56 protein-coding genes and 1 tRNA gene (1 of these 57 running past the window's edge) are annotated in these 57215 nt (G+C 48.6%); 19 read left to right on the top strand and 38 right to left on the bottom strand.

Annotation, left to right across the window (positions count from 1 at the left end; genetic code table 11):
• The 9 genes from Q7P68_RS01225 to Q7P68_RS01185 form a co-directional block, all read right to left on the bottom strand.
• Window positions 1-62, bottom strand: partial view of a holo-ACP synthase gene (locus Q7P68_RS01225; protein WP_304221778.1) — the start only. The gene continues 343 nt to the left of window position 1, outside the view; the window shows 62 of its 405 coding nt (coding positions 1-62); the start codon lies at window positions 60-62; its stop codon lies off the left edge, out of view.
• Window positions 59-1024, bottom strand: a complete 966-nt coding sequence (locus Q7P68_RS01220) for a CdaR family protein (protein ID WP_304221776.1) — start codon at window positions 1022-1024, stop codon at window positions 59-61. Before Q7P68_RS01220 ends, Q7P68_RS01225 begins: the two co-directional genes overlap by 4 nt.
• Window positions 1002-1826 carry a diadenylate cyclase CdaA gene (cdaA, locus tag Q7P68_RS01215; RefSeq protein ID WP_304221774.1) on the bottom strand — a complete coding sequence of 275 codons (825 nt, stop codon included), beginning with the start codon at window positions 1824-1826 and terminating at the stop codon, window positions 1002-1004. Before cdaA ends, Q7P68_RS01220 begins: the two co-directional genes overlap by 23 nt.
• Before the next feature lie 5 nt (window positions 1827-1831).
• Window positions 1832-2677 (bottom strand): dihydropteroate synthase, encoded by an 846-nt coding sequence (gene folP, locus Q7P68_RS01210; RefSeq protein ID WP_304221773.1) that lies wholly within the window; start codon window positions 2675-2677, stop codon window positions 1832-1834.
• Window positions 2674-4590, bottom strand: a complete 1917-nt coding sequence (gene dxs, locus Q7P68_RS01205; RefSeq protein WP_304221772.1) for a 1-deoxy-D-xylulose-5-phosphate synthase — start codon at window positions 4588-4590, stop codon at window positions 2674-2676. Before dxs ends, folP begins: the two co-directional genes overlap by 4 nt.
• Window positions 4591-4996: 406 nt before the next feature.
• Window positions 4997-6787 (bottom strand): histidine kinase N-terminal 7TM domain-containing protein, encoded by a 1791-nt coding sequence (locus Q7P68_RS01200; RefSeq protein ID WP_304221770.1) that lies wholly within the window; start codon window positions 6785-6787, stop codon window positions 4997-4999.
• Window positions 6780-7949: a PP2C family protein-serine/threonine phosphatase gene (locus Q7P68_RS01195; RefSeq protein ID WP_304221768.1), complete on the bottom strand. Its 1170-nt coding sequence runs from the start codon at window positions 7947-7949 to the stop codon at window positions 6780-6782. The genes Q7P68_RS01200 and Q7P68_RS01195 overlap by 8 nt, the downstream gene beginning before the upstream one ends.
• A 76-nt stretch (window positions 7950-8025) precedes the next feature.
• Window positions 8026-9024: a tRNA (adenosine(37)-N6)-dimethylallyltransferase MiaA gene (gene miaA, locus Q7P68_RS01190; protein WP_304221765.1), complete on the bottom strand. Its 999-nt coding sequence runs from the start codon at window positions 9022-9024 to the stop codon at window positions 8026-8028.
• A 7-nt stretch (window positions 9025-9031) separates the two neighbouring features.
• Window positions 9032-9223 carry a DNA-directed RNA polymerase subunit omega gene (locus Q7P68_RS01185; protein ID WP_304221763.1) on the bottom strand — a complete coding sequence of 64 codons (192 nt, stop codon included), beginning with the start codon at window positions 9221-9223 and terminating at the stop codon, window positions 9032-9034.
• Between the two features lie 190 nt (window positions 9224-9413).
• Between Q7P68_RS01185 and hflK the strand changes: the two genes are divergently transcribed.
• Genes hflK through Q7P68_RS01170 form a run of 3 tightly spaced genes read left to right on the top strand, consistent with a single transcriptional unit; the run spans window position 9414 to window position 12882 of the window.
• The gene (hflK, locus tag Q7P68_RS01180) at window positions 9414-10406 is read left to right on the top strand and encodes an FtsH protease activity modulator HflK (protein WP_304221761.1); all 993 of its coding nucleotides are present in this window, start codon (window positions 9414-9416) and stop codon (window positions 10404-10406) included.
• Complete coding sequence (gene hflC, locus Q7P68_RS01175; protein ID WP_304221759.1) at window positions 10406-11389, top strand: protease modulator HflC; 984 nt, start codon at window positions 10406-10408, stop codon at window positions 11387-11389. Before hflK ends, hflC begins: the two co-directional genes overlap by 1 nt.
• A 5-nt stretch (window positions 11390-11394) precedes the next feature.
• Window positions 11395-12882, top strand: coding sequence for a hypothetical protein (locus tag Q7P68_RS01170; RefSeq protein ID WP_304221757.1), 1488 nt, complete (start codon window positions 11395-11397; stop codon window positions 12880-12882).
• Here Q7P68_RS01170 and Q7P68_RS01165 read toward each other — a convergent pair.
• Window positions 12857-14314 carry a sigma-54-dependent transcriptional regulator gene (locus Q7P68_RS01165; RefSeq protein WP_304221755.1) on the bottom strand — a complete coding sequence of 486 codons (1458 nt, stop codon included), beginning with the start codon at window positions 14312-14314 and terminating at the stop codon, window positions 12857-12859. The two genes, Q7P68_RS01170 and Q7P68_RS01165, sit on opposite strands and share 26 nt — an antisense overlap.
• Window positions 14315-14318: 4 nt before the next feature.
• A complete protein-coding gene (locus Q7P68_RS01160; RefSeq protein WP_304221753.1) occupies window positions 14319-15593 on the bottom strand; it encodes a two-component system sensor histidine kinase NtrB in 1275 nt (424 codons plus the stop codon).
• Between the two features lie 64 nt (window positions 15594-15657).
• On the opposite strand from Q7P68_RS01160, the gene Q7P68_RS01155 reads away from it, so the two are divergent.
• Together Q7P68_RS01155 and Q7P68_RS01150 are read left to right on the top strand one after the other, a co-directional pair.
• Window positions 15658-16644 (top strand): alanine-tRNA synthetase second additional domain-containing protein, encoded by a 987-nt coding sequence (locus tag Q7P68_RS01155; protein WP_304221750.1) that lies wholly within the window; start codon window positions 15658-15660, stop codon window positions 16642-16644.
• Window positions 16645-16658: 14 nt separating this feature from the next.
• On the top strand, window positions 16659-18374 hold the full coding sequence (locus Q7P68_RS01150) for a FumA C-terminus/TtdB family hydratase beta subunit (RefSeq protein WP_304221747.1): 1716 nt from the start codon (window positions 16659-16661) through the stop codon (window positions 18372-18374).
• On the opposite strand, the gene nudC is transcribed toward Q7P68_RS01150, so the two are convergent.
• Window positions 18337-19173: an NAD(+) diphosphatase gene (gene nudC, locus Q7P68_RS01145; RefSeq protein ID WP_304221745.1), complete on the bottom strand. Its 837-nt coding sequence runs from the start codon at window positions 19171-19173 to the stop codon at window positions 18337-18339. The two genes, Q7P68_RS01150 and nudC, sit on opposite strands and share 38 nt — an antisense overlap.
• An 89-nt stretch (window positions 19174-19262) precedes the next feature.
• On the opposite strand from nudC, the gene msrA reads away from it, so the two are divergent.
• The 3 genes from msrA to amrS are packed head-to-tail and all read left to right on the top strand — an operon-like array spanning window position 19263 to window position 21339.
• Window positions 19263-19892 (top strand): peptide-methionine (S)-S-oxide reductase MsrA, encoded by a 630-nt coding sequence (gene msrA, locus Q7P68_RS01140; RefSeq protein ID WP_304221743.1) that lies wholly within the window; start codon window positions 19263-19265, stop codon window positions 19890-19892.
• A 56-nt stretch (window positions 19893-19948) separates the two neighbouring features.
• A complete protein-coding gene (locus tag Q7P68_RS01135) occupies window positions 19949-20326 on the top strand; it encodes a hypothetical protein (RefSeq protein WP_304221741.1) in 378 nt (125 codons plus the stop codon).
• Window positions 20323-21339, top strand: coding sequence for an AmmeMemoRadiSam system radical SAM enzyme (amrS, locus tag Q7P68_RS01130; RefSeq protein WP_304221740.1), 1017 nt, complete (start codon window positions 20323-20325; stop codon window positions 21337-21339). Before Q7P68_RS01135 ends, amrS begins: the two co-directional genes overlap by 4 nt.
• Here the strand turns inward: amrS and Q7P68_RS01125 are convergent.
• The 5 genes from Q7P68_RS01125 to ileS are packed head-to-tail and all read right to left on the bottom strand — an operon-like array spanning window position 21336 to window position 26656.
• On the bottom strand, window positions 21336-21677 hold the full coding sequence (locus Q7P68_RS01125; protein WP_304221739.1) for a zinc ribbon domain-containing protein: 342 nt from the start codon (window positions 21675-21677) through the stop codon (window positions 21336-21338). The two genes, amrS and Q7P68_RS01125, sit on opposite strands and share 4 nt — an antisense overlap.
• The gene (locus Q7P68_RS01120; RefSeq protein ID WP_304221738.1) at window positions 21674-22189 is read right to left on the bottom strand and encodes a hypothetical protein; all 516 of its coding nucleotides are present in this window, start codon (window positions 22187-22189) and stop codon (window positions 21674-21676) included. The genes Q7P68_RS01125 and Q7P68_RS01120 overlap by 4 nt, the downstream gene beginning before the upstream one ends.
• 6 nt (window positions 22190-22195) lie before the next feature.
• Complete coding sequence (locus tag Q7P68_RS01115) at window positions 22196-22459, bottom strand: FmdB family zinc ribbon protein (RefSeq protein ID WP_304221736.1); 264 nt, start codon at window positions 22457-22459, stop codon at window positions 22196-22198.
• 23 nt (window positions 22460-22482) lie between these two features.
• A complete protein-coding gene (locus tag Q7P68_RS01110) occupies window positions 22483-23472 on the bottom strand; it encodes a hypothetical protein (RefSeq protein WP_304221735.1) in 990 nt (329 codons plus the stop codon).
• A gap of 16 nt (window positions 23473-23488) precedes the next feature.
• Window positions 23489-26656, bottom strand: coding sequence for an isoleucine--tRNA ligase (gene ileS / locus Q7P68_RS01105; RefSeq protein ID WP_304221732.1), 3168 nt, complete (start codon window positions 26654-26656; stop codon window positions 23489-23491).
• A 200-nt stretch (window positions 26657-26856) separates the two neighbouring features.
• Between ileS and nth the strand changes: the two genes are divergently transcribed.
• Window positions 26857-27486, top strand: coding sequence for an endonuclease III (nth, locus tag Q7P68_RS01100; protein ID WP_304221729.1), 630 nt, complete (start codon window positions 26857-26859; stop codon window positions 27484-27486).
• A gap of 45 nt (window positions 27487-27531) precedes the next feature.
• On the opposite strand, the gene Q7P68_RS01095 is transcribed toward nth, so the two are convergent.
• Genes Q7P68_RS01095 through Q7P68_RS01070 form a run of 6 tightly spaced genes read right to left on the bottom strand, consistent with a single transcriptional unit; the run spans window position 27532 to window position 34285 of the window.
• Window positions 27532-28746 (bottom strand): MFS transporter, encoded by a 1215-nt coding sequence (locus tag Q7P68_RS01095; protein WP_304221725.1) that lies wholly within the window; start codon window positions 28744-28746, stop codon window positions 27532-27534.
• Between the two features lie 5 nt (window positions 28747-28751).
• The gene (locus Q7P68_RS01090) at window positions 28752-30113 is read right to left on the bottom strand and encodes a PFL family protein (RefSeq protein WP_304221722.1); all 1362 of its coding nucleotides are present in this window, start codon (window positions 30111-30113) and stop codon (window positions 28752-28754) included.
• 2 nt (window positions 30114-30115) lie between these two features.
• Complete coding sequence (locus tag Q7P68_RS01085) at window positions 30116-30385, bottom strand: ACT domain-containing protein (protein ID WP_304221719.1); 270 nt, start codon at window positions 30383-30385, stop codon at window positions 30116-30118.
• 14 nt (window positions 30386-30399) lie between these two features.
• On the bottom strand, window positions 30400-31494 hold the full coding sequence (locus Q7P68_RS01080; RefSeq protein ID WP_304221716.1) for an AI-2E family transporter: 1095 nt from the start codon (window positions 31492-31494) through the stop codon (window positions 30400-30402).
• Window positions 31495-31520: 26 nt separating this feature from the next.
• On the bottom strand, window positions 31521-33554 hold the full coding sequence (locus tag Q7P68_RS01075) for a tetratricopeptide repeat protein (RefSeq protein WP_304221713.1): 2034 nt from the start codon (window positions 33552-33554) through the stop codon (window positions 31521-31523).
• 14 nt (window positions 33555-33568) lie between these two features.
• Window positions 33569-34285: a tetratricopeptide repeat protein gene (locus Q7P68_RS01070; protein ID WP_304221710.1), complete on the bottom strand. Its 717-nt coding sequence runs from the start codon at window positions 34283-34285 to the stop codon at window positions 33569-33571.
• Window positions 34286-34401: 116 nt separating this feature from the next.
• On the opposite strand from Q7P68_RS01070, the gene Q7P68_RS01065 reads away from it, so the two are divergent.
• Genes Q7P68_RS01065 through Q7P68_RS01055 form a run of 3 tightly spaced genes read left to right on the top strand, consistent with a single transcriptional unit; the run spans window position 34402 to window position 37369 of the window.
• A complete protein-coding gene (locus tag Q7P68_RS01065; protein ID WP_304221708.1) occupies window positions 34402-35787 on the top strand; it encodes a tetratricopeptide repeat protein in 1386 nt (461 codons plus the stop codon).
• Window positions 35784-36458, top strand: coding sequence for a metallophosphoesterase (locus Q7P68_RS01060; RefSeq protein ID WP_304221706.1), 675 nt, complete (start codon window positions 35784-35786; stop codon window positions 36456-36458). Before Q7P68_RS01065 ends, Q7P68_RS01060 begins: the two co-directional genes overlap by 4 nt.
• On the top strand, window positions 36455-37369 hold the full coding sequence (locus tag Q7P68_RS01055; RefSeq protein ID WP_304221704.1) for a transcriptional regulator: 915 nt from the start codon (window positions 36455-36457) through the stop codon (window positions 37367-37369). Before Q7P68_RS01060 ends, Q7P68_RS01055 begins: the two co-directional genes overlap by 4 nt.
• On the opposite strand, the gene hslO is transcribed toward Q7P68_RS01055, so the two are convergent.
• Entirely contained in the window at window positions 37350-38279 is a 930-nt protein-coding gene (gene hslO, locus Q7P68_RS01050; RefSeq protein ID WP_304221702.1) for an Hsp33 family molecular chaperone HslO, read from the bottom strand. The two genes, Q7P68_RS01055 and hslO, sit on opposite strands and share 20 nt — an antisense overlap.
• Window positions 38280-38338: 59 nt before the next feature.
• On the opposite strand from hslO, the gene Q7P68_RS01045 reads away from it, so the two are divergent.
• Window positions 38339-39175, top strand: coding sequence for a M28 family peptidase (locus Q7P68_RS01045; RefSeq protein WP_304221700.1), 837 nt, complete (start codon window positions 38339-38341; stop codon window positions 39173-39175).
• A 9-nt stretch (window positions 39176-39184) separates the two neighbouring features.
• Here Q7P68_RS01045 and Q7P68_RS01040 read toward each other — a convergent pair whose 3' ends face one another.
• The 3 genes from Q7P68_RS01040 to Q7P68_RS01030 all read right to left on the bottom strand — a co-directional run bounded on the left by Q7P68_RS01040 (window position 39185) and on the right by Q7P68_RS01030 (window position 43249).
• Window positions 39185-41035, bottom strand: coding sequence for a methyl-accepting chemotaxis protein (locus Q7P68_RS01040; RefSeq protein WP_304221698.1), 1851 nt, complete (start codon window positions 41033-41035; stop codon window positions 39185-39187).
• 160 nt (window positions 41036-41195) lie between these two features.
• Complete coding sequence (locus Q7P68_RS01035; RefSeq protein ID WP_304221696.1) at window positions 41196-42758, bottom strand: glucose-6-phosphate isomerase; 1563 nt, start codon at window positions 42756-42758, stop codon at window positions 41196-41198.
• A 17-nt stretch (window positions 42759-42775) separates the two neighbouring features.
• A complete protein-coding gene (locus Q7P68_RS01030) occupies window positions 42776-43249 on the bottom strand; it encodes an arginine repressor (protein WP_304221694.1) in 474 nt (157 codons plus the stop codon).
• Window positions 43250-43419: 170 nt separating this feature from the next.
• On the opposite strand from Q7P68_RS01030, the gene Q7P68_RS01025 reads away from it, so the two are divergent.
• Together Q7P68_RS01025 and Q7P68_RS01020 are read left to right on the top strand one after the other, a co-directional pair.
• Window positions 43420-44862, top strand: a complete 1443-nt coding sequence (locus tag Q7P68_RS01025; protein WP_304221692.1) for a flagellar assembly protein A — start codon at window positions 43420-43422, stop codon at window positions 44860-44862.
• Window position 44863: 1 nt separating this feature from the next.
• Window positions 44864-45397 (top strand): NINE protein, encoded by a 534-nt coding sequence (locus Q7P68_RS01020; RefSeq protein ID WP_304221690.1) that lies wholly within the window; start codon window positions 44864-44866, stop codon window positions 45395-45397.
• 7 nt (window positions 45398-45404) lie between these two features.
• Here Q7P68_RS01020 and Q7P68_RS01015 read toward each other — a convergent pair whose 3' ends face one another.
• The 4 genes from Q7P68_RS01015 to Q7P68_RS01000 are packed head-to-tail and all read right to left on the bottom strand — an operon-like array spanning window position 45405 to window position 49907.
• Window positions 45405-47864 carry an endonuclease MutS2 gene (locus Q7P68_RS01015; RefSeq protein ID WP_304221688.1) on the bottom strand — a complete coding sequence of 820 codons (2460 nt, stop codon included), beginning with the start codon at window positions 47862-47864 and terminating at the stop codon, window positions 45405-45407.
• Entirely contained in the window at window positions 47864-48805 is a 942-nt protein-coding gene (rsgA, locus tag Q7P68_RS01010) for a ribosome small subunit-dependent GTPase A (protein ID WP_304221685.1), read from the bottom strand. Before rsgA ends, Q7P68_RS01015 begins: the two co-directional genes overlap by 1 nt.
• Complete coding sequence (murI, locus tag Q7P68_RS01005; RefSeq protein ID WP_304221682.1) at window positions 48802-49617, bottom strand: glutamate racemase; 816 nt, start codon at window positions 49615-49617, stop codon at window positions 48802-48804. The genes rsgA and murI overlap by 4 nt, the downstream gene beginning before the upstream one ends.
• On the bottom strand, window positions 49614-49907 hold the full coding sequence (locus tag Q7P68_RS01000; RefSeq protein ID WP_304221679.1) for a hypothetical protein: 294 nt from the start codon (window positions 49905-49907) through the stop codon (window positions 49614-49616). Before Q7P68_RS01000 ends, murI begins: the two co-directional genes overlap by 4 nt.
• Before the next feature lie 76 nt (window positions 49908-49983).
• Between Q7P68_RS01000 and Q7P68_RS00995 the strand changes: the two genes are divergently transcribed.
• Window positions 49984-50571: a pentapeptide repeat-containing protein gene (locus tag Q7P68_RS00995; RefSeq protein WP_304221676.1), complete on the top strand. Its 588-nt coding sequence runs from the start codon at window positions 49984-49986 to the stop codon at window positions 50569-50571.
• A gap of 1 nt (window position 50572) precedes the next feature.
• A complete protein-coding gene (locus tag Q7P68_RS00990; protein ID WP_304221674.1) occupies window positions 50573-51280 on the top strand; it encodes an MBL fold metallo-hydrolase in 708 nt (235 codons plus the stop codon).
• Between the two features lie 111 nt (window positions 51281-51391).
• Here Q7P68_RS00990 and Q7P68_RS00985 read toward each other — a convergent pair whose 3' ends face one another.
• Together Q7P68_RS00985 and Q7P68_RS00980 are read right to left on the bottom strand one after the other, a co-directional pair.
• Window positions 51392-53119 (bottom strand): hypothetical protein, encoded by a 1728-nt coding sequence (locus tag Q7P68_RS00985; RefSeq protein ID WP_304221671.1) that lies wholly within the window; start codon window positions 53117-53119, stop codon window positions 51392-51394.
• Between the two features lie 12 nt (window positions 53120-53131).
• Window positions 53132-53911, bottom strand: coding sequence for a DUF4037 domain-containing protein (locus Q7P68_RS00980; RefSeq protein ID WP_304221669.1), 780 nt, complete (start codon window positions 53909-53911; stop codon window positions 53132-53134).
• Window positions 53912-53974: 63 nt separating this feature from the next.
• Between Q7P68_RS00980 and Q7P68_RS00975 the strand changes: the two genes are divergently transcribed.
• Complete coding sequence (locus Q7P68_RS00975) at window positions 53975-54550, top strand: hypothetical protein (RefSeq protein WP_304221667.1); 576 nt, start codon at window positions 53975-53977, stop codon at window positions 54548-54550.
• Window positions 54543-54833 (top strand): DUF167 domain-containing protein, encoded by a 291-nt coding sequence (locus Q7P68_RS00970; protein WP_304221664.1) that lies wholly within the window; start codon window positions 54543-54545, stop codon window positions 54831-54833. Before Q7P68_RS00975 ends, Q7P68_RS00970 begins: the two co-directional genes overlap by 8 nt.
• On the opposite strand, the gene Q7P68_RS00965 is transcribed toward Q7P68_RS00970, so the two are convergent.
• The 5 genes from Q7P68_RS00965 to Q7P68_RS00950 all read right to left on the bottom strand — a co-directional run.
• Complete coding sequence (locus Q7P68_RS00965) at window positions 54828-55247, bottom strand: macro domain-containing protein (protein WP_486187660.1); 420 nt, start codon at window positions 55245-55247, stop codon at window positions 54828-54830. The genes Q7P68_RS00970 and Q7P68_RS00965 overlap by 6 nt on opposite strands.
• Window positions 55183-55371, bottom strand: a complete 189-nt coding sequence (locus tag Q7P68_RS14035) for a macro domain-containing protein (protein ID WP_486187659.1) — start codon at window positions 55369-55371, stop codon at window positions 55183-55185. The genes Q7P68_RS00965 and Q7P68_RS14035 overlap by 65 nt, the downstream gene beginning before the upstream one ends.
• An 89-nt stretch (window positions 55372-55460) precedes the next feature.
• Window positions 55461-55533 (bottom strand) — tRNA-Lys (locus tag Q7P68_RS00960).
• Window positions 55534-55624: 91 nt separating this feature from the next.
• Entirely contained in the window at window positions 55625-56776 is a 1152-nt protein-coding gene (locus tag Q7P68_RS00955; RefSeq protein ID WP_304221662.1) for a PorV/PorQ family protein, read from the bottom strand.
• Between the two features lie 15 nt (window positions 56777-56791).
• Window positions 56792-57215 (bottom strand): hypothetical protein (locus tag Q7P68_RS00950; protein ID WP_304221660.1); only part of this gene is annotated, 424 nt, incomplete at its 5' end.

The following is a 57215-nucleotide window of genomic DNA, read 5'->3' as shown; positions in this document are numbered from 1 at the left end:
ACCTTTATCCAATGTTCAAGCCGATGCACATGGACAACATCGACGCCGATTCCAGTAATCACTGTTCACCACCTGTGAGTTTTATAACTTCGATAGGTATTTCAAGGGGCTCATATCTCAGCACTATGAAGTTTTTAGGAGCCGTTACCACCAGTGGTAAGAAATAGGTCCCTTCCCTGTCTATATCCGAACAATCAACTGAAAGCAGCGAAGAATCGGGGGTGTATGAATCGAGATCGATCTGGCTGCCTTGCAATTTGACTGTCCCGTAATTAATTTGCGGCCGAGCAAGTAGTCCGTTCTTTAGGCCTGAAATGATAATAGGCAGCCTGTCAAAGGTTTTAATCACAATAGATTGCTGGATAATCGCCGAAAAAGTCACTGAAAGGGGTCCTTTAATTTGTACCAAACTGTCCTTGGTGACTATTTTTGTTACTACGCTAAAATTTTCCTTGCGTCCCGTTAATTCGATATAATCGGTGGTTACATCGTTGATTCCACTGACAATATTGACTGGCCCATACAATGGAACCTGGTTCGGATCCAGAGTATAACTGCTCAATTCGTATCCGCTTTCAAGATAACCGCGAAAACTGGGAGTAACAGGAACAACCTTTGTCATACTGTGGTCTAGAGGGACCATTACTTCAAGGGGATCTACCTGTATTTCTAGATTAGCAATACCAACCGCAGTCCCCATCCTGCGTACCTGTATAGGAGCCCTATATAAACCAGGACTTGTATACTTTGAGAGATCTGCATAGGCTTCGATATCCGATTCTTGGATAGGATACAATGAGTTTGCCTCCCCTTTTAGGGAAAGTCGTACCATTTTTGGGTAGGGCCCTGAGGGCAAAATTCCTTCTGCAGTTTCTATTTGCAGGGGTACAGAAAAATAACGCTCTTCCAGAACGCTGATTTTATGAAACAGAGAAAGCAGGATTGCTATGGCAAGAGAAAGGACTTTGGCAGGCCAATTTGCGGTTAGCCGGTCCAAAAGTTTATCGTACTTCCATAATGCCATTTTTTTCTTCCTCCGCAGAGCCTTCTTCTAATAGCGGATTCTCATCTTCTAATAATTTTTTCATGGTTCGCAGTATTTCCAAAAGGGATAAGTCATAATAAAGCCGTCCTTCATAGGCTAGGCTGATTGCTCCCGTTTCTTCCGAAACAACAAGCACTACCGCATCGGATTGCTCGGAAACACCAAGGGCCGCACGATGACGGGTCCCAAAGCTTTTGCGGATATCCTGCTGCTCAGAAAGGGGCAGAAATACTCCCGCTGCAAGGATATGACCATTCTGGATCACAATTGCCCCGTCATGGAGCGGACCATCATAGGCAAAAATGGTCACAATTAAGCTTGAGGATAACTCAGCATTCAGCCTCGTTCCCGTGTCGATAATGCCCTTTATATTAATCTTGCGGGGAAAAACCATTAAGGCTCCCCGTTTCTGTTTTGAAAGCAGGTCCGCTGCGGTAACCGCCGCATCAATCTGGCTGAGACGCTGCTTTGCGTTTATATGGAATAGATCACCCTGTCCAAGTCGCATAATGATTTTGCGCAACTCCGGCTGAAAAACAATGGCAATTGCAATAAAAAGACCAGGGGCGAGCAGATTCAATACCCATTGGAGGGTGCTTAGACGAAAAAAATAGGCAAAACCGTAGAGCAGCACTAAAAACCCAGCGCCTTTTACCAGCTGAATTGCCTGGGTTTTGACCAATAAATCATACCCCTTATAAACAAGAAAGGCTAGGATAATAATATCCAAGAGAGGCCGGAGGGTATTGTAGATGGCCACAAGACGCTGTATCCATTCCACTGAAACTATCCTTTACTTTGATCTATGGCTTTTAATACTTTGATAAAATCAACGGTTTCTTTGACGTCATGAACTCTCAAAATTTTTGCACCCCGATAATAAGCTGCTGCATGGGCTGCCAGAGTCCCCGCAAGACGCTCTTCCGGCGCCCTGCCGGTAATAGCTCCAATAAAAGACTTTCTTGAAACTCCTACGAGCAAAGGATACATGCCGTCTCCGATTTCCGCAAGATGAGCAAGCAAATCTAGGTTGTCCTGGAGCCGTTTTCCAAAACCAATTCCCGGGTCAAGAATAATTTTATCCATGCCAATTCCCGCAGCTTCCGCCCTTTGGGCAGCGTCCCGCAAAAATGTATTTACCTCGGCCACCACATCATCATAATAAGGCTGGTCCTGCATGGTAGCGGGAATACCCTTTTTATGCATCAGAACCACTGCGGCCCCCCGTGCTGCGCAGAGGGCTGCCATTTCACTGTCATCCTGTAAAGCAGATATATCGTTGATAATGAGGGCTCCTTCTTCCAAAGCGGCCCGGGCTACAGCTGCCTTTCTAGTATCTACCGAAACAGGCACAGAAGATTGCTTTACAAATTGCCGCAAAACCGGAATAAGACGCTTGATTTCTGTATCCGCATCCACATATTCTGAGCCGGGCCTGGTTGATTCGGCTCCAAAATCTATGATTGCCGCCCCTGCTGCAGCAGCCTCTAAAGCCCGTTCCACTGCCTGTTCTGCTAGGGCCCGGCTCGGAGCATAAAAGGAGTCTTCGTTACAATTGACGATGGCCATCACGAGGGGCGGCCCTGAAAGGTCTAAAAGGCTGCCATTAAGAAGCTTAATATTTGAGATCATTTGCCCACTATCCTTAATTCTGTTTCTTTCATAGTTGGCATAAGGAACTGGGTAATTCTATCTGCCAGCCCCATTCCATCAAGTCTGTTGCGGGTGAGTAGTTCTTGTCTGCTTCCCTGGGGATGAAATTGGTCGGGACAGCCAATACTTAAAAAACGTACATTTGTTTTTTTCTGAAGCAGCAGGGCCCCTAGATATTCACCGATACCACCCTGTTGCACTCCCTCTTCTACAACTACTACCGTTTTATAAGGTTCCATAGCAGAGAGGAGATGCTCTTCGTCTATAGGTTTAAGGAACCTGAGATGGTATACATCGCAGGGGTAACCAGCGATGGAAAGCCGGTTAGCCGCATCTTCGACCTGGTGTAAAAGACTTCCAGTAAACAGAATACAGATAGAGGCTCTATTCTGGCGCAGAAATACCCCCTGGCCTTCTATAAGCGGAGACGACAGGACAGGTATTTCATCCGGGCATACATCCTTAGGATATCTTAACATACAGGGCTTGCCCGAAGATACAGCCCAGGAAAGCATGAGATCCAACTCTTTTGCTGAGGCCGGCGCCAGCAACACAAAGTTCGGAACTGATCGGAACAGGGCAATATCGAATAGTCCCTGATGGGTCTCTCCGTCGTCGGGAACAAAGCCCGAGCGGTCCAGGGCAAACACCACAGGGAGCTGCTGCAATGCCACATCATGAATAACCGAATCCACCGACCGCTGCATAAAGGTAGAATATACCGCCACAACAGGTCTGAGGCCTCGCGCCGCTAGACCTGCAGCAAAGGTAACTGCATGGGCTTCTGCGATACCAACATCAAAAAAGCGATTGGGAAACTGGTCATGAAAACGGCTTAAGCCCGTGCCTTTTTCCATTGCGGCGGTAATAGCCACCACATCGGATCGGACCCCCGCCAGTTTTGCAACCGAATCCCCAAAGGCATCGGTAAAAGTGGAACCGGAACTCTTTTCTACAAGACCATCCTCCACAGAAAAGGGGCCTATTCCATGAAATTTGGATGGATCCCGCTCAGCCTGATTGTAGCCCCGTCCTTTCCGGGTAATGACATGAACAACCACGGGCTTTCCAAGCTGTTTAACATCATCAAACACATCTTCCAATATGGGGAGATTATGACCGTCTATGGGACCCACATATTCAAATCCCATTTCTATAAAAAAGTTCTGAGGATAAAAGAGAACTTTGATGCTGCGTTTTATTCTTACCACCAGGTTATATAGCCGATCGCCGAAGAGAGGTATTTTTTTGATAAGCTGATCGATGCGGCTTCGAACCCGTTGATAGCTTCCGGTCATGGTTAGCCTGCTCAGATGCTTGGCGAGACCTCCCACATTAGGACTAATCGACATTTTGTTATCGTTAAGAACGACAATGAGCGGAAGCTGCAGGTGTCCTGCATGGGATAGGGCTTCGTAAGCCAGTCCTCCCGTAAGCGCACCATCTCCTATGACTGCAATAACATGATGCTTGCTGCCGAGTATGTTTTCTGCTGCGAGCATACCCAGAGCTGCGGAAATAGAAGTAGAAGCATGGCCCGTATCGAATGCGTCATGTTCACTTTCTGACCGTTTGGGAAAACCCGATAAGCCGCCGTTTTTCCGTATCGTATGAAAGGCTTTATAACGACCGGTTATGAGCTTGTGGGGATAACATTGATGGCCCACATCAAAAACAATTTTATCCTCCGGAGACTTAAAAACCCGATGCAAAGCGAGGGTAAGTTCGACAATACCAAGATTGCTTGCCAGGTGACCTCCGTTTTTGCTGACCGTACGAACAATAAGCTGACGAATTTCCCTTGCAAGCTCTATCAATTCTTTGTACGTTAAGCTGCGCAGTTGTTCTGGTTCTTTTATTTTTTCTAGAATTGGGTATTTATGCAGTTGCATATGTATTTTCTATAATACACCTTTTTAATAACCCTTTCCAGAGACAGCCGTGGACATCCCTAAGGGCAAAAGCCATCAAAACAACATAGTTAGAAAGGATAAGGGCAAAAAAAAACCGCGACGGTACCGGGTACCCGCGGTTTTCAGAAGGAGCTATAACAAGCAGAATAGCCTAGCGCTTGTTCTTATGCCGATTCTTTCTGAGCTTCTTCTTCCGCTTATGGGTGGCGATTTTCTTTAACTTTCGCTTTCTTCCGCAGGGCACTTCAGAGTCTCCTTTGCAGTAAGATGAATCCCGTCGAACCGAACAGGTGGTACCTCGTAGCCAGTTGGCAACAAACCTTAGAACAGTATGTATGAGAGATGATAAAAGGTCAAGGGGGCGATGGTTAATGAATACTACCTATTACTTCAGCGGTAGTTCAATTCTGAATGTTACAGGATCTGGTGAAACTAAAGTGAGCTTCCCTTTATGCCTGGCCTCAATGATGTCTTTGCACAGTACTAGCCCAATTCCGGTACCAAGGCTTGATTCTTTTGTGGTAAAAAAAGGATCAAATATTTTATTCACCTGCTCGGGAGGTATTGGCGTACCGGTATCCATGACCTCACACCATACAATGGTGTTGTCAGAACCGGTACGAATCTCCAATATACCCCGTTTCCCGGTTTCAGCATAGGAAGTTTCTATCGCCTGAAGAGCATTAGAAAAAAGATTAAAAAAGACCTGTTTAATCGCTTGTTTTTGCATGCGTAGAGGAGGTACAGAACCATAGTTGCGAACAATTTCGGCCAAGCGTTGGAATTCTATTTTTAGTATACTCAACGTGGAATCGATACAATCATGAAGAGATGCGGTTTCAAAAGAAAAATCGAGGGGATCATTGCGGACATATTGCAATAGGGATCGAGTAACCTCTTCGATACGGCTTAAGCCTTCATAGATCCCCGATGAAATAGAAAGCATCTCCCTATACAAAGCTTCCATTTCCCCTGATGGGATCAAGTGCCTTAGTTTTTCCAACAAATCATTGAATGAACGAATATCACTTTTGATATAACCTAAAGGATTATTTATCTCATGGGCGAGCCCTGCAACAAGCTGACCGATTGAAGCCAGTTTCTCCCGTTTCATAAATTCATTTTTGATGTACATATTTTCATTAGCTAATGAAACTTGTGCAGATATATCCTCAAAGATCAAAATAGTCCCATTTAAGGATGTACCGCTGGATTGCATTGTGCATTTTAGATAGCGATTATTGATAAAAGCCTGTCCGGTTTGTGGCTCAGTAATCGGAACTCCTGGCACATAAGATATTTCTTTTAGAAAGGTGTTTAACATAGGAAATTGAAAACATTCTTTACCAACCATTACTTCATCGAGGGCTAAAAGCCTATCTGCGCTTTTGTTGTGATCCACTACCCGGCCCTTACGGTCAAGTACAATTATTCCAACATCGATATCCTCTAGCATTGCACCCCGGGAAACCGGCATGATCCAGAACAGCCGGTGAAAATACATACCAATCAGGAAAAATATCCCTGATATAGCAAATCCAATGGGTGTAAAATCCTTAATAATACCATTATATTGACGGGTTACATTGATGATACTAGTCATCGCCGGAAGCAATGTCCCCGCAACGATCCACAAGGACTGTCGGTGATACAAAGACTCACCCTTAAAATAGGACCGGAATATAATAAGGCATCCAACTCCGATGCTCAGCCATGAATATGCAAAAGCAACCCAATACAATGGACCATAATGGGGTTTTAGAACAGACAGGGTTTTCCATTCATAGAAATAAATCTCTTGCCACAAAAGGCCATGGCATTCATTCGTAAACACGATAAGAATGCCAATAAAAGGACCACAGATTGCTGATACAATAAGTGGTTTGATATTTCTTTTAATCCAGCCAGTGAACCTCAAACTGAATGATAGCCATGCAATAGGGATATATAAAAAGGCAATATATTCTAATTTGGCAAAAAGGACAGTCGCATTTCCGGGAGGGGCGATCAGTTCACCAATATTGGTCACCAGCAGCCAAATACAGAGGCTAAGATACCATAGAAGAGATTGTGCTGCTGGCTCTTTACGGTATGGCAATACGGTGAGTATAGCCACTATCAGAATAACGATTGCGACAGGAGCTATATTAATAAACAGCTCAAACCCATTACTCACCAGATTTCTCCAAGGAATACCGTATAGAAATGAGGCTTACATCGTCGGTAAAACAAGCTTCAGGCAGGGAGGCGCGAAAAGAGGAAACTATATGCTCTATCGGTTTTTCAATCTCAGAACGTACAATGGATATAATTTCTTTTTCATCCATGGAATAGAAATGGGGAACCGATTCTATGAGACCGTCGGTATAGATAAACAAATGATCTCCGGGAGAGAACTGCTGCTCAATTTTGGTAAAATTAGCCTCTAAAAAAGCCCCAAGCATAGGATTACCACTACTTATCATTTCCGCTTCATTTCGGTGTACCCTGAGAATACTCGGAAGGCCCGCAATAGCCAAAACAAGCTGGCCAGTGTCCGTGTTGATATTCAATACCGCAATTCCAACAAGAATTTCAGGAGCGCTTTTCAATAACCGGTAATAATATGCGTTTAAAGCTGATAAAAAAAAATCTGGATGTTCCGGCAATTTAGGATTGCTATTTAGAAGATCATCCATGGCTGTTTTAAGCATAACTGCAACCATGGCAGATTTGAGGCCATGGCCTGAAACATCGCCTAATATCACAAAGACATTATTATTTGCATCACGGCGGAACTCGAAAAAATCTCCTCCGCAATGAAAGGTCTCTACAGGGATAAACGATACATCTATTTGGAGATTGGGAATCACAGGGATGCTTGAGGCGAACAGGTTTTTCTGAAAATCCCCTGCTTCTCGGAGCATGGCATCAATACGGGATGAGAGGATTCTGTTCTCCCGGCGCACTTTCCATATATCAAAGGCTTTGTTAATTTCAGCTTTTAAAGATTCTCTAGTCCAGGGCTTGAATAACAGACTTTGTATTGACGCAGAAATAGCCTTTTGGATTTGTTCAATATCTGAAAATGCCGTAAGCAGTACGGTCTGTATTTCCGGTGAGGTCGCCCTCACAAAGGTAAGCAAATCACTACCACTCATGACTGGCATTCTCAGATCCGAAATAACAAGGAAGATAGTATCTGCATGATTGGCAATATATTCAGCAGAAACCACCGGATCATTAAAGGTTTTGACAGAAAATTGTGAACCAGTAAAAACAAGCCTAATTTCCCGCTCAAGGGCTTCTGTAACCTTTATCTCGTCATCAACCAGAACTAGTTCATAGATTTCATTCATGATGAAACCCCTTTGATACTAGTATACCATATATGTGGTAATTTCTCATCATGGGATAGATTTAACTTTATGTTTGTTACTGTAAAATAAACTCTTTCACCAATGTCTCAATATGGGCAGGCAATTCATCAGAAGTATCAGCATTATCGGCCCCTATCCAGTGTACATCCTGTAAAGCAGAGAAGAAGGTTATTTGCCGTTTTGCATAACGGCGGCTGTTCTGGGCAACAAGTTCTTCCACAAGAGCCAGGTTAGAACACAGCGTACCGTCTTCCAGAAAAAACTCCTGGTATCCAATAGCCCGCATCCCTGGATCTGTTCTTGTATAACCTTGGGCAACAAGACCTGCAACCTCATCGCTGAGGCCCCGGAGAAACATCTCATGGGTTCGTTGGTTGATGCGCTGGTATAAATTTTCCCGGTTTCTCTGGATACCGATGAGCAAAAAGCGGTAGCGGGGCCGGTCTCCTCCAGTAGGATGACCAGAGCTCCCCGAAACGGAAAAACTGCTCAACGGCTTCCCTGTTAAACGGTATACTTCTAGGGCCCGCAAAAGACGGTAGGTATCATTTGGATGTATCCGGCCAGCACTGACCGGATCAACCCTTTGCAGTTCTTCCACAAGCGCAGCAGCACCGTTGTTTTCCAATTCTGCTTTTAATGCGCTCCTTATATCCGCATCAGAAGGAGGAGCTTCCGGAAGACCAAGAACAAAATTTTTTAAATAAAACCCCGTGCCGCCAGAAACAACCGGCAGTTTTCCCCAGCTATAAATATCGAGACAGGCCTGATCTGCATGGCGTACAAAATCGCCGACGGTAAACTGCTCTTTAATATCACAAATATCGATCAGGTGATGGGGCAAACGGGAACGAAGTTCCGCTCCAGGTTTTGCAGTACCTATATCCATGCCGCGGTAGACCTGCATAGAATCGGCGGAAACAATTTCCGCCTCAGCAATCGCATGGGAACCAGTAAAGAGATGTTCAAGGATGTCTGTTTTTCCTGAGGCGGTGGGACCAAAGAGCAGGACCACCGGGATAAGGGGTGTATCCTTAGTCCGGTCCGGTATCATGGGAGACTTAGGCTTCCAGACGGAATTCTATCTGCTGGGTAAACACTTGCCGGGCCGCAAGGGAAACAACCTTGCCATCGTTGCGTTCTATTTCAGGATCCTTCATCATGGAAAGCTGGTAGGCCCGCCGGGACGCTGCGCAGGTGATTTCATACATGTTTCCGTCATATTCTACTAATTGTTCCAGGGGAAATACCATGGGCTTACTCCTTAAATGACAATAGAATACAAAAAAAACGAGTATGTTGTAAAGCCCCCGCCTTTTTAAGCTTTTTTCTTGACTAAGACGCATCAAGGGGATACCTTTTCTAAAGATTCAAAAGGATGGGCCTATCTTATTCTTGAGGATCGGACATCACAAGATGTCAGCATAAAAGTGGAGGCTTTGCATGCGAAACGCAACGTATCAGCCAATGCCTAAATGGCTCGGACCAACGACAATAATCCTTGCCATTGTTGCCATTGGTGCCATTATTTTTCTGAGTACCAGCTTCTACATCGTTGACCAGACCGAAGAAGCGGTGGTAACCCGGTTTGGCAAGTATCTTACTACCAACGGACCCGGTATGCATTACAAACTGCCTTTCGGAATTGACAAACAATATCAGGTAAAAACAAAGGTTGTTCAGACCGAACAATTCGGTTTCAGAACCGTTAAAGCCGGAGTGAGTACCATATATTCAGATCAGAAATTTCCCGATGAATCGACTATGCTCACGGGGGACTTAAACATTGTTGATGTGGAATGGATTATCCAATACCGCATTGTAGACCCCCGTGCATGGCTTTTTAATGTAAAAGACAGGACCGACACAATCCGTGATGTATCCCGCTCGGTCATCAATATGCTCGTAGGAGACCGGGCCATACTTGATGTTATTGGGTCCCAGCGGACCACCATCGAGGTGGAGGCAATCCAGCTCATGAATGATACCTTTAAGCAGTACGGTCTCGGTATCGAAGTCATTGCGGTAAAACTGCAGAACATCGTACCTCCCGAGGGTGTCCAGGCAGCCTTCGAAGATGTCAACAAGGCCATACAGGACATGAACCGGCTCATCAATGAAGGAAAAGAAGCCTATAACAAGGAAATTCCCAAAGCTCAGGGTGAGGCTGATAAAATCATTCAGATTGCGCAAGGTTATGCATCCGAACGGGTCAACGTTGCCCGCGGTGATGTGGCTCGCTTTAATGCAGTGTACGACGAATACCGCAAGGCGCCGGACATTACAAGACGGCGGCTCTATTATGAAATGGTCGAAAATGTCTTTAAAGACGAATCCGGCACCACCCTCATCGACCGGCGGTTCCAGAATTTTCTTCCCATGATGAATCTGGACAATTCCGGAACCAGCGCCGGTAACACCCAAGGAGCGCGATAATGAAACGTCTTATTAGTATACTCGTTGTTATTGCAGTATTATTCATTGCTATTCTTGTTGCTGGTCCTTTTTACACACTAGATGAAGGAGAACAGGCGGTGGTAGTCCGGCTCGGCCAGATAGTGGAAGTAAAAAAAGACGCGGGGCTGCACCTTAAGACCCCTTTCTTAGATGACGTCATTAAATACCCCAAAAAAATAATGAGCTGGGACGGAGAAAAACAGCGAATCCCTACCAAGGAAAATCAGTTTATCTGGGTTGATACCATAGCCCGCTGGCGAATTTCGGACCCCAAGAAATTTTATGAATCTATCGGCAACCTGGAGTCAGCCTATGCCAGATTAGGAGACGTCATCGATTCTGCAGTACGGACCATTATCGCAGAAAACTGGCTCCGGGAAACGGTGCGTAATTCCAACATTATCCGAGAAACCAAGGGAAGTACAGAAAATTTCGAGGTCGGCAGCGACCAGGATGCTGGCCAGCTTTCTGCCTTTACCAAAACCGATGTAACCTACGAAGAGGTTCAGAAAGGTCGGCGTAAGTTGGCCGAAGAGATGCTTAATCTTTCGCGGAAGCTGGTACCCGAATACGGTATTGAGCTAATCGATGTGGTGCCACGGCAGATAAAATATTCTGATGAACTGACCCAGAGTGTGTACAACCGAATGATCAAGGAACGGAGCCAGATTGCCCAGGCATTCCGGTCCTTCGGCGAGGGTAAAAAGGCCGAATGGGAAGGTAAACTCGAAAACGAGCGGAGGAGCCTCCTTTCTGCAGCCTACGAAAAGGCAGAAAAGATCAAGGGAACTGCCGATGCGGAAGCTACCAAGATTTATGCCCAGGCTTACAGCAAGGATCCGGAATTCTTTGAATTCTGGCGCAGCATAGAATCCTATAAAACGACCCTGCCGAAATTTAACAAGACCCTGTCTACCGATATGGACTACTTCCGCTATCTCTATTCACCAAGGGGCCGCTAAGTAATATGGAAGAACAGTCCGCAGACTTAGTACTCAGATTCGAAACCGAGGGCCGCAGAGTCCTTGGTTTCGACACCGGCTTGAGTCCACAGGCATTTGCGAAGGCCCGGCTTGGCAATTTAATGAACAGCCGGGGCCTTATTGTAGATACGGCGATTCATATCTGGAAACCTGAAGGTACCGCAGAATACCAGGGCCGCATGGTTATTTATGGCAGTGATTTTGAAGGTTTGAGTTTGGAAACCCTGCTTTCACAGTCAGGGGAAACCGCGCTTACGGCCATGCGGCATTACCTGGAGGCACTTAAGAAGATCGCAGAGACCGATGAAACATGGTTTGCAAATATAAGCCTGTTTCCCGCCGGGGTATTTCTTTCCGGCGAGGGCCAGGTATTTTTTACCCCCCTTCCCCTTACAAGCCGGATTTATGAGTATAAAAATCCTGAGCTTTATATTGAACATGTAGTTCGGTGGCTGCATCCAGACAAAAAAGGCAGCAATGCGGCAGGCTTTATAGCTGCTGCCCTCCTATACCGGCTTTTTTCAGGAGAAGCTCCTTTTAGCATTCCAAAGGGAACCAATATAGAAAAGATGCGGGAGATTACCGCCCAGGATATGCGGGATGGTCTTTTTACGAGCATGAGCCTTGCAGCCCCTCCCCTCTTGCCAGACCTTGCTGAGGCAATCGACAGTATTCTTTTACCGGATGTTGATAAAGAAAAGACAAAAAATCCCATTTCTAAGCCGAGTCTTACCGATGTTATAGATTTGCTCGGCCAAGAGGGAACAAAACACTTTTCGGATTTTTCTTCATCTTCTCCTGCGACGCTTCCAATAGAGACGCGGAAGCGCGAACAAAAACAAAGGGAAGGCCGAATTAAGTTTCGTCGTTTTATTAAGGCCTACAAGTATCCATTAATTGCGGGAATCGGAACGGCCATTGCGCTCTTCCTTATTGGCAAAAGCATCCTCAACGACCAGAAACAGCGGCCTACAACCCTCGGTATGGGGCCCCATGCAGTGGCGGAGGCTTATTATAGGGCATTCAACAGCCTGGACCACCAAATGATGGATGCCTGTGTGACCAAAGGGGCCGGAAAAGGCGACATCGAAGCTGTCATGAACTTCTTTGTCATATCCCGGGTCCGGGAGGCCTACGAACGCAAAACCAGCATTATTGACCCAGAAACCTGGAGAAACCAGGGCTCCCCCGAAACCGAAGCCAGTGTTTTCGGTATAACAGACCTCGTTCTTTCATTAAAGAGCGAGGAACCGCAGCGTCCTGTTGCAGGGGATCGGTGCAAGATAGAAGCGGTTTACCTTTTTTACTATCCAGAGACCTCTGAAGCAAAAGAGGCGCAGCCTCAGAACGGGTCACCGCAGCAAACAGTTATAGAACAGCGCTGGGACATACTAACCTTGGAATGGGTAAAAGACCGCTGGCGTATTGCGGTCATAGAAAGAGAAATCATTCGTCAATCTGATATTCCTTGAGCTTGTTTAACAGGGTCCTGCGGGTAATACCCAGGGCCTGGGCGGTTTTCTCACGGTGACCGTTGTAAAATGCCAGGGCTTTAAGAATTGCTTCTTTTTCCAATTCTTCCAAGGATTTTATTTCCCCTTTTTGACCTGAATCGTTGGGAGTTTCCGTCGCATTGGGCACCAGAGCGGTTCGGGGCCGTACATCCGCGGTGCTCATAACTGAGGGTTCACCCATGGCAGAGCCCGCAAAAGAAAAATCTTTGCCAAGCAGTTGCGGCCCTTCGCTGAGGATGACCGCCCGTTCGACCGCATTTTCCAGTTCCCGCACATTTCCAGGAAAGGGGTAATTTTGCAGAACCTGGAGCGCATCACCGGACAGGGAAAGGGAGGTCCTGCCCATTTCGGCGGCAAAACGGTTCACAAAAAGCTGGGCAAGTAAGGGAATATCCTCCCGCCGCTCCCGCAAGGGGGGGAGCCTTAGCCTAATAACCGCGAGCCGATAAAAAAGGTCTTCCCGAAACTGTCCTTGTTTGACCGCCTGTTCAAGATCCTTGTTGGTGGCCGCAACAATTCGTACGTCAATCGGGATCTGTCGGCTTCCTCCGAGCCGCATAATCTTTTTTTCCTGAAGCATTCTTAAAATTTTGACCTGCAACGGCAAAGGCATGTCTCCCACTTCATCAAGGAAGAGGGTACCTCCGCTGGCAAGTTCGCAGAGACCGGTCTTTCTGGAATCCGCTCCGGTAAAGGCCCCTTTTTCATAGCCAAAGAGCTCGCTTTCTATGAGGTTTTCCGGGATTCCGCCCATATTGATAGGAATAAAAGGGCCGTTTGCCCGTTTACTTAAACGGTGGATGAGCCGGGCCACAACTTCTTTTCCGGTCCCGCTTTCGCCGGTGACCAGCACCGTTGAATCAGTAGGAGCAACCCGTTCAATCAGGGCCCGGACTTCTTTCATGGCGGGGCTCGAACCTATCCAGTTTGCATCCAGGGCCGCTACGCTCCGGCGAACGGTTTTATCAGCCACAGTCTGCATTGCCGAAGCGGATGCGGCAAGACGGGCATTTTCTACCACCATACGCAGTCGTACTACCAATTCTTCTGGATTAAAGGGCTTTACAAGGTAGTCTGCAGCCCCCCGTTTCATAGCTTCCACAGCGTCCTTTATATCTCCATGGGCACTGATCATAATGGCGGGGAGCAGGGGTCCTCCCTCTTTTAACCAGGTAAGAAAATCCAGGCCCGACATACCAGGCATTTTAAGGTCCACTACCACCGCATCGAACCGTTCGGCTTCAAGCAAGGCCTTGCCCGCTTCGCCAGATGCTGCTGTTTGCGCTTCTATTCCTTCAGTCTGAAGGTAGGCCGCAATAGAATCCCTCAGGTTTTTTTCATCATCAATAATAAGAACCCGCAAAGGCTGTGCATTACTGGAACCATTCATGGTTTTAAGCTCCTTTTGCTGTAAAAAGCGGCAGTTCTATATAAAAAATGGTTCCCCCTCCATCCCGCTTATGATGAAAGAGTCTTCCCCCCGCAAGCTGAATATAACGCTTGCTGATGGCAAGCCCTAGGCCGGAACCGCTTGTTTTGGTCGTAAAAAAAAGATCATAAATCCGCTCAGAAAGAGAATCGGGGACCCCTGCTCCGCGGTCCGCTACACTCAAATGTATGGTATTTCCATGGGACAGGGCAAGTTCGAGCTCTACAGGCTCAAAAGGGCGATCGGCCATACTTTCTAGGGCGTTTTGAACCAGGTTCTCAAGCACCTGGTTCAAGTGGGTTCTATCAATATAAACAGTGACTTCGCTTTCAGGCATTGCAATGAGTTTCACCCTTCCATCATAACGCACACAAAAGTCTGGTAAAAATGTTTTAAGATTTATTGGTTCAGGGTTCCCTTCCGATCCGGAGAGGAACTGTCTAAGCCGGTCTGTAAGAATACCAAGCCGATCTATTTCTTCTTCCATAATGCGGACGTTTTGCAGCAGCTCTGTTCCATTGAGCTGTTTCTGCAAAAGGGCGGTTTGTATCTTAAGTACCCCTAGGGGATTCTTAATCTCATGGGACAGGGTCCGGGCAGCTTCTCCCAGGGCTACCAATTCCCGGTTTTTAGCTTCCCTGAGCCGGAACTGGTCTAGATTGCGGGCCAGACGAAGCAGAAGCGCGAAGGCTCCGGTAAGGGCCAAAGTGATAAGTAATGCAACCGTATAGAGCACATATAAACCCTTCTGGAGGGAAGAAATGCGATAGGAGACAAAGACGAGCCGGATCATGCCGAGTCCAGCAATGGCAGACATCATCATATCAGTGGTATCAGCGCTTTGCCGAAAGCCGCCAATACGGCCCCGCATAGCGCCGCCGCCTCCGAATGGGCGGACCAGGGTAATGATGTCCCCTGAAATAGTAGGCGGATTCTTGGGATCCTCAGGGTCCACGGTTTGCGGCGCATTTCCAAAGCGATACAAAGCAATTCCCCGTGAAGTGTAGATACCAAAGGCTATAAGGTCAGGATATTTTTCAAAACCGCTCAAGGTTCCCCGATCATAGGCCTGCTGAAGTTCCGCAGCCAGCTGAAAAGCCCGGTATTCGGCTAAAAGCTGCTGCCGCTGCCGCTCCTGAACAACCACCACAAAGATACCCCCAAAAGCTAGAAGAGAAATAAGGGCCAGCAGTATAAGGGCCATAGCGGTTTCTGAACGGCGGTCTATAAGCTTTTTCATATACTTACTATATACCATTTTCATGCTGTTGCGCTATTTGTTTCTGTTGTATACTCTCATCATAATGAGTACGGACAAGAACAGACAAATTCCTGGCCCGGTGCCAATGCCCCTCTTTGACTACCGGCCCCATACCTATGAAACCCTGATCTATGCAACCTATTACGCCCCCCGGGGCCGGCAGCGCCTGTATATGCTGGGAAACGAACTTTCCCACCGGTACCTCTATGCAAACGACCTTATTATCGGCATTATCGGAGCCCCCGGTTCTGGCAAGTCTACCCTGGTCCGGGGCCTATTTCCAGGACTGGAACTTACCAATGACGACGAGGGCACCAATGTACGGCAGGCATTAATTTACGACTTTGACCCAGAGGATTTTTTTGCCCCCCATACCTTTCATATCGATGTCCATTACGAGCTAGGCTTCCGACAAAAATGGGAAATCGCTGAAGCCATTTCCCATGCCATATCACATGGCAGGCGGGTGGTCATAGAACATTTTGATCTTATCTGGGAAACCCTGGGATACAATGCCCAGATTATCTTCGGTATCGGCGAAGAAGTCATTGTAAGCCGGCCCAGCGTATTCGGCCCTTTTCCGGAGGCCATTCGGGATATTGTAAACCGGACGATCAAATTCCGCCTCATGGCCCATTCAGCGGAGGATATTACCACTATGATCCTTGAACGGGACTATAATCTGAAACGGCGGGTACTCCATTCGGATGTAAAACACGGATTTGTCATCAATTTTCCGGAAAAACCGGACATAAATATCCCTGAGCTTGAACAGAAAGTAAAGGAGATTATTCAGCAGAACATCCCGATCATGCCCATTGATGCGGACCACATTCAAATTGGGGAGGAAAGCATCTTCTGTACCGGGATCCGGACCCATGTGCAGAATTCGGGCCAGATAGAAAATTTCCGTCTCGTTAAAGCCTTGCGATACCATCCTATTTTTCACGAATATATGCTGATTGGCCGGGTCGGCCACGAAGAAAACGCCGGCTACGATCAAATCTTAAGCAACATCGCCGAGGAGTAAAAGAGGATTAGAATATGAATATTGGATCAATTATCGATGCAGCCTTTCAGAATACCAGCTTTGAACCCCTTCTCCCCCTGCCCGGAACAATCCGTGTTTCTCAGGGCCGGCTTTCTTTGGATCCCTCGGTGCTCACCGCTGTAGCTCAAGAAGCCTTTTTTAGGGTCTCCTACTATCTGCGGCCAAGCCACCTTAAACTTTGGGCCGAAGGCTATAACGCCGAGGCAGCGGGCACCAACGACCGGCTTGTATTGGAAAAACTCATTACAAACGCCCTCATATCGGCGGAAGGAAAGCTCCCCCTCTGTCAGGATACGGGAACCGCCACAGTTATTGGCTGGAAGGGTGAATCGATATATACGGGAACGGATGACCAGGAATCCATAAGCCGCGGGGTGCTGCGGGCCTACACGGAAAATCCCCTGCGATCCAGTCAAGTTGGATTTCTAAACCTTTTTGATGAATTTGACACGGGGACCAACCTTCCCGCCCAGATTCATATCGAGGCGGTACCGGATAAGCCGGAAGGTGCAGAATACCGATTCTTATTTGTCGCTAAGGGTGGAGGTTCATCTAACAAGACAAGTCTCTTTCAGATGACCAAGGCACTCCTCGAGCCAGAAGCCTTCGAAGCCTTTTTAAGAGAAAAAATAGCAGCCCTGGGAACCGCTGCCTGTCCGCCCTACCGGCTTGCGGTCGTGGTGGGCGGCACGAGCCCCGAAGAAAACTTAACCATCCTGAAACTAGCAACCACGGAAATTCTGGATAGGGCTCCGTTTATGGATGGGGCAGCCCAGCAGGGACAGCAGGGATGGCTCTTTCGGGATGCCCTTTGGGAAAATAAGTTGATGAATATCGCACGGGCGAGCGGCCTCGGTGCCCAGTTCGGGGGCAGCCTTCTAGCCCTCGATGCCCGGCTGATCCGGCTGCCCCGCCATGCCGGCTCTTGCCCGGTTTCTATCGGCGTATCCTGTTCGGCCCACCGTAACATGCTGGCTAAAATCAACGCCTCTGGGGTCTGGCTCGAAAAACTCGAACAGCAGCCGCTGGATTTCCTTAAAAAACAGGGCGGCGCAGTTCGGAGCCTGGCAGAAAGCTACGAGCAAAGCAGGACCCGCAAGCAGGGGCTCGGGCGACCAGCAGGTTCGGCTGTATCAATAAAAGGTCCTGACCATGCTGATTCAAGAGTACGATCCATAGACCTTGACCAGGGCATACAGAAAACACTTGAAGCCCTGCGGGGCTCCGCTGCCGGGGACCGGATACTTCTTTCGGGGAACCTGCTGGTCGCCCGAGACGCCGCCCACCTGAAATGGCACGAGATTTTACAGCGGGGCGAAAAGCTTCCGGACTATGTTGCCCGGTACCCTATTTACTATGCGGGACCAGCAGCAACCCCTGCGGGAAAAGTAATCGGCAGTTTCGGTCCCACCACAGCTCAACGGATGGACGCCTATGCGGATGAATTGATGAGCCGGGGAGCCAGCCTTATTACCCTTGCAAAGGGTAATAGGACTAAAACATGGAGAGAGGCCTGCAAAAAATACGGAGCCTTTTATCTTGGCACCATAGGCGGAGCCGCGGCTCTCATAGCAGAAGAAAACATTTTGGAAAGCGAAATTATTGACTATCCGGAGTTAGGCATGGAAGCGGTCCGGCGCATCCGGGTCCGGGACCTCTTGGCCTTTGTCATCATCGATGACCAGGGCAGGGATTTGTACGCCCCCTAAGCCAGCGGTCGATAAGGAAACGGGATATGGATCCTGGGGCCGGAAGTTCAGGGAGCGTATCCGGGGTAACCCAGCGGGCATCCAGGATCTCTTTGCCATCGCAGCGAAGCTCCCCTCCTTTATAGCAGGCTTCAAAGGCGAGCATAAGGGAAGCAGGAAATGGCCAGGGCTGGGATGCCACATAGGTAACCGAATCTACTTCAATACCTACCTCTTCCCGGACTTCCCGGTGTACCGTATCTTCCAGGCGTTCTCCGGCCTCTACAAAACCGGCTATAAGGGCATATACGTTATTTTTAAACTTGCCGTTATGGGCAAGAAGGAGCCGCCCCTGACCATCAGTAATGGCAACTATAACCGCAGGAGTAATGCGGGGGTATTCTAATCTTCCGCAGCGGGTACACTGGCGGGCAAGCTCATCCTCCGCATCGCCGTGAGGGGCGCCGCAAAAACCGCAAAACCGGGATGAAACATGCCATTGGGCAGCATGAAAGGCCCGCAGAAAACGAGAAAGGATCTGCCAATCATTTCCATCTGCATAAGGGGCCTTTAATGAACCCAATACAGTACGGACCGGCAGAGAATCCCAGTCTGCAAAATCTGGGTTCAAAGATTCCCCATCAAAAAACAGGGTATGGATAAGAGTACCCTGATCTTTTAAACAAAAATAATGATCGCTTTCAACAAAGGTTTGGGATGATTCAAATACAATCCCCTGCACGACATCATTAATTGCTGTGCCCCGCGGGAATAGGACATCGTTGTCCTTAAATACAAACCACCGGTCTTTATGCATCATAACAGCAACCATACTGAATCGGCCCCAGAGGGTCAACAAAGAAGTGCCACTTTGTTTTCTTTTCAACCTTTATATATTACCTTTATAGTATGAAATACAGCATTTTACAGGCGGCGATTCTTTTGCTGATTGGCTTTGTGCTGCTTTTGCAAATGCTGGAGGGAGTGAACGGCATGGAGATGAATAAAAAACGAGAAAGTATAGTGCTGGGCGGCGGTTGTTTTTGGTGCATCGAAGCGGTCTATGAACGGATCGAAGGAATTGAATCCGCTGTTTCTGGCTATGCGGGCGGAAAAACAGAAAACCCAACCTATGAACAGGTCTGCACAGGACTAACAGGACACGCAGAGGTGGTAAAGCTCGAATACAACCCAGAAAAAATAAGTCTTGAACAAATTCTCGATATCTTTTTTAAGGCCCACGATCCGACATCTGAAAACCGGCAAGGGGCCGATGTGGGGACCCAATACCGGTCTATTATTCTCTATACCAATGATGATCAGAAACAAAGAATTGAAGATTTTATCCGCCGTTTGACTGCGAGCAAAGCCTTTGCAAAGCCCGTGGTAACCCACATAGAGCCCCTTGCAACATTCTGGCCCGCCGAAGAATACCATCAAGATTACTATGAACGGCACCCCTTCGCAGGTTACTGTAGAGTTGTTATTGCACCAAAACTGGATAAACTGGGCCTTCCAGTCGATACGCTCATCAAGTGAGCCAACAATCTTGCCCTCTCTGTAAATTATGCGTATAGTTTATACGGGAGGTATGTATGAGCATTTCGACCTATCTTGAAACTGCCCCGCTTTTTGAAATTGCCAAATACTCAGGCAAGCCCCCTCTCGATGGGATTCCCTTTTCGGGCTATCCCCGTCAGCATCCTTTTGAGCCGGAAAAACTGATATTTGTGGTTGATCCCCTGGGTACAAGCCCCACTATTATGGAGTTTAAACTCTGCGATGTGCTCTATGTGGAGGACCTGCCTTCAGCGGTAACTGAAACAGGAGAAAGTATCCGGATTGTTAAAATCTGGGTTCGCAAAGGGGCCTATGGAGTCATCCATGAACCTTTTGAAGTCCAGGATTCTTTGCAGTTTATCAATACCTCTAAGAGCCTGCATGAACGGCTCCTGCGGAGTTTAAATCGATGAACATACCGGAGGGACGCTACTACCGTGTAGTACAAGACAGGCCCTCCACGGTTCAATGCGGCCTGTGTCCCCACCGCTGTGTGCTTAAACAGGGTACATTTGGGCTTTGTAAAGTGAGGCAGGGTTCCGAGGGGGCCCTAGCCCTTCCCTATTACGGCAGCATCAGCAGTATCTCTATCGACCCTATAGAAAAAAAGCCCCTGTATCATTTTAGACCCGGCTCCTCGATTTTTTCTGTCGGCTTTGTCGGCTGCAACCTGCATTGTCCCTTCTGTCAGAACTGGGAAATATCCCAAAAAACCGACATAACATTTCGTTCTATCTCTCCGGCTGAACTCATAAAGCTTGCAGCTGATTCAGGGACCGATGCGGTGGCCTTTACCTATTCGGAGCCCCTGGTTCATATTGAATACCTTCTGGAAGCCATGGGGGAGGCAAAAAAGCGGGGACTTGCAACGGTGCTTGTGTCTAATGGGTGTATCAATGAAGAGCCCGCCAAGGATGTACTTTCCTTAACTGATGCGGCAAACATAGATCTAAAAAGTTTTCATTCAGATACGTATCGCAATCAGCTCGGTGGAGATCTAGCTGCCGTCTGCCGTTTTTTAGAGCTTGCCCGCGAAATGAATGTACATCTTGAAGTAACAACCCTGGTTGTTACGGGCCTTAACGATTCTATTGCAGAAGCGGAGGGAATCGTTGAATTTCTTTCGGGTCTTTCACCGGATATACCCTGGCACCTTTCGGCCTATCACCCTGCATATCGGTGGCGAGAAGGCCCTACAAAACAGGAGCTGCTTTTTCAGATAAAGAACCTGGTGCGGGGAAGGCTTTCATATGTTTACCTGGGGAATATTTGGGGTGAAACAAATCAAACCCTGTGCAGTCATTGCGGAAAATCCTTGGTTGAACGTTCTGGGTATCATATAGAGACGCCGGGACTTGAGCTCAACGAGGAAACAAAGGCCTACTTTTGCTCCCACTGCGGGAAACCGGCTCCAATTTATTATTAAATCATAACAAAGAGAATAGTTGCTATGGCAACAAGGAGTGCAAAGAGGCTAATTCCGTAGACCCACCATGGGAGCGGCGTAACAGGTCCCCGGGGAGTCCGGTGAGACGGTATTTTATCTCGATATATATCAGCTGTATGAGGTTCCTGTTTGCCCCGGGAATAACCGCAGATTGGGCAGCCTTCGGAAAAGAGTTCCTCGGAGCCGGTAAAACCACAGTAAGGACAGCGGACACTGGCAAAGAATCGGCCGCAGGTAGGACATTGTTTTGCTTTTTGGGGCACCGGAGAACCGCAATGTTCACAGAAAAAGAGGGGCCCCTTGAAACTTTCTTTCATAACGAAAGGGATTGTATATAAGCATCTACCTGTTTTTCAAGCTCCAGTGGCAAAACACGGAAGCCCTGGGTTTCATCGAGCCTTCGATATTCTTCGGCGCTGCCTTCAGGCAAAGGGACATGATAGTATTCATCTTCCCGGCGTGAAACAGCGATCCAACACTCATGGCCAAAACGAATTTCAACCATATTTGAGTTATTAAAAGAAAGGCTGCCCCAAAAGGTTGACGTCTCATGGAGTTCCTCAGCCACTATCATTTGCAGCTGTAATGCGTAGGCAGGGTAGATAAACACAAGCTGGGTGAGCGAAGCCTGGGAAATCACATGGGTATGGCTTGGTAATCCTAAAAGATAACAAACAAAGGCGACTAATTCTGCCTTATCATGTTTGTTATTCAGACTAGCCTGCAGTGACGCTCCTTGCAAGGACCCCCAGGAAGCCTGGCGAAGATGCCGCCCAAGTTCTAGAAAAAGCGGATGGTACCGCAACGAAAACCGGAGCGGCAGTTGCATTGCAGGTTAAACGGCGGTCTTAGAAGCGCAGGTTCCAGAATCGGAACTGCTGCAGGTGGAACAAGAGGAAGAGCCGGAAGATGACTTAGAGCTTCCCTTATCGGTTACATAAAATCCGGAGCCCTTGAAAATGATGCCCGTTCCCCCGTTTATAAGACGACGCACATCTTTGCCGCATTCAGGACAGGATTTTACTGCGGGATCGCTCATGTTCTGAAATACCTCAAAGGTGTGACCGCAGGTCTTGCATTCATATTCATAGGTAGGCATGGTGAATTCCTCTCCGTCTTTATCTAAAAGGTTTTATTTCGCTCAAAATATACTAATAAGTTATGTAAAAGTAAAGCAAGTTCTCCTTGAGATACTGGCTTACTCACTAAAATGATCCTGTTACCTTCAGTTTTCTGGCTGCCAGAAAGCAGTATTCCGGCGAATTGCTGCAAGGCCAGGGATGGATCCTCTGCTGCAACCCCCATTTCCCATGTTGAGAGCATCCGGGACGCAAGGGATAATAGGGCCCCCAGAGCACGGGCATATATGGGGCTGCCGGTTTGTAAGTTAAGTTGTATTTCGTAAGAGTCCTGAATAGCCGACGAGTACAGTTTTACCCTAATTTCCTCCATCGGAATTTGCAGGTTTTGAGCTGGAATGCCGAGTCCTGCCAATGCAGATTGAAAGAGACTCTGCGGTTTCGGAATTAGTATAACAAGATGGGAAAGTGCCATATCCTGCAGCAAAGAGTCTGTTTCACCTTCGGTTCCATAGAGGGAGCTGCCAAGCGAGGCTGCGGTTTGCGGGATACCATCGGTAAGGATGAGCTGCCGGGAGCTTATCTGAAGTGAAACACGCTGTTTTTCCGATCTCCAGTAGGAAAGGCCTCCGCTGCGCTTTTTTTTCCACTCGGGGCTAAAGAACAACGACAGGTTACTCTGAAAAACAGGGAAACGGCCTGAGACAAGGGCATACCAGTTCCGTTCAGGGTTCTCCCTATAAATAGCCCCATAGAATTGGTCAGTTATATCCAGTGCCGAAAGGGGAACCTTTTTTAACAAGCCTCCCGATACGCCTCCCGCATCCAGACGGTATAATTCTTTAAGGAGGCTTCGACTTTTTTGAACATTTCCATAGACATAAAGAGTCGCTCCTGGCGGGAGCTCAGCAAAGGGATGGGACTTTAGTTCAGGCGAAACGGCCGGAACGGTGGTACAGGAAGTCTCACCCAGCACTGCCAGAATGAGAACCAATAGGCCGAATATGCTTCCCGCTCCCCACCGTTTTTTCATCAAGTTTACCCTAGCCTTATGCCTTCTCCAGGGCTACTTTCCATTCCTCATCGCCCGCTTCTACCGCAGTCATGGAAGGAAGCTCTTTCCATTGAATATCTATGGCCAGGGTTTCCTGGGCAATATAGTCTACGAAGGAAGCATAGGCGGCTTTGAGCCTTTCAGACCCAAACAGGGTTAGCCGAATCCGGTCGGTTACTTCAAGACCGCTTTCCTTCCGTAAATTCTGAATGCCCCGCACAAGATCCCGTACATCCCCTTCCTGGGCAAGTTCCTCGGTAACTTCCGTATCAAGGCCGACGGTAAGGGTACCCTCGTTAAGCACTTTAACATTGGCTTTTTCAAGCCGCCGTATATCGAGCTTATCCGCAGTGAGGTCCACATGTTTGCCGTTTACTTCGATGCTCAGGGTCGCTCCTTCGAGGAGTCCCTGAATTTCCTGCTGGCTTAAGCTTTCTATCCGTTCGGCGGCGGCCTTCATATCCTTACCCAGTTCTTTGCCCAGAATACGGAAATTAGCCTTAGCCTGATATTCCACCAGGTCTTCCTCGTTGTCCCGGAACACCACATTTTTAACATTCAGCTCTTCCCGGATAATTTCTTCCATTTCAAGGAGAACCTTCTTTTCTTCGGGATTCCGGGTAACAAGCTCTACCGAGCGCAGGGGCTGGCGAACCTTAATGTTGTACTGATACCGGAGCGCCCGGCCCATGGATACCGCATGCTGGACCACGGACATCTTGAATTCCAGCTCTTCGTCTTTCCGGTGCTGTTCCGCCGTCGGGTAATCCGCCAGATGGACCGAAATGGGGTCCGTTTCCAGCCGCAGGTTCTGCCAAATCGCCTCGGTGGTATAGGGCATAATGGGGGCTGCAACAAGGCTCAGTTTTTTAAGCACGCTGTACAGGGTACTGTAGGCTTCTGCCTTGTCACTGTCGTTCTCGCTCCGCCAGAAGCGGCGCCGGGATCGGCGGATATACCAGTTATTAAGGAGATCGATGAACTCAACAATCGGATCAATTGCCCGGTTCATGTCATAGCCGTCAAGGGCGGCGGTAACCCGTTCTACCATCGATTCAGCCACCGAAAGTATCCATTTGTCCAGTGGATTGGATGGATTATCCGGTGCTTTTGTGGGCTTCATGTGGTCGATATTGGCGTAGGTCACAAAAAAGCTGTAGGAGTTCCACAGGGGAATGATGATGCTCTTGAGCACATCCTTAACCCCTTCGTCACTGTACCGAAGGTCATCGGCCTTAACGACTGCAGAATGCATGAGGAAAAGCCTAAGGGCATCGGCACCGAAGGTATTGATGACATCCATGGGATCCGTGTAGTTCCTGAGGCTCTTGGACATCTTTTTGCCGTCTTCTGCAAGCACTAGACCATTGACGACACAATTTTTAAAGGCGGGCCGCTTAAAGAGAGCCGCTCCCAGAATGGTAAGGGTATAGAACCAGCCCCGGGTCTGATCGAGCCCTTCGCTGATAAAGTCCGCGGGGAAATGGGATTCGAAAAATTCCTTGTTTTCAAAGGGATAGTGGTTCTGGGCATAGGGCATAGCGCCGGATTCAAACCAGCAGTCCAACACCTCAGGGATCCGCTTCATGGTTCCGCCGCAGGAACAGGGAATGGTAATTTCATCCACAAAGTGCTTGTGCAGGTCCGTTACTTCCACGCCGGAAAGGTCCTGCAGTTCCTTGCGGCTGCCCACACAGATCGTCTTGCCGCAGTCCGGGCATTTCCAGATTGGCAGCGGATTTCCCCAGTACCGGTTCCGGCTGATAGCCCAGTCACGGGCCCCTTCGAGCCACTTTCCGAAGCGTCCATCCCGGATGTGATCCGGCACCCAGTGAATTTCCTGGTTTGCATCCAGCATATCCTGCTTTATTTTTGTCACATTTACAAACCAGGAACTTACCGCCCGGTAGATGAGGGGGCTCGAACAGCGCCAGCAGTGGGGATAGGCATGGAGGATCTGGTCCCGTTTAACAAGTTTTCCCTCCGTTTTTAGCCGCTCCATTATAGCCTTGTCTGCGTCTTTGACAAAAAGTCCCTTATAATCAGGCACTTCATCGGTAAAGCGGCATTCCGCATCCACGGGGCAAATTGTCGGAACCCCCGTACCTTTGAGGATCCGCTGGTCGTCTTCGCCGAAACCGGGGGCAATATGGACTATACCTGTACCGTCTTCGGTGGACACATAGTCTCCGCTGTAGGTTCGGAAGGCATTCTGTTCTTTGGCGTCCTTAAAATAGGGAAAAAGGGGCTCATAGCCAATACCGACAAGCTCATCCCCTTTCTTTTTCCAGAGGATCTGGTAGTCTTCGGCCTTTTTGTAATAGGCGGAAAGCCGGGCCTCCGCAAGGATATACCGTTCTGCTCCATCCTGCACGAGCACATAGTCGATTTCGGGACCCACCGCCAAAGCAAGGTTGGATGGCAAGGTCCACGGAGTGGTGGTCCAGGCTAAAAGATAGGTATTACCATCGGCAAGGCCTGCTAGCTTTGCCTGGGCTGCGGCAGAACCGGGAATGACGCCATTTACTTTAAATTTGACCGTAATGGCCGGGTCATGGACATCCTTGTAGCCCCCCAGATTGAGTTCATGGTTGGAGAGTACGGTGGAACAGCGGGGGCAATAAGGGAGAATATAGTAGCCTTCATAAAGGAGACCCTTTTCCCAGAGGGTCTTCATAACCCACCAAATGGATTCCATATAATCGGGATCCATTGTTTTATAGTCATTATCAAAGTCTACCCAGCGGCCCAGACGGGTTACGATGCGGCGCCATTCGGAAACATAACGCAGCACCGAGGACCGGCAAGCCTCGTTAAAATTGGCGACCCCGAATTTTTCAATGTCGGTCTTGGAATTGAGGCCCAGTTCTTTTTCGATCAGGTTTTCTACGGGTAATCCGTGGCAGTCCCAGCCGAAGCGGCGCTCTACCTTTTTACCCTTCATCGTCTGGTAACGGGGAATAATGTCTTTTATAGTACCGGGCACAAAGTGACCGAAATGCGGAAGGCCCGTGGCGAAGGGAGGACCGTCGTAAAAGACAAATTCATCCTTTCCTTCCCGCTGGGAAATTGATTTTTTGAAAATGTCATATTTTTCCCAGAATGCAAGGATTTCCTCTTCCATTTTTGGAAAATCTACTTTGGGATCTACGCTTTTATACACTTTGCTCCTCCCTCTGAAGCTGCAATATAGCAATATATACAAAATACACTATATATCTTTTAACTACAAGTATGATACAGAAAGCTATTTCAAAACTGAGAGGGTTTTGAAATTGGCCCCCAGTATACCAAAATTGTAGATAATATGCCAGAGCAGGATTATTTCTTGCCTAGCCGTACAAGACACAATACAATGTTCCCATGAATAAAGAGGCCTGGGCTCAGCACATTTACACAACCTTGTCACCCCTGTACCCGAACCCTGCTCCGGCTCTGGACTATAGCACCCCCTTCCAGCTTCTTGTTGCCACGGTCCTTTCAGCCCAATGTACGGATGAACGGGTGAACCTGGTAAGCCCCACCCTATTTGCCCGCTTTCCGACTCCCGAATCAATGGCGGGTGCCGAAATAGAAGAATTGGAAGCAATTATATACTCTACCGGATTTTATCGGGCGAAAGCCCTGGCTCTCAAAGAATTGTCCCAGACCATAAGCATTAAGCACCACGGGCAAGTACCCGACTCAATGGAGGCCCTCACCGCCCTCCGCGGGGTTGGCAGAAAAACCGCCAGCGTCATCCTCTCTGCCTGTTATCAGAAACCGGCTATCATCGTGGACACCCATGTAAGCCGTATCAGCCTGCGGCTGGGTCTTACGACAAGCCGGGACCCGGATAAAACAGAAAGGACTCTGGCCCTGCTCTACCGGGAAAACCAATGGATTTCCATAGGCCATAGCCTGAATCGCCACGGAAGACAGGTGTGCACCGCCCGGAAACCAGCCTGTGCAGTCTGTCCTTTGCAGAAGGAGTGCCCCAAACAGGGTTTGTAATGAGCCCCATATACGATTGGCACGATCAGGAAAAAGCCTCGTTACTTATGTTGTCTTTTCTGCGGTTAATGGATCAACCGCAGAAGTATCCGGCACCCGGACAAACCGGGTGGCAATAAAATTGATGACCGCAATTCCCGCACCGGCAAGAAATACCCATTGGTAGCCAAACTTATCCCAGAGAAGACCCGCGAGCAGGGCGACCGCTATAGAAAATATGTGATCGATGGAAACGCCCATGGCCAGGGTTGGGGCAATATCGCCCGGTTTCTCCGCTATTTTTTTCATCCACACCGAACGGGCAACACTAAAGGAAAGGAGCAGCGAATCGGCCACATAACAGAGACAAACAATAATAAAGGCAATTGCTTCAGGAAAAATGATTTTTGCAAAACCATAGAAAAAACAAACCGGTATAAGGAGGAGCGCCTCCAGGCCCAGCATGAACCTTTCTCCACGTTTGTCCACAGCCCTGCCGATGAAAGGCTGAAACAGGACCCCCGCAATTCCCCCTGCAAAATAAAGGGCCGCCATAATAGATGTGGGCTTGTGGTACACCGAAACAATAACCCAGGGAGCAAAGGTAATAAACAGTTGTTTTCTTGTCCCGTACAGGATTGAAAGGATGTAAAAAAGACCATACCGCCGCTTAAAAACCAGGGCTTCCGCATTTTTATCCCGAACCGGACGGCTCATACCAAAAAGGGCCAAAGCCCCTGCAGCAAAGACTAGTGCTGCAAGTAAAAAGTTTGCGGCAAAAGAAAGTTTGAAAAAACCAAAAGCTATAAAGACAAAGGCACCGCCCGCTATCTGGGCAAGGTTTCGCAGTGCATTGGCTTTGCCCAGAAGGGCCCCTTCGGCACCGCTCGAAGCAAGTTCCAATGCGATGGACTGCTGGAGGGGCAGAAAGAGGTGTAAGCCCAAGCTGTATGTAAAAAGCCAAAAGGTCATGTGTCCAAAGGTTGCAGAGAAGCTGGCAAGAAGATAAATACCCAGGGCCTGAAGCAGAAACGAAAAAGCGCCAATACGCCGCCCCGGTAGGAAAGCCAAGAGGGCCGCCACAAAGGCATTAAGAAAGCCCGGCAGTTCCCGGGGCAGTTCCAGACTGCTCCGTGCAAGACCCGAAATATCCCAGGTGGCGGCGAGGAAATTGTTAAAAGAAGAATCGACCATGGCGACAGCAAGACCGCCGGCCATAACCGCAAGAAAATAGAGCCCCTCGTCTCGCCTGCGGAAAGGAGACCCGACAAGATATTCCATACAACTTAGTTCCTAAAGCTGTGGATCGGCGCAGGAATACGGCCGCCACGGGCTATAAAGGCATCGCTTCCAAAATTGTGGACCGGCATGATGGGAGCGCCCCCTAAGAGGCCTCCAAACTCAGCCCAATCGCCTGCCTTTTTACCCGGCACGGGAATAAGACGGACCGCAGTAGTTTTACTGTTAACCATACCAATAGCCATTTCATCGGCGATGATGGCAGAAATGGTTGCCGCACTGGTATCGCCAGGAATTGCAATCATATCAAGCCCGACAGAACATACGGTGGTCATAGCTTCGAGCTTGTCCAGAGACAGGGAACCTGAGCGGACTGCGGCAACCATGCCTTCGTCTTCGGATACGGGAATAAAGGCCCCGGAAAGACCCCCCACATGGGTAGATGCCATGACTCCGCCCTTTTTCACCATATCGGTCAAAAGGGCCAGGGCGGCGGTCGTCCCGTGGGTACCCGCAGACTCAAGGCCTAACTCTTCAAGGATACGGGCAACCGAATCACCCACTTCAGGGGTCGGTGCCAAAGACAGATCAAGGATGCCAAAGGGAACATTGAGCCGTTTGGCCGCTTCCATACCCACAAGCTGCCCCATTCGGGTAATCTTAAAAGCCGTCTTTTTTATCACATCGGCGATTTCATCAAAACTGGACCCCCGGTGGGCTTCCAGGGCAGCCTTGACTACACCGGGGCCGGATACACCCACATTAAGAGAAGATTCACCTTCACCAGGGCCATGGAAAGCTCCGGCCATAAAGGGGTTATCCTCCGGCGCATTGCAGAAAACCACCAATTTCGCGCAGGCAAGCCCGTCCTGAGCAGCGGTCCGAGCTGCTGCATCCTTAATTACCCTACCCATAAGGCGGACCGCATCCATATTAATACCGCTTTTTGTGGTTGCCACATTCACAGAACCGCAGACCCGTTCGGTCGTTGCCAGGGCTTCGGGGATGGAAGCTATAAGATGATCATCTCCCTTGGCAAAACCCTTCTGCACCAGGGCCGAAAAACCGCCTACAAAGTCTATGCCTAGTTCCCGGGCAACCTCATCCAGGGTCCGCGCATAGGGCGTATAGTCCGTATCTTCGGTAGCTCCTGCCACAAGGGCAATCGGCGTTACGGAAATTCGCTTGTTGATTATGGGAATGCCATACTCAATTTCTATATCTTGACCAACCTTAACCAGGTTTCCTGCAACGCGGAGTATCTTTTCCCGCATACGCCGCCGGGTTTCGGTCCCCGAGGCAGAAATACAGTCAAACAGGGAAACACCTAAAGTAATAGCCCGAATATCAAGTTTGTACCGGAGGAACATGTCCACCGTTTCTTTAATTTCATAGGGAGTAAACAGCATAATTATATCCGGTGCATAGCGCTGAACACTTTTTCGTGCATCACACTGATAGACACACCCATATCAGAACCAAGGACATCCAACTCTTCCTTGACTAAAGAAAGCGGTTTAGAACTGTGGGATAAATCAACCATCATCATCATGACAAAGTTACCAGAAAGAACCGTCTGGCTTATGTCTTCTATGTTGATGTTCCGCTCCGCAAAAAATGCGCTAACCCGGGCAATAATGCCAACCTTATCGCTGCCCACCACGGTGACTATGGCATTCATTTTTGTCTCCTGCTTTAATTTGTATCGCTCCGTTCTGGATTCATTCCGTGTTCTACAAAAAAGAGATCCAGCACGGTGAGGAATAATATAACAATCATGGGACCCAATACCAGCCCATTAAGACCAAAAACGCTTACCCCTCCAAGAATCGCAAAAAAGATAATGAGCGGATGCAGATTGATCCGGTCTTTTAAAAAAAAGGGCCTGAGCAGATTATCTAACGTAGAAATAAGTACTCCTGAGAGAATAAGGAACACAATACCCCCCATAACATCTCCGGTAACAATCTTAAAAATACCGAGGGGCCCCCAGATGGTACCGGCGCCAATAATGGGAATAAAGGTGCAGAAGAAGAGAACTATCGAAAACACCAATGCTCCCTGAATCCTAAAAAGAGTAAAAAGAATAAAGGCGATTGTTGCCTGCACCAGGGCAACCAGAATATAGCCCATAAAAAGATTCTGGGTTATTTCTTTAAACTTTGTAGCCAGTTGCATAATGTAGTCTTTTTTTATCGGAATGACCCGCACCAATAAATTAAAGAGATAGGATCCATCGATTAAAAAGAAAAACAAAGTAAAAACAAGAAATGCAAGCCCCGCTAAAAAAGACCCTACGTTTTTTACAAGAGAAGTAGAAACCTGGAGCAGCTTTTGACTGCTGGAACTGAGCAGAACCTGAATCTGGGCTTTTACATTAAGGGAACTTAAATCAATCTGACCCAGGGTTAAGTCTTTTATAAAGAGTGAGAACTGTCCTAATTCTTTGCTTAAAAAATCGGGGTTGTTTGCCAGGTACATTCGCAGATTTTTTAAGAGTCCATACATCTGGTGATATAGCTGTACACCTATCCATATAATGAGGGATATGATGATAAGAACAGTCACGATGGCAAAAAGGGCTGCCATGACGCTCCGGATAAGAGCAGCCAAACGGCCCGAATTTGGCAGCTTTTTAAGCACCGCAGAATAAAGGGGGCTCACCAGTACATACAAAAGGGCAGCCCAGAGAAATACTGTAAAAAAGGGGGTAAAAATACGCACCACAGCCAGGAAAAGCAATAAAAATATCAAAAAGAAAAACCCGGTTTGAATCGTTTTTCCGTTCATATCACACCTATCCATTCACAATCCGTTTACAATCCTGCGAGTATTTTTTCTGCTTCGGCCCTTCGTTCATAAGAAGGATTCCGCCGTACCAAATCAGAAAGCCGCTGTTTAGCATTGGCCCCATCGCCAAGACTGGCATAGGTTTTACCTAATTCAAAGAGAGCATCCCAGTTGTTCGGTTCAAGTTTAATAAGTTCAACATAGGTATCCCGGGCCTTATCGAGCCGTCCCGATCCTACATAAGCTCGAGCTAGGTTTATCCGTGCAATTCCATTTTTCGGTTCCACAAGAAGAGCCTTTTCATAATGTTCGATACTCTTATCCCACAGTTCCTTCCGTGCATAGGCTGAACCCAGATTGTTGTTTACCTCAAAGGACTTGGGATCCACCCCATAAGCTTCTAAGAGATAATCGAGGGCCTTATCGGGGAAGCCCCCTGCAAGATAGATGGCCCCCAGGTTTATTCGGGGCTTAATGTATTTTTTATCCAGCACAGCGGCCCTGATATAGGCGGTAATAGCGCCGTCGGTATCGTTGTTTGCCTCCAGTGCCTGTCCCAATGTATATTGATAAACCGCATTCGACTCCGCGCCTTCCACTGCTTTTCTGGCAAATTGCAGAGCCTCTGCAGTCTTATTCAAAGAAAGCTTTACGATAGCCATGTTGTAATTGGTCTGGGGATCCTGTCCATTGAGAAGCAAGGCCTTTGCAAAGGATTGTTCAGCCGCCGCATTGTTCCCCATGGCACTCTGGACTGCCCCCAGTTCACGGAGAGAAGCCACATCATCCGGCGCATATTTTAGGGCCGTCGTAAAGGCATCTACCGCACCCTTATTGTCCCCCTTCTGAGCAAGAATCCGGCCGATTTCACGGTGAGCCAGAGCATAATCAGGCTTTAACGCCACAGCTCGTCTGTAAGCCTGCAAGGCTTCGTCGCTCTTGCCGAGGACCCGCAGGGTCCCTCCCAAATTGTACCAGGCAGGTTCAAAATCGCTTTTTAAGGCTGTAGTAGTTTCAAAAGCCTGGCGGGCTTCGGCAAATTTACGGGCATTAAAATAAGCTTTGCCAAGTTCAAAAGAATAGAGGTAATTTTTGGGGTCCAGCCGGTTTGCTTCCTTAAGCTCCGTAACTGCGTTGTCCCATTGTCTCAGATCTGAGTTAATTTTGCCCAGTGTGTAATGGGGCATAGCCTGGGTTGGATCGGCTTTAATCGAATCCCTCGCATAGCGGATAGCATCCTTTAAGGCCTGCTGCCCCGCTTCACTGTCCCGGTCCTTGGTAAATCCTTCATAATAGGCATCGGCCACTTCAGCCAATTTCTGGGATTGGAACCGGTTTTCTCCCTCAGGTATCCTCGATAATGCATCGGTGAAGACCTGCTGGGCAGTCCCGTAGTCTTTTTTCTGCAGAGCGCTGCGGCCCTGGGCAATCATGTCATTGATAAGTCTCAGCCTATCCTGCAGTTCCTTAGACTTTTTTGCCAGTTCTTCTTCCTGGGCCTTCTTGCGGGCCGCCTCTGCTTCTTCCTGAGCCTTTTTCTCTGCCGCTGCGGCAGCAGCGGCAGCGGCGGCTTCGGCTTTCGCTTTTTCCGCCTCTGCAGCCTTACGCCGTTCTTCTTCAGCCTTCGCCGCCGCCATAGGATCCTGGGCTGGGGCTGTTTTTGCCTGGGAAGCTACTTTGGCGACATTTTCAACTGCCTTGCTGACCTCCTTAAGGGCCGAAGATACAAGCTCCGAATCCTTGCTGTCCTTTCCCGACCCTGCATTAGAAGCGACCTTTCCGGATTCTTTCATCAACTCAAGAACCTTGGTACGCAGTATCCGAGCTTCCTTGTCGGAAGCGTTTTTAATAAGCAGGGTATCCAATAGATCCAGGGCCCGCTGGTATTCGCCGCCATCCACATAGTCCTGCGCGAGGGCAAGAGTATTCCGCCGGGTATTTTCAGCGGAACGCCCGATACCATATATGAGAGCGGCCCCTGCTGCAACAGCAAGCAAGGCCGCCACAATTCCTATCACAATAAACGTGGACTTCTTCCCTTTTTTTTCATCAACCTGCATGAAAACCTCCGCTTTTATTCTAGTATAAACTCGCCATCGTAGGATTGGACCGATTCCGAAGCCGCCTGCAAACCCTTGGTCTCTTCAGATGCAGCCTGCAGGGATGCAGATACTTCTTCCAAAAGCAGTCTGCGGCGCTCTTCCTCCGCCTTTGCCTGGGCTTCTGCTTCCTTTTTTTTCTGTTCCTCCGCAGCAAACTGGGAACGAATAAGCGCAAGCAGCTGTTCAATCTGGGGCCGTTTCGGCGAGGCGGGCTCGAGGGTTAAATAGGTGGTATAATCATTGACCGCTGCCGCAAGATTTCCCGTCTTTATCCGGGCATTGGCCCTATTGAGATAGGCTGAACTATAGGACTCATTTTTTTGAATTGCCAGGGTATAATATTCCTCAGCAAAAGCAGCACTTCCCTTTGAAAAATAGACATTTCCCAGATTATAGGCAACCTGGGCGGCATCCACTCCGCTCCGGTTGAGCAGTTTCTTGTAAAGGGCTATCGCATCATCCCATCGTTTAACCTGCTGGTAGGCAATCCCAAGATACAATGAAGCTTTGATATGTGCTGGATCCTCTGTAATAACCTTTTCCAGCATCGGAATCGCATCCTGGGGTTTATTTCTGAGAAAGGCATCCTCAGCTTTCGCAAAATCAGCAGAACCTTCCTGGGCTATCAGGGGCAGCACATTAAGGAGAAGACAGAATAAAAACCCCTTTATCAGCCAATTCTTTTTCATATATTCCCCCTGAAAGACCGACATTTTTGCAGAACCTACCTGCATGGTTTGACAGGCGAGGCTAAAATAATTACTCTTGTCGTAGATAAGGATACCACAAAGAGGCGGTACGCGTCATGACCATCGTGGTGATTGGCATCATCATTCTCGGTACAGGTATTGGTTTTCTTTCATATTTTCTCATAAAGTCAATTTTTATCCCAAAACGGATAGAGGCCATTGATACGCTCATCAAGCAGGGAAAGGCCCAGACCGCTATTCGAGCGGCCCGATCGCTTATCAGCCAGGATCCACGCAATGCAGATGCCCACTATATGCTTGGCAAGGCATACCTGGCGGATAATAAAAGCGAATTGGCTCTTATGGAATTTAAAACCGTAAATCAAATTGGTGTATTCGGCCCTCATATCCCCGAAAACGAGTTTCGAAAAACGATTGCACAGCTCTTCGTAAAATACAACCAGATCGAAGAAGCCTTAAAAGAATATTTGCTGCTCATCAAAATGGAAGCCTACCAGGCAGAACATTATTATTGGGCAGGGAAGCTCTTTGCAGAACGAAACCGGACAGATATGGCGACCCAATATCTTCGCAAGGCGGTGGAACTGGATCCCCGACATAGCAAAGCCCATTATGAGCTGGGCCTGCTCCTTTACCGGGAAAAACGGCCGATTGAAGCAAAGGCAGAACTGGAAGCAGCGTTAAAACTGCAGGGAGACAATGCTCAGGCCTATTATCTTTTAGGAAAACTGCAAAAAGAAGCCCATGATTATGTGGCAGCCCTCCTGTCTTTCGAAAAAGCGCAACGAGACAGCGACCTTAAAATAAAAGCCCTGGTTGAACGGGGCGGCTGCTATATGAGCATGAACGCCATAGACAAGGCTATCCCTGAGCTCGAACGGGCAATAAAGGCCACAACCGACGAATCAAGCCAGGAAACTCTTTATGCGCGCTATTTCCTTGCCATGTGCTACGAAAAAAATCGAGAACTGGACCTGGCTATAGAACAATGGGAAAAAATATATGCTAAAAAACCCAATTTCAGGGATGTGGCAGAAAAGCTATCCCAATACCAGGAATTCCGCACCGATGATAAGATGAAAGATTATCTTACCTCAGGGCAAAACGAATTTATGGAAATTTGCAAGGCCCTTGTTTCCCAGGGGATGTCCTTACAGGTTCGGGATGTAAGTGAAATCCAGAATGGCTGTGACATTATAGCCGTAGAAAGTGATGCGGCAAAATGGCGCAATGTAAGAAAAATGCCCCGTTTAATCCGGTTCTACCGTAAACCTGAAATGATCGATGACACCCTGGTGAGGCAGCTCATGGAACAGATGAAAAAGCTCAACATGACTCGCTGTGCCATAGTAACCAGTTCTGGCTTTACCCGTGCAGCCCAGGAATTTGCTGATTCCAGGCCGGTAGAGCTTTTTAACAAGGACCAGCTCCAGGAATTGCTGGATAAAACTGATATTTACGGAAATGCAAAAAAATCATGAAAATTCTCTGCATTTCCGACCAGATAGATCCTCTCATCTATAGCAATACTATTAAAGACCGTTTTTCCGATATGGATCTGGTCCTGAGTGCTGGGGATCTGCCTTTGGATTATCTAGAGTTTATTGTTACAACCCTGAATAAACCGCTCTTGTTTGTCTTTGGGAATCACAATCTTAAGGAATTACCCTTTTACAGGCACAGCTTTGAAGATCGATTCCGATTTTACTCTCCCCAGGAAGAACGGGATGCCCTCACATCGGGAGCAATTCATGTGGGCTCTAAAATACACCGGGAAGGGAATCTTATAGTCATGGGATTGGGAGGCTCCCTGAGGTACAACAATGGCCCCAACCAGTTTACAAACCGGCAAATGAATTTTGAGATATTAAAACTTGTTCCTCGGCTTCTCTTTAATAAACTCGTCTACGGACGCTTTTTAGACATACTCCTTACCCATGCACCGCCTCTGGGGATTCATGATAAGGAAGATCCTTGTCACCGGGGCTTTAAGGCCTTTCTCTGGTTTATGCGTCTTTTTAAACCCCGCTTCCTCATACATGGACATATACACCTGTATGACCTGCAGGATGTTCGTACCACCAAATACCATGAAACCCAGGTTATCAACGCATACAGTCATTATATTATCGATACAGGAGCAGCTTCATGAGCGATGACATCCACAGTATTCAGGCATCAGAGGATTTCTCCCGTGCACGCGGCAAAGCGATTCTCTCCAGAATCCAGAATTTTATGAATCCCGACAAGGATAAACTCCTGTCGTTTAACGATGTTAAAGAAATACTGAAACCCAGGAACGAAACATACAAGGGAATGCAGGTTGTTCCCCTGGAACTTATCGTGGGCAGCGAAGGCCGTTACCGGGACTTTAATAAGTATTTTCTTCCCCGTTCGGAGCACCTGCGGCAACGCTGGGAACGGGTAGATATGGCCCGGCTCAAGGATATTATTCTTCCACCCATACAGCTCTATGAAATCGGAGGGGTATATTTTGTTCGGGATGGGAACCACCGTGTTTCCGTAGCCAGGGCTCAGGGCAGCGGCTCAATCGATGCGGAAGTGATAAGCCTTTCCAGCGAAATAAAAATAAGCCCCGATATGACCACTGAACAGCTTAAGCAGGCGGTCATAGATTATGAGAAAAAGCTTTTTTACGAAAAAACCAACTTTTATGAATTAACCGGCTGCGACGATTTGGACTTTTCAGTTCCCGGCCGCTATGATGTCATCTATAATCACATCTTGGTGCATAAATATTATCTCAATGAACATGCCTCAAGCGAAATTTCTTTTTCAGATGCCTTGGTCTCCTGGTATAACAATGTGTACAAACCGATCATCGACATAATCCAGGAAGAACACCTGGATGCCCGCTTCCCCGGAAGAACTCCGAGTGATCTTTATGTCTGGATTGTAAAACACTGGGACTTTCTTAAAAAGAAATACGGGGTTCATTATTCCATGTCGGAGGCGGCTCGGGACTTTACCAGAAAATACGGCAAGGAGCGTTTAAGTCTCTGGGACTACCTGCAGATTTTCTTTAAGCGTTTCTTTGAATAAGCGCGGCTATCTCATCCCTGGCAAACTGGTATCGGCTCCCGCAATTATGGCAGTGAATTTCCATGGGCCAGGGACCGGTGGCCAGCATCTGTTCCAGTTCTCCCCTTTGCATCGCAGCAAGAAATTGCAGGAATCGGTCCCGAGAACAGTCGCAGTAAAACTGAACCGGGTCTTCGTGGATATGGTCAAGCTCAAAGGCCTGGAACCACTCATCTAAAAGATTCTGACGGCTCTTTCCAGAGGCGAACCAGGTTCCCAGGGATGGCATTTCCCGCATTCGGTCCTCCGTATCTTCCATATCCAAGTCCTGAGCGCCGGGCAGGGCCTGAAAAAACAGTCCCCCCGCACCGGAGACACGGCCTTCTTTATCAAAACGGACACTCACGGCAAGAGCGGTTTTAGTTTGCTCAGAACGGAGAAAATATTCGGTTAAATCCTCTGCAATACGTCCGTGTACTAGCTCAATATGACCTGTATAGGGTTCTCCCCGCCCATCATTTCTGATTACGCTTAAGGTGCCGCTCCCTATAAAAGGTTTTAGATCAAAACTCTCAAGGGGTTTATCAATTTTTACGGTATCGTTATAAAGGTAGCCCCGAACCTTTCCATCCCAGGTTGTTTCTGCTGAAAAACCCTTAAGAGGCCCGGAACAGCTCACCTGAAGAGTCAGCTTAGTTCCTTCTTTAATGGTAGTAGAAAGCAGAGCAGCACTAAGCAGGGCCTGCCCGAGGGCTAAACTTTCGATAATCCCCAGATCATGGTTTGCCCGAGCCTGAGCAACAAGTCGCGTACCGGAAACAAGGGCTCCCTTAATGGTCCCCTGCAGCATGGTAAACCGAGTAATTCCATCGGGGCTAATATTATTAAGATGATCCTTCGTTACGGGATCAGAAATAGGCGCAATAATCATGCACAATGGATACCCTTTCCATCCTTTTCAGTCAAGCATGATTATCCTATAATCCAACCATGGATGAACAAGAACACCAGTTTTTTCAGCGGTTCACCGAACCAGGAGCAGATAGGTATGGACTTCTTTGGGGTTTTTTAACCGCCTCCCAATTGGACCCCCAGCCTATTAAGCTTGCCGATTCGCAGCATATTCTTCTCTGTTCACCCCAGGGATGTGGGGATAAAAAAAATCCCCGGGTCCTTGTGGCTCATTATGATTGTGTACCGGGAAGCCCCGGGGCAAACGACAACGGGGCAGCGGTTTTGCAGCTTATTATGGCAGCAAAAGAAATGTATCAGCGAAAAACACCTAACTGGTTCATCCTGTTTACCGGTAAGGAAGAACGGAAACGAGGATCGGCTATTAATTCACAGGGTTCCTATTTGGTTGCCCATGGTTTTAAATCCATCGGATTCGAGAGAGCTCAAGTGTATATTTTTGATGCCTGCGGAAGGGGAAACACGATGATTCTTTCTACCGCTTTGGAGCAGCTTTCCCCTCAGTCGCTGACGCCTACTATGCTTGAACGGATACGGCTTACAAGAAATTTACGTGCCCATGCATTGGATACGGCTCGGAAACTGATGATCAGGCGGCTGCATATCCTGCCGACTCCCTTCTCCGACGATCTTGGGTTTATATCCGCCGGTTTTGCCGCACAGACGATAACAATGCTGCCTGAACAGGAAGCTCAGCTTTTACTTAACAATCCATTCCGCGGGAAAGAGTATCCCCCTGTAACAACCTGGGATCTTATGAACTCCCCTCAGGACCGCCGGGAAACCCTCACAGAAGATGGTTTTGTTATAATACCATCCTTTGCAGCGGCCCTCTGCGAGGACAATCACGTTTAATGAAGCACTTTACGGCTTAATTTTAGTCTGTACGACCAGTGCCCGGTCAGCGGCTTCCTTTTCAGTGATGAAAAAAGATATTTCATCTTCCAGCTGCCGGGACTGGGCTGATAATTCCTCCGCCATAGAGGCCAATTCTTCAGAAGCCGCTGCATTATGCTGGATAACCTGATCGAGCTGCAAAATAGCCTTGTTAATCTGTTCAATGCCGCTGTTCTGCTCACGGCTTGAAGCGCTGATTTCCTGGACTAGTTCAGCAGTCTTTCTGATGTCCGGCACTATCCTGCTGATAACAGCCCCCGCCTCATCGGCGGTTGCAACGCTCTTCTGAGACAGGGCGCTGATTTCCGATGCAGCCTGCTGGCTCCGCTCAGCCAGTTTCCGTACCTCCCCTGCAACAACTGCAAAGCCCTTACCGGACTCGCCGGCCCGGGCTGCCTCTATGGCTGCATTCAGGGCAAGCAGATTCGTCTGCCGAGCAATTTCTTCGATAATGCCTATTTTTTCTGCGATCTGTTTCATCGCCTGCACCGTCCGCTGTACTGCCTCGCCGCCGTTCTGGGCATCCTGTGCGGTTCGTTGTGCTATTGCTTCGGTCTGCATGGAATTATCCGCATTCTGCCGCACTGTGGAATTCATCTGTTCCATGGAACTGGAAATTTCTTCTGCACTAGAGGCCTGTTCCGTAGCCCCCTGGCTCAATTCCTGAGCCGTATTGCTGATTTCCCCGCTGCCAGAAGCCACCTGCTTTGTCGATTCCCTTATACCGCTAATAATCCGTACCAAGTTTTCTTTCATGGTTTCCATAGAGCGGGCTAGATCTCCAATTTCGTCTCCGCGGCGCAAAGATGACTCATCAAGTGTAATATAAAGCCGGCCTTGGGCTATTTCTGAAGCATAATCTGCGGTCCGCAAAATAGGCTTTGTAAAGGACCGGGCGATCACCAGAGTCAACACAAAAGCGACCACAAGACTCAAAAGGCTGACAAACACAAGAAGAGCCCCAAACTGGTACAGAACATCATAAATATCTGAAAGGGGACCAAAGCTCACAATACGCCAGCTTGTCCCAGGAACGACTTTGGATGTGAGATAATAGCCTGTTTTGGTATCTAGGCCGTAAAATTCATCTTTTGAAAGCACATTTTGTTTAAATCTAGAGATAGCAGGAAGATCAAAAATAAGGCCCTTAAGCACCTGCTCACTGTTCTCATGGGTAATAAAAACACCAGCATTGTTAATAAGATAGCTCTTACCATGTTCAGAAATCTTTTTTGAACCAATGATGGTGCTCACCTGGTCTATAACCATATCCAGGCCAATAACCCCCATATCCTTGCCATTAATCTGTTTTATTTTTAAAGCCCCGGTAACCACCAATTTCCCGGTTATAAGATCCAAATAGGGCTCAGTAAAGACAACATCCGTCGCAGCAACTGCCTGCTGGAACCAGGGCCGCGAAGCCTGGTCATAATCTGCCGGTGGTTTCCAGCCTGTGGCTTCATAGACAAAACCGCCATTTTTATAGGGAACCATATCCATAAGGTAAATTGATGAAAGATCCTGGTCTGCTTTTTTTAAGGCCCCCAGCATAGAAACTGCGGTTGGTTCGTTCAGATTCGCATAAGCAAATACGGGTCCAAGATTTTTAAGCAAAGCCCGTTTTACATCCATCCAGGCGGTAATTTCCTGATTTATAAGCCTAATGGTGAGGAGGGATTTATCCTGCAATTCCTGATCCAGGTTGCTTTTAAAAAGGACATTTACCATGGATGAAATTGCCAAGACAACAACGACTAAAAGCAATAAAATTAATCCAATAAGCCGGGTGGCAATACTAATCCGTCGTTTGCGGGTCATAGCGATCCTCCAATATACCTAATTATAAGCCACAGAAATAAAAAGTACAAAAAAAAAAGGACAATCTCTCAAAAAAGAGGGACTGTCCTTTAATTAGGGTAGCTACTTCAAAACTTTTTGAGTTTTGAAAAAACCTTAGTTTTTATAGAACCTAACTTAATTAAATAGAAAGCAGTTCCGCGTAGGCTTCCAGCGCGCTGTCTCCTGAATTTCCGGCCAGCACCTGTTTGGTGAGGACTTTGCCAAGCTGGACACCCTCCTGGTCGAAACTATTGAGGTTCCAAGCAAAACCCTGAAACATAACCTTATTTTCAAAATGTGCAAGCAGGGCTCCCAGGGCCTGCGGAGTGAGCGCTTTACCGTAAATGAGGCTAGAGGGCCGCCCGCCGGGGAATTCCTTGTTTTTATTCTGGTCATCCTTGCCTTTGGCAAAGGCAACTATCTGGGCCGCCAGGTTGGCCTTTAATTTAGTCTGGCTTGTGGACCCGTCTACTTCCACATCATCCTGCCGCTGACTTTCCTCAAAACCAATAAACTGGAGGGGCACAATATCGGTGCCCTGATGGAGGAGCTGGTAAAAAGAATGTTGTCCGTTGGTACCCGGCTCACCGAATACTACCGGGCCAGTTGCATAATTGAGCGGCTCTCCGTTTCGATTAACCCGTTTGCCATTGGATTCCATATCAAGCTGCTGCAAATGGGCCGGGAAACGGGACAGGGCCTGGCTGTAAGGAAGAATCGCCGTAGAAGGATAGCCAAGAGCATTCCGTTCCCAAAGACCAATAAGGGCATCCAGGAGGGCTGGATTTTTTTTAATATCCTTTTCCAGGGCTGATTTATCCGCTTCGTGGGCACCGTCCAGAATGGCAGCGAAGGTCTCGGGGCCGAATGTTAAGGAAAGAATGACTCCCCCTACCGCAGAGGTAGAAGAATAACGTCCCCCGATAAAATCATCAATATAAAAAGAATCAAGATAGTCGCTGTTGTGGGCCAGGGGACTCGTCTCGCTGGTAACCGCAACGAGATGCTTAGCAGGGTCCAGGCCTGCATCTCGCAGTTTTGCCTTAACAAACAGTTCATTTGCCAGAGTTTCCTGGGTTATCCCGCTTTTGGAAACTAATACAAAAAGGGTGCGTTTGAGATTGAGCTGGGAAAGAACCTGGGATGCGTCATCGGGATCCACGTTAGAAATAAAGGCAGCCTTCATTTTGCGTTTCCCATTCCGATCAGCCCAGTTTTCCAAGGCAAGATAGAGCGCCCGGGGCCCCAGGTCAGAACCGCCGATACCTATCTGAACGACCGTATCGAAAGAAGCTTCCCGGTGAATTTTTCGGGCAAATTCGGAAAACCGTTTGAGCTCTCCGGCATAAAACTGGCCCAGATCTCTGCCTTCGTGTAACACCGGTGCACCCAACTGCCCCCGAAGCAGGTGATGAAGCACTTTCCGTTTTTCACCGGTGTTCATCACTTCGCCATTCAATAGCAGCTTATACTTTTCTATCAGTTCCTGTTCGTCTGCTAATTCCTGTAAAACCTGCAGGGTAGCCTCATTAACCGCCTTAGCAGCATAGGAATAGGTAAGGCCGCCGGCCATAGGGACTCGATAAGCCTTAACCCGTTCGGCATTGAGTTCCTTTTTAAAATCAAAAGCTTTTCCTTGTGGAGCCAGGGCAAGCAGCTTTTTATATGCCCCTGCGGCATCGAGATTCTGATACTTTGGCATAGTAACTCCTCATTCTCTCAATCTTCTAGTTCTGGTATTTTTTCCCTCATTTGGGCCATAAAGTCTTCGCCGGTCACACCTTCCCGCAAACAAACAAAAACCGTATTGTCCCGGCCTGCTATTGTTCCCAGTACATCGTCCAAGGCAAGGTTGTCCACCGCCAGGGCGACCGAATCTGAATGGCCGCTGTAGGTCCTGATAACCACCATATTGCCGGACCAATCAATGGAAACATAGCCCCTTAAAAAATCATGAACATAGGTACGCTCGTGCTCCTGCCGGTCGTCTTCTCCAGGCAGGGTATACACGTATCCGTTGTGGCCATCAGAAATCTTACCCACCTTGAGCAGCTTCAGGTCCCTGGAAAGGGTGGCCTGGGTAACCATGAAGCCTTCCTTTTGCAAGTGACCAAGAAGGATTTCCTGAGACTCAATTCGATAGGTTTTTATCAATTTACGAATTGCTTTAAGACGGGCTAGTCGTTCTTTCACCGATTTCTCCGCTTCGTTGCCGAATAATTATACCAATTACCTGTATAAAGATACAATGTTGTCCCTAATTGTGCAAGACCTCTTTACAAATTAAGGAACAACGCAGAAACTCTACAAAGGGTTCCGTTAAAAAAACTGGCCTAAATGCCGATATATTTACTAATAAATCCATGGAACAGGAACGTGATACTAACAAAACCAATCAAAAAACTCAAGTAGAGCCTCAGCAGGCTACCATTACGGGCTTCCATGAAAACGATGGCAAAATTGTTATCAACATAGATGAGTCAAAACTGACTGCCCGCGCAGATTTTTATCCTCCCATAGGAAACGGAAAACCACTTACCCCCGATTATATTGCCTCAATGCTCGATACCCTCCAAATTACCTATGGGGTCAATTGGGACATCATTCAAGATACGGCCCTTGAATGCAATCTTAACCGGAAGGTAATAAAAGATGTTATTATCGCCCAAGGACTAGCTCCGGTAACTGAAATACCAGATTATTTTGAACTCGATGAGACCATTAACACCGCTAATAAGGCCTACCTCAATGGGGCATCGCAAATCGATTATAGAAACATTGCCTCCTATATTGTGGTAAAAAAAGACCAGGTATTGGCCCGGCGAAAGGAACGCGTCCCCGGTGCAGAGGGAAAAAACATACATGGTGAATCTATTCCAGCGCCGGTACAGCGGCCAGAAACCTATTCGGCCGGCAAAAATGTGCTGCAAAAAGATGATGCAATAGTCGCCGCATGTGACGGTCGGCTTGTCATTCAAGAGAGGGTCCTCCAGATTGATGAAATTCTCGAAGTAAAGGGATCGGTAGGTTATGGCACGGGACATATTATTTTTCCTGGAGACGTCATATTAGATGGCAATGTGGCAGATGGTTTTAAGGTGTATTCCGGCGCTTCTATTATTGCGAAGCAAACCTTTGATGCTACCGATGTCATTGCAAAAAAGGATCTCATCGTGGCAGGTGGAATCATCGGCCGGGGACAGAACTCAATTAAGGTTGGAGGAACCGTTAAGGCAAAATTTATCCAGAATTGCCGCCTAGCTGCGAAGGGCACTATTCAGGTAAGTAGTGCGGTGGTCAATTCAACCATCTATACATTTGACATGCTTGATCTGGGCGATAAGGGCAGAGTAATTGGGGGTGAAATTTTTTCCATCCATGGCCTTAAGGCGGCCAGCATTGGCTCTGAAACGGGAAAGACAACCAAGATTCACTGCGGTATTGATTTTTCAGTCCAGCAGGAAATAGACAGGCTGAATGAACAATTTAGGATTCTTACCCAGAAAAATCAAAAAATAAACGAACTGCTTCAGAACCCAGCGTTAGATCAACGCAAAGTTGCGGAGATAAAACAATTTCAGAAACAAATTGAAAAAAACATGACTGATATTTCAACAAAATTGACCGATTTGCTGCCAAAATTAAATGCCGATGAAAACGCTTCGGTTAGCTGCCTTGGGGAAATCGCCAAGGGAACCCTGGTAGAAATTTGCCATGTGGCCCTCTTTATTGACAAACCACTTAAGAAAGTCACCATTCATTTGGATAAAAGCCAAGGAAAACTTGTCTGGGATACAATAAAATGATATGTTTATACCGGAGGATCCGGTGTATAACCTATTCATTGCATACATGCTCTGGTTCATATCCGGCTTTGGAGCCCTGGGATTTCATCGCTTTTATTTAGGTAAAATTCCAACGGGTATTTTGTGGATGTGTACCGGTGGTTTAGGCATGTTTGGCGCTGTCTATGATTTTTTTACCCTTCCCCGTCAGGTTGCAGAAGCAAACCTTAGGGAAGAGATACGGAATGCGGTTCGGGAACCCCATAATCACACCAGGCTGAATAACAACTGGCGTTATGCGGAGGATGCTCAGGCCCGTGTTTTATCGACCGAAAGCACCGAACGCACCATACTAAGGCTTGCCAAACAGAACAAGGGCATTGTCAGCGCCAGCGAGCTAGCTCTGGAAGCGGGGATTTCTATCGAAGAAGCCAAAAAAGCCCTGGAAAAACTGGTCGATCAGGGACATGCAGAATTACGGGTACGCAAATCTGGTACCCTGGTGTATACCTTTCCTGAATTTATGGACACCGATTCACCGCTGGAAGACTTTTAAAGTTGGCTCAACGCTTTAAAAATACCAATGTCTTGCCAAAGCCGCCTTCTTCTGGGCGGGCAAAATAGTAGTCCGCTACGAGGGGATGCTGTTTCAGATACTCGTGAACCCCCCGCTGCAAAATACCATCCCCTTTGCCATGAATGACAGAAAACTCAAAAAGCCCAGAAAGAGCGGCTCCGTCAATCTGCTTCCTCAGGGCTTCCAGGGCATCTTCCAAGCGGTAGCCCCGGATATTAAGTTCCAAACAGGGAGCAGCGGTCTGAACTAAATCCACCTGGGTAAGGACCTGCAGGGGAGCTTTTTTTGGGCTTGCCACCGGCTGGAGCTCCGCCTCGGGCAGCGTCATTTTAACCGAACCAAGTTCTACTACCCAAAATCCTTTTTTTGCCTGCCGTACCAGTACTCCCCGCCGTTTGGATGGTCCATAGTACACTTCTGTTCCCGGAGTAAAGCCTGGTTCTTGATGAGTCTTTCCACTTGATTCCCTGGAGACAGCTTGAGATGTCCTATCCTGTTCCGCCTCAGCCTCGATACGGGCCGCTTCTTCCCGGAGCAGCTGTTCTTCTCTTTCAAGGGAACGGCCCGCATCCTGCACCTGCTGTTCCAGGCTGGAAAGAAAATCCTTTACAGTCAGGGTCTTTTCCCGATTTAGTTCTCCTTCCCGGATTTCGCGAACCAAATTTTCCAAGCGCTTGCGGCTTTCAGAAAGGAGCCGCCGCAGGTCTCCCATTCCTTGCTGCTTCAGTTCCAGTTCCTTTTGGCGCAGCCTCAGTTCCCGCAGATCCGCCTTTCTTCGCTCTTCCCGCAGCTTGCGGACTTCCTGTTCCCGTTCTCGGAATGCCCTGTCCAGTTCCCGATGTTTTTCTTTAAGACCCGCAATGAGTGCCGACACATCGGTCCGCTCTTCATCAAGATAACTGCGGGCCTGGGATATGATAGCCGGGGGTAGGCCGTTTCGCGCGGCAATTTCCAATGCCCGGCTTTCTCCGGGAACACCCATAATGATCCGGTAGGTAGGGGAAAGAGTTTTACTGTCAAAATCTACCGAGGCGTTCTGCACGCCCGGTTTTGAATACCCATAGTTTTTAAGAATACTGTGATGTGTGGTGACCAGCACTCGGCAGCCTGTTTCAATAAAATGATCCAGCAGGGCCATAGCGATGGCACTCCCCTCTTCGGGGTCCGTTCCCGATCCCAGTTCATCTAACAGCACAAGACTTTGCCGTGTCGCCGATCCAAGAATAGAGGCAATATTAGTCATATGGCCAGAAAAGGTAGAAAGGGACTGGCTGATAGACTGTTCATCCCCGATATCCGCATAGACTCCGTCTACCAGGGGCAGCACGGTACCTTCGGCGGCAGGAACCGCAAGGCCGAATTGGTTCATCAGCACAAAAAGCCCTACGGTCTTAAGGCTTACGGTCTTTCCGCCCGTATTGGGCCCCGTAATGATTACCGTTCTGGTATCACTGTCCATAGCAAGATCGATGGGAACGGCCTTGCTGCCTAAAAGAGGATGCCGCCCCTGTCGTATTTGGAGGGGTCCTTCATTGTCCAGACGTAAGTCCTGGGCAAAAACACCGTGGGTTTCCCAGCTGTAACGAGCCCGGGCACGGATCGTTTCGAGATAGATGAGATTCCCGTGAAATTGCAGTACACTTTCCCGATGTACTGCAATGCGGCTTGTGAGTTCCCGCAGGATCCGGGCAATTTCTGCCGCAAGACGCTGTTCCTGGAACACTATTTCGTTGTTTTTTTCAATGATATCTTCCGGTTCTATAAACACTGTTTGGCCCGTACTAGACACCTCATGCACGATGCCCTTAATCCGGCCTTTAAAATTGGCCTTTACAGCAAGCACGATGCGGCCATCCCGCTGTGAAGGCACCTCCGACTGAAGCATTTTCCTGCTTTCTTCGCTCGTGGTGTAGCGGCTTGCAATAGCATCCAGTTCCTTATGGAGGCCCTGCAATTTGCTGCGGATTTCCCGAAGCTCAGGCAGGTCCCGCAGTTCACCGTTTTTATCAACGATGCGAAATATTTCTGTTTCAACCTGGGTGCAATCGGGAATGTCGGAGAGTATCGAAGCAAGCGGGTCCTTATTCTCTGGAGTTTGGGAGCCTCCGCTTTCAGAGGCCCCTTTCAGCCACTGGAGCAGGGATCGCCCCCGTTGGATGAAAAGCCCCAGGGCATAAGCTTCGTCTAGATCGAGGGACAGGCCCTCAATGCGCAGTTTCTCTAAAAGGGGGCCAATAGTCGGCAGGGTCTGCCTTGGTTCTTCCGAAGGCTGCCCATATTTACGGCAGATTGCTTGCACCTGTTCTTTAAGAGATACCACATCCTCCGGCTTTAGCCGCGGAAGATCTGATCTGATAAGCTGAGCGGCCTCTTCGCTGAGTGAGCGATCTGCGAGACGGCTGCGGATTTCTTCAAATTCAAGCAAACGGAGACTTCGTTCATTCATCAATATAACTCTTCTAATTCTTCTTTAAGCCGCAGATAACTTTCGTAACGGTCTTCATGAATAACCCCTGCGGCCACCGCTTCCATAATCTTGCACCCCGGTTCAATGCGGTGGGAACAGGACAGTCCATAGGTACATTGTCCGACCAGGGGAGCAAATTCTCGAAAATAGAGGGCCAAATCACCGGGCTGCACCCCATCGGGCATAAGCCTGCGGACCCCCGGTGTGTCGATGATACGGCCTGAACCAGAAGAGCCTCCAAGCTCAATGAGACGGGACATGGTGGTGGTATGACTGCCCCGCTCATACTTTTCGCAGAGATCTCCGACTTTAAGTCCCGCATGGGGAGCCAGGCGGTTTATGAGACTAGACTTACCCACCCCGGATTGGCCTACAAGAACTACGGTCCTGCCTTTTATAAGGTCTGCAAGCTCTTCAAGACCGGCCCCTGTCACCGCAGAAACAGTGAGAAGCCGATACCCGATGCGTCGGTAGTCTTCGAGCCGTTCATCCACATCATAGTCTCCGTCGTGGAGGTCCCACTTATTCACCACAATGACTGAGGGGATCTGGGATCGTTCGGCCTGCACAAGGACCCGATCCAAAAAACGGGGGCGGAAGGGAGGAGACGCAGGGGTTGTAAGGCAGAAAACCAGATCTACATTAGCCGCCAGCAGCTGGGGAGCCATGCCTTTTTGGTTAAATCGGGTAAAGGCATTTTTGCGTTCCACCAGTTCGGTCACCAGGCCCTTGCCGGGATGCAGGGGATCCAGCTCGATATGGACCCTGTCCCCCGGCGCGAGGGGATTGTAATAGCCTTCTACCCCCTTGAGAACCTTTCCTTTAATGCGGCATTCAATTTCTTCATTACCCGCGCATGGATCTGTATCGGGTCGTACATAAAAAATATTGTTTGATCCCCGTACGATGAGTCCTGTCATTCCCATACCTCAAGGACAAGTCCATAGGTTTTGCTAAAAGCATGCCAGGATTCCGAGACAGCACCGGTGCCGGTTACAGCAAGGATGCCGCTTTCGGATTGGCCGCCTGTAGTTTCCGGAGCCTTTGTTAAGAGGCCGCGGGTTTCAAGAAGCTGCAAAACCCGGCGGGCGACTCCTTCCACAGAATGGAATATGGTAATATCAGGTGTGGCCAGAGCTTGAAATTCATCTAGCAAAAATAAAAAATGGGTGCAGCCTAGCACAATACCATCTACCTGACGCTGTCTAAACCATTCAACCGCAGGCCTTACCATGCGGAGCCGCTCTTCCCGGTTTGCCTTTAAAAGGTCATGTTCCACAAAGGACACCAGTTCAGGAGCTGCACGGCCTATTACTTCGATCTGAGGATTAAACCGCCGTGCCAAATCGTAGATATACGGTTCGCTTATGGTGCGTTCGGTAGCAATAACGCCGATACGGCCTGCTTTGCTAGCCAATACCGCCGGTTTTACCGCCGGAACGGTGCCCACAAAGGATACTTCCGGGAAAGCGGTCCTCAGCACATCAATGGCAGAAATAGTTGCCGTATTGCAAGCAATGACCACCACCGGGGCTTCCCACCGTTCCAGGGCCCGGGCCACAAGCTGCTTGAGCAGTCTTCCCAGTTCTTCTCTGGACTTAGGTCCATACGGAAAATTTGCCCGGTCAGCGATATAGATTCGTGGGATATGAGGCGCTAACTTATAAAAATGCTCACAGTAGGGCAAGCCCCCTACGCCTGAGTCAAGAAAAATAACCGGTTTCTGTTTCATGAAAATAGGGCATCAAAGGCAGATTTTGCCTGCTCCTGGGCAGAGCGCTGGGCCTTTTCTCCTTCAGTTTTTACTTTGAGTTTTGGATTTACCTGGAACCAATCGCAAAAATTTCCCCTTTCCTTGTCCGAGGGCACTTCTGCATTAGGCTCGGTGCAATCGGCCCGGGCACCCGCCAGGTAAAACCTGCAATTTTTACAGCACCGCAGATCCTTGCCGCAGTCAGCACAGCGCAGGGATCGACCTATTGGTTCGGTTTCCAGGATGGGGCTTCCGCAATACCAGCACATAAAGCAATAATACCTTTCGTTGAATAATGGCGCAAGGGCCTTGCAAGAGAGCAGATGAAATCCTATGATTGTTTTCATGTTTACCCTGTATCCCTGCGCTGCAGGCTGCGGAAAACCGTGCTTATCGGGAGCAAAGACCTGCGCTCAGCACAGCGCTAACGCAGATTTAGAGGCCGGCCGGCTTATTCAATACATTCAAAGCCAGACCAGCGTTAAAGACCTGGTATGCAGCGGTCTCCATTTTTCAAGTATTGATTTTTCGCATCGGCGATATTTCGGCTGTAATTTCAGCGGCTGTACTTTTACCCTATGTGTTTTTACCAAATCTTTTTTCAGGATGAACTTTTTCGATTTTTCCCAGTTTTATGAATGTGATTTTTCTAAAACCGATATTCAATTTACATCCTTTGCGGGCTGTACCTTCCAGGATTGTACCTTTGAAGGCTCTGAACTGGTTCACGACAATTTTTCAGGATCCCATATTAAAGAATCAACCTTTAACGATTCAAATCTGTACAATAGCCGTTTTATCAATACAAAGATTCAAGCTTCCGATTTTATCGACTGCAACGTAAAAAAAACCTTTTTTATTGCAAGCAAGCAGGAACAGGTTTCTTTTAAGTCATCCAACACAGCGGAAGCAATTTTTGAAATGGAGCCATAACATGAAGGTATACTTTCACTACTGTCTGTATGGTTTTTCCAATTGTTACATAATAGGAACCGAAGGATCCGGGGCTCATAAAACAAATATACTTCCGCTGGATGCGGGCCTATCACCCAGCGAGAACTCGTCGGATGAGCATTATGGACCTTCTTTTGAGCTCAAGGAAGCCATTATTGTGGATCCCGGCTGCATGGATGAAAAGATTATTGATTTTCTTGAGCAAAACGAATATGCCCTGCGGGGAGTACTGATTACCCATGATCATCAGAACCATGTTCATGGACTGCGGACCTTAAAAAAAATCTACGATGTGCCCGTATATGCCCTTAACCACGAAGTTTGCGAACATAAAACAGTTATGATTAAGGACGGAGATGTTTTCCCCCTCGGACCATTCACGGTAGAAGTTTTCTCCGTTCCCGGACACTCCGCCGATTCGGCGGTGTATAAGGTATCTCATGTGCTGTTCACCGGGGACGCCATGACCGCCGGTCTTATCGGCAGCACCAACAGTTCTTATGGAGCATCCCTAGAGGTGAGCGCCCTCCGCAGCAAAATACTGTCCCTGCCAGGGGACTATGTGGTGCTGCCCGGCCACGGACCGCCTTCCACCCTGGAGGCAGAACGTCGGTTTAACACGGGCTTTGAGCAAAAACCAAGCACCGCTGCCAGTAAGACCCTGGCCTTTATTAAAGAATTTCTATAAGGCCCCTGACCGGAGCTGCTAAGTTTTGCATGGAACTCCTTTCGGAGCCGCGAAGTTTTACCCAGCAGGCATCCCGGAGCTGCCAAGTTTTGCATGGCAGGCCTCAGAGCTCTAGAGGGACCGTTTCGTGATGTTCCAGACGCGGCCCGCTTCAAGGCCCCAGCGCTTGGAAACATAGTCAGAAAAAGCCTTTGCCTCGGCGGTAAAAAGAGCAGCCAGGGCCGGCCATGTGCCGGATGCAGCATCCTTTTCGGGCATACTCTGGAGGTGCTGAGGATATTCGGCAAGCCGTTCCGGCAGGGTTTTTCCAAAATATGGGGCAGCCCCGGCGACCCCCTGCTGGAGGCAGTAGGCCATGAGCTCGTTTTTCATAAGGTAAGCGTCGGCCGTATCATAGCCTCGGTTTCTGAAATAGGCGACCAAAAACTTTTTAGCCACCGGATCAAGATGGGTCCACCGTTCAAGCGCAAAGGCCTGAAAATCGGGGTCTATAAAAAAGAGCCCGTGAAAGGCCTCATGGTCCATAAAAAGCCGGCGCAGATAATCCGCCGATTCCTGTGAAATGGAAATAATAGCCCCCTCCCCTGCGGTATACACCCTGGGGTTTCCATCGGATCCGGCCTTAATAATCCCGTGGGCTAACAGTATCTCCCGAAGCTCCTGTTCTTCACGGTTAAGCGGGAAGTGAGTCTTTTCAGCGGTGGTAAAAAAATCCGCCAGGTCACTGCTCCGGTAATCATGGGCATTCCACCCATGAAGGGAGGCGATCTCCCCGTCCTGGGCAAGGCGGCCCCGGAAACCTGCCTTTTCTACATAAAAAGCAAGGCGCTTAAAAAGCCTGTCCTGCACTTCGTAGGACCGGGTATCAAAAATAAGGATGCTCGGAAAGCGGTCCCACTGAAACACCTCATAGTCCTTGTGCCGCCAAAGCTCCTGCCGGTAATCTAAAATACTCGCCGGGTCAGCCGGGATGGGACTCTCTGGCAGTGGAGACAGGTTAAAGCGGCTAAACACAACAGATGCACCTTCAACAAGCCGGTCTTGGACAGCAGCGACGAGGGGAAAGGGTATTTCGGGCAAAGAACCCGCCATGAGGGACGGCACCGTTTTAGCTTGTACAGAAAATCCTCCGGCACCGGCGCTTCCGATCCGCAGTGAAACCGGTGAGGCAAGGCTTGCAGCGCTCAGATCTAACTTCCACAGGCCCGTTCCTCGGAACTGATCAGGAACGTCGATAGTGACAAGCCCCGCAGTTCGGGATACAAAGGGAGAGCAGGAAAAGGCCCCATCCTTATAATAAAAACCGAACCACAGCGGTTCCAGCGCCATACTTTCTAGCTGTATGCTCACACCAGAATTTTCGTTTTTAAGAGCCTTTTTATAATCCACCCGTATGGCCGAAAAAGATACAGATCCCATCGGTATCGCATATTTCACCTTAAGCAAAGAGGCCATGCCCGGGCCGCCCAGAAATTCCCCAGACAGGGGGAGCTGCCAGCGAATCTGGGATGCTTCGGCTTTAGTGGGATCTTTAAGCAGCGAAAAGAGGGCCGCAGGAGCTTGGCCGCCTGTATTTTTCTGGTTATCTAGTACCACCCTATATGTCAACGCAAGGACATAGTTTGGACCGGGATTCAGGGATTTTTTAAGCTTATATACCAGGCTGTCTCCAGGACGCACAAGACCGGACTTCCCGCGTTGAGACGTTTCCAAGACCAAAGACTTTCCTTCCTGGTCTATGAAGCGAATATCAGCGCTTTCCGCGTCGCTGCAAGCGGAAACTAAGAACAGCACCAATCCAAACACAAAGACGAAAGCCTGCTGATGGCGTCTTCCCATTATGCGTCCGCCTTAAAGGCCTATTATGCTTCTTGCAATAAGCTGGGCCAGGGAGTATTTCCGTTCCGCTGTCATTTCACTGTCGTTGGCCAAAAAACTTTCGAAACGGCCCGCAAATTCGTCGGGCAGCACGGGAAGCTTAATCACCTGTTCATAAAAACCCCGGTGGGAAGGCTCAAACCGGTGGTTAATACAGAACAGCACTTCGCAGGCGTTTTTAATAAAACCCGCAGAAGAAATAAGGTAGTGGAAATTATCCCCCTGAATGAGGGCGGCCCCCAGGTCGCTTAAGAAATGCTCCATTTTAGATTGATGAGCATCCCGCATCTGGTTCCAGAATTCGCTGCTCAGATGCTTAAGCCTGCTTCGGATATCCTGAATCCAGTTTGAATTTTGGTATAAAATGTCACCGTGGGCCAGCCGGTAAAAACCATAGGTGCCCATATCCTTAATAAGCCACAGATGTTCCAGTTGAGAGTCGGCGATAGTTACCAATTCATCAACCTTTTTAATATCCTTATATTCAATACGGACAGGAAAATCCCCTATAAGGAAGCGGTCCTTGTTGGTATGGCTGGAAGTTTCAAAGGCAAGCACATCCTGCCCATAGGCAGCTTGGCGGGATGCAGCATCGGGGACCTTGTCCCGGTAATACACATCGAGAATGAGGGCAAAATAGGGATCCAGCGTGTCCGGCGTGGCAGCCTCGTTCAATGAAATACATTCTATGGTGGGCCAGCTCGATATAGTTCCTACCAGTCTGTCCACAAGGAGCTTGGTCTTATGTTTCATGTTCCGTTCCTTTCTTTACAACGATATAGAATAACTGTATCATGCTTACACTTTTTTGAGAATATGAATTTTGACAATATACACCGCTGGCTCGTACTTGTACCCCACCGGGATAGCCTTGAGCCAATACAGGAACTTAAGCGCCGCCTCTGGCAAGCCGGAATGGGAGGCGTAAAATTGCTGCCATCATTAGCATTCATAGCGCCGGTAGAGGAGCCCGCAAAGCCAGAGCATCTCAAGGCTCTCGCCCGTCTTATCCGAGAGAAAAGCATAGAGCAAGATAGAGCAGCTTATATTGATGGAGGGACGCTCGATCTTTTTAGCCTCCCCGGCGGTCTTGTAGCCCTCGCTTTTCCTTTAATACCTCAGATTTCAGATACCCTGTTTGCTGCATCGGCACATACATACGGCAAGCTCGCTCCATATCAGGGTCCTTCTCCCCTCTTTATTCTCGCGCTGCATGCGGATAGTAACACCCTGGTTCTTGCGCAAAAATTGCAGCAGGAGCTTCCCCCCTTCCGATTTCGCCAGGGAGCGGTGGCGAATTATGCGTTTACCTATACCGGCGGTGAAGACGCGGCGGCAATACGGATTCGCTGGGAACTTGGTAAACCATACTGGATGGCCCATCATGGATAATTGGTACCGCATTCAGGAAAAGACCCTTGTGGTGGACATAAAAGCAGTTCCCGGGGCATCCAAAACCGAAATCGCAGGCATTGCCGAAAACCGGCTCAGAATCCGTATTGCCGCCGCCCCGGAGGACGGTAAGGCAAACGCAGAACTGATAGCGTTTCTTGCTAAAAAAACCGGCATGGCAAAACGGGATATTAGGCTGGTTTTGGGGGAGAAAAACAGGCTTAAAACGGTTGAGCTGCCCCAGGAAGCATTGCAGCCCCTTTTGGCTCTTATTGACTCATAGAAAGACCGACTCTTCTCCGAGCAATGCGGTATAAATATAATAGTTTTCACTCTCATAACAATCAAAGAGAAGCCTTGTCACATGAGAGCAGCGGGGTAATTCCGCTTTTATTGTTTGTACAGCAATTTCAGCAGCCAGCTGTTTTGGAAAACCAAAAATACCGGTGCTGATATTAGGAAACGCAATAGATGTGCAGCCATGACTGTCAGCGAGCAAAAGGCTTTCCCGGTAACAGGAGGCAAGCAGGGCTTCCTCGTTTAATTTTCCGCCGTGCCAGACCGGCCCCACCGTATGAATCACATACTTGCAGGGGAGTTTTCCCGCTCCCGTAATGACCGCATGCCCTGTTTTACAGCCCCCCCTTTGTTTTGTTGATAAGGCGGCACTCTTCGAGCAGGGAAGGACCCGCAGCATAATGGATGGCACCGTCTAGCCCGCCGCCACCGAGGAGAGTTGCATTAGCGGCATTTACAATCGCATCCACATGCAGCTTGGTAATATTCTCGTAGGTGAGCTCGATACTTTTTTTCTCTTTCATGGATAGTCCTCCCCATTGAGTTAAAGAACTTCATCACCCTAAAAATAAAAAGGGGATGTCCTCAACTTGAAGGACATCCCCGCTTAACATGAGCTGCACTGGATTCGAACCAGTGACCCACGCCTTAAAAGGGCGTTGCTCTACCTACTGAGCTAGCAGCCCGTGCTCCGGTACACTACACGAAAGGAGCTTTTTGGTCAATACCTTTCCGCAATTTTTTTTGGTTTCGTCCTTGTGATTGCGAAACGGCGGGCTAATACCTAAAGAGGAGCCCTACATCTACCGCATAGGTGGTCTGTATACCCGGATCGAGTCCCAGTTCTACGCCCCGCATTGCAAAGTCAAGCTGCATGATCGAAAAATCGATGCCGAAGCCTAATGCAGGCAGGGCATCGGAAATACCAGCCCGGAGACTTAAGGCGTCGAGTACGACTACCTCTAGGCCGATCCCAACATTCAGCACCGGGTTCCGGGGAATGAGGGCCCACAGGTCCAGTATATCCCGGTAGTCAGCCATAAGGGTAAGCCGGGAGACATAGCGGTCCAGGAAGGCAAAACGGGGACTATAAGCGATACCCGCATCCAGGCTGGACTTTACCGTATTGTATGTGCCGCTTCCGCTGGCCGCGCCGCCGGTCAGAAAAGACAGGGCAGATGTATAGGGAACCACTAAGACCGGCGAATAGGCATCGTGATACACGAGGGATAGAGAAAGGGTTTTGGCAAATTGATAGAGTACACCCAGGTCTACCCCGACACCTAATACGGTAGTGAACGGCTGGGTATCGAGGGGATTGCCGCTGAATAAATCCGTGACGGTAAGAATAGATGCTGAAAGGGGTAACTGGCCCCGCACAAAGCCCTTCCCCAAAAAACCTGCGTCCAAAAGAGAAGGTCCTTTATTGATAATCCTAAAGGAATAGCCGCCGGTCATAAGAAATTCTTCAGTGGCTTGCACATTGATCGTAGCGCCCAGGGTTGCAGCATCGGCCACCGTCCGGTTAAAGAGACCGAACCCAAGCCCCCGGCCCACCCAGCCAAAGGCTAAAGGCCCTGAAAGGTTTAGCCCCGTTGCAAGACCTCCTGGACCTACTATGCCAGAAATATCGAGGGGACCACCCCCCAAATAATTTACTAAGCTATCGGCAATGTCAAACACAGGGCCATATACGGAGAGGCTAAGTTCCGCCGCACTAAACCCTTCTTGAGCTTCCACAAAACCAGCAGGGTTCGTAAAAAGGGCGGTAAAATCATTGACCAGTGTGCCATGTCGGCCGCCTAAGGCTGCTAGGCGGGCGCTGGGATAATCAAAGGGTTTTTCAGGTAAAGCCGGGAGGCTGTTCGAGAAAAAAAGCGTCATTACACAGAGCGTAGTGAATACGATGATACCCCGTCGTTGTTTCACAAAATGCCTCCTGCCTTACGGTGTTGTGGTTAAGTTGAGACCCGCCAGTATGTCCGCCAAGGGGCCGGTGCCGCCAGACGTGGCGTAGGCTGTTGCAGCAGCTTCCGCGAGGGCTACGGCAAGTGTCTCAGCTTCAGAAGCTGGATCAGAAGCTGGATTAGATGGATCAAAATAAGAAATATAGTCTGCCACACTACCGGAAGCCTGAGCCTCTGCGGCAAGGAGTACAACGGCCGCCATGGCAAGTTCCTCTGGGCTCGCCTGGGAAACAAAGGCATCGAAAGCTTCTATGTCAGAAGGATCGGGAAGTATTGTTGTAAGAGCCGTTGCCGAAGGGGCTAGATTGGAAAGCCCCGCAATAGCATCGGAGATGACGGGTATAATATCACCGCTACCCTGCAGTGTTTCGAGCATGGTGCCCGCGTTGGAAAGCACGGAT

The organism is Gracilinema caldarium (genome assembly GCF_029265695.1).
In the GTDB taxonomy this organism is placed as follows: domain Bacteria; phylum Spirochaetota; class Spirochaetia; order Treponematales; family Breznakiellaceae; genus Gracilinema; species Gracilinema caldarium_A.
This window is presented reverse-complemented; position numbering and strand designations above follow the sequence as displayed.

Coding starts and splice junctions, on each gene's coding strand:
- Q7P68_RS01085 (WP_304221719.1), bottom strand. CDS start 30,385: ATGAATGCCATAGTCACCGTGGTGGGCAGCGATAAGGTTGGCATTATT.
- Q7P68_RS01065 (WP_304221708.1), top strand. CDS start 34,402: ATGACCATCGTGGTGATTGGCATCATCATTCTCGGTACAGGTATTGGT.
- Q7P68_RS01035 (WP_304221696.1), bottom strand. CDS start 42,758: ATGCCAAAGTATCAGAATCTCGATGCCGCAGGGGCATATAAAAAGCTG.
- hflC (WP_304221759.1), top strand. CDS start 10,406: ATGAAACGTCTTATTAGTATACTCGTTGTTATTGCAGTATTATTCATT.
- Q7P68_RS01040 (WP_304221698.1), bottom strand. CDS start 41,035: ATGACCCGCAAACGACGGATTAGTATTGCCACCCGGCTTATTGGATTA.
- Q7P68_RS01165 (WP_304221755.1), bottom strand. CDS start 14,314: ATGAATGGTTCCAGTAATGCACAGCCTTTGCGGGTTCTTATTATTGAT.
- Q7P68_RS01120 (WP_304221738.1), bottom strand. CDS start 22,189: ATGCAACTGCCGCTCCGGTTTTCGTTGCGGTACCATCCGCTTTTTCTA.
- Q7P68_RS01110 (WP_304221735.1), bottom strand. CDS start 23,472: ATGAAAAAACGGTGGGGAGCGGGAAGCATATTCGGCCTATTGGTTCTC.
- nth (WP_304221729.1), top strand. CDS start 26,857: ATGAATAAAGAGGCCTGGGCTCAGCACATTTACACAACCTTGTCACCC.
- Q7P68_RS01220 (WP_304221776.1), bottom strand. CDS start 1,024: ATGGCATTATGGAAGTACGATAAACTTTTGGACCGGCTAACCGCAAAT.
- Q7P68_RS01135 (WP_304221741.1), top strand. CDS start 19,949: ATGAGCATTTCGACCTATCTTGAAACTGCCCCGCTTTTTGAAATTGCC.
- Q7P68_RS01020 (WP_304221690.1), top strand. CDS start 44,864: ATGTTTATACCGGAGGATCCGGTGTATAACCTATTCATTGCATACATG.
- dxs (WP_304221772.1), bottom strand. CDS start 4,590: ATGCAACTGCATAAATACCCAATTCTAGAAAAAATAAAAGAACCAGAA.
- Q7P68_RS00990 (WP_304221674.1), top strand. CDS start 50,573: ATGAAGGTATACTTTCACTACTGTCTGTATGGTTTTTCCAATTGTTAC.
- msrA (WP_304221743.1), top strand. CDS start 19,263: ATGAAATACAGCATTTTACAGGCGGCGATTCTTTTGCTGATTGGCTTT.
- rsgA (WP_304221685.1), bottom strand. CDS start 48,805: ATGACAGGACTCATCGTACGGGGATCAAACAATATTTTTTATGTACGA.
- Q7P68_RS01160 (WP_304221753.1), bottom strand. CDS start 15,593: ATGAAAAAGCTTATAGACCGCCGTTCAGAAACCGCTATGGCCCTTATA.
- Q7P68_RS01090 (WP_304221722.1), bottom strand. CDS start 30,113: ATGCTGTTTACTCCCTATGAAATTAAAGAAACGGTGGACATGTTCCTC.
- Q7P68_RS01055 (WP_304221704.1), top strand. CDS start 36,455: ATGAGCGATGACATCCACAGTATTCAGGCATCAGAGGATTTCTCCCGT.
- Q7P68_RS00965 (WP_486187660.1), bottom strand. CDS start 55,247: ATGCTGCGGGTCCTTCCCTGCTCGAAGAGTGCCGCCTTATCAACAAAA.
- Q7P68_RS00995 (WP_304221676.1), top strand. CDS start 49,984: ATGTTTACCCTGTATCCCTGCGCTGCAGGCTGCGGAAAACCGTGCTTA.
- nudC (WP_304221745.1), bottom strand. CDS start 19,173: ATGATGCATAAAGACCGGTGGTTTGTATTTAAGGACAACGATGTCCTA.
- Q7P68_RS01000 (WP_304221679.1), bottom strand. CDS start 49,907: ATGTGCTGGTATTGCGGAAGCCCCATCCTGGAAACCGAACCAATAGGT.
- amrS (WP_304221740.1), top strand. CDS start 20,323: ATGAACATACCGGAGGGACGCTACTACCGTGTAGTACAAGACAGGCCC.
- hslO (WP_304221702.1), bottom strand. CDS start 38,279: ATGATTATTGCGCCTATTTCTGATCCCGTAACGAAGGATCATCTTAAT.
- Q7P68_RS01150 (WP_304221747.1), top strand. CDS start 16,659: ATGAATATTGGATCAATTATCGATGCAGCCTTTCAGAATACCAGCTTT.
- Q7P68_RS01060 (WP_304221706.1), top strand. CDS start 35,784: ATGAAAATTCTCTGCATTTCCGACCAGATAGATCCTCTCATCTATAGC.
- Q7P68_RS01125 (WP_304221739.1), bottom strand. CDS start 21,677: ATGAAAGAAAGTTTCAAGGGGCCCCTCTTTTTCTGTGAACATTGCGGT.
- murI (WP_304221682.1), bottom strand. CDS start 49,617: ATGAAACAGAAACCGGTTATTTTTCTTGACTCAGGCGTAGGGGGCTTG.
- Q7P68_RS01095 (WP_304221725.1), bottom strand. CDS start 28,746: ATGGAATATCTTGTCGGGTCTCCTTTCCGCAGGCGAGACGAGGGGCTC.
- Q7P68_RS01080 (WP_304221716.1), bottom strand. CDS start 31,494: ATGAACGGAAAAACGATTCAAACCGGGTTTTTCTTTTTGATATTTTTA.
- Q7P68_RS01015 (WP_304221688.1), bottom strand. CDS start 47,864: ATGAATGAACGAAGTCTCCGTTTGCTTGAATTTGAAGAAATCCGCAGC.
- hflK (WP_304221761.1), top strand. CDS start 9,414: ATGCGAAACGCAACGTATCAGCCAATGCCTAAATGGCTCGGACCAACG.
- Q7P68_RS01045 (WP_304221700.1), top strand. CDS start 38,339: ATGGATGAACAAGAACACCAGTTTTTTCAGCGGTTCACCGAACCAGGA.
- Q7P68_RS14035 (WP_486187659.1), bottom strand. CDS start 55,371: ATGAAAGAGAAAAAAAGTATCGAGCTCACCTACGAGAATATTACCAAG.
- Q7P68_RS01070 (WP_304221710.1), bottom strand. CDS start 34,285: ATGAAAAAGAATTGGCTGATAAAGGGGTTTTTATTCTGTCTTCTCCTT.
- Q7P68_RS01115 (WP_304221736.1), bottom strand. CDS start 22,459: ATGCCTACCTATGAATATGAATGCAAGACCTGCGGTCACACCTTTGAG.
- Q7P68_RS01025 (WP_304221692.1), top strand. CDS start 43,420: ATGGAACAGGAACGTGATACTAACAAAACCAATCAAAAAACTCAAGTA.
- Q7P68_RS00970 (WP_304221664.1), top strand. CDS start 54,543: ATGGATAATTGGTACCGCATTCAGGAAAAGACCCTTGTGGTGGACATA.
- Q7P68_RS01195 (WP_304221768.1), bottom strand. CDS start 7,949: ATGAATGAAATCTATGAACTAGTTCTGGTTGATGACGAGATAAAGGTT.
- Q7P68_RS01170 (WP_304221757.1), top strand. CDS start 11,395: ATGGAAGAACAGTCCGCAGACTTAGTACTCAGATTCGAAACCGAGGGC.
- Q7P68_RS01075 (WP_304221713.1), bottom strand. CDS start 33,554: ATGCAGGTTGATGAAAAAAAAGGGAAGAAGTCCACGTTTATTGTGATA.
- Q7P68_RS01185 (WP_304221763.1), bottom strand. CDS start 9,223: ATGGTATTTCCCCTGGAACAATTAGTAGAATATGACGGAAACATGTAT.
- miaA (WP_304221765.1), bottom strand. CDS start 9,024: ATGATACCGGACCGGACTAAGGATACACCCCTTATCCCGGTGGTCCTG.
- Q7P68_RS00980 (WP_304221669.1), bottom strand. CDS start 53,911: ATGAAACATAAGACCAAGCTCCTTGTGGACAGACTGGTAGGAACTATA.
- Q7P68_RS00985 (WP_304221671.1), bottom strand. CDS start 53,119: ATGGGAAGACGCCATCAGCAGGCTTTCGTCTTTGTGTTTGGATTGGTG.
- Q7P68_RS01155 (WP_304221750.1), top strand. CDS start 15,658: ATGAGTACGGACAAGAACAGACAAATTCCTGGCCCGGTGCCAATGCCC.
- Q7P68_RS00975 (WP_304221667.1), top strand. CDS start 53,975: ATGAATTTTGACAATATACACCGCTGGCTCGTACTTGTACCCCACCGG.
- folP (WP_304221773.1), bottom strand. CDS start 2,677: ATGATCTCAAATATTAAGCTTCTTAATGGCAGCCTTTTAGACCTTTCA.